Source organism: bacterium (assembly GCA_004299235.1).
Classification (GTDB): Bacteria; Chloroflexota; Dormibacteria; order Dormibacterales; family Dormibacteraceae; genus SCQL01.
Genome location: SCQL01000033.1, coordinates 1 through 54,064, shown reverse-complemented (window position 1 = coordinate 54,064; position 54,064 = coordinate 1). Strand labels below are relative to the sequence as shown.

The following is a 54,064-nucleotide window of genomic DNA, read 5'->3' as shown; positions in this document are numbered from 1 at the left end:
CCTGGACACCCTCGTCGCGGGCGGGGTGGCCCGCAGCCGCAGCGACGCGCTTGCCTGGTGCGTGCGACTGGTGGGGATGCACCAGGCGGATTGGATCAAAGGCCTTCGCGAGGCCCTGGTCAGAGTCGACGAAGTCCGCAGCCAAGGGCCGGTCGACTAACCCGAAGGACCGCTGAACGGCCAAGCCGCGTTGATACCCTGTGGGGACTTTGGTCGCCGAGGGCGAGCGCCGGCACGTCGTGATCATGGGCGCGGGCCCCGCCGGCCTGACGGCCGGCTACGAACTGCTCAAGCACGACGTCCCGACGACGGTGCTCGAGCAGGACCCTAGGCAGGTGGGCGGTCTCGCCCGCACGGCGGAGCGCAACGGGTACCGCTTCGACATCGGCGGCCATCGTTTCTTCTCCAAGAACCAGGAGGTCGAGGACCTGTGGACCGAGATCCTCGGGCCCGAGATGCTCACGCGCGACCGCCTCTCGCGGATCTACTACCGCGGCCGGTTCTTTGCCTATCCGCTGAAGGCCGCCAACGCGCTGCGGAACCTGGGGCCGCTGGAGACGGTGCGCTGCTTGGCGAGCTACGCGTGGGCGCGCCTTCAGCCCGTCAAGCACCCTCGGAGCCTGGAGGATTGGGTTCGCAACCAGTTCGGCTGGCGCCTGTACAGCATCTTCTTCAAGACCTACACGGAAAAGGTATGGGGAATCAGCACCAAGGAGCTCTCGGCCGACTGGGCGGCGCAGCGCATCAAGAGCCTCGATCTGTGGCTGGTCATCACCAGTGCGCTGCTGCCGAAGCGGCGCCCGAGCCACCGTGGTGAGATCGTCACCACGCTGATCGACAGGTTCCGCTACCCGCGGCTGGGGCCGGGCCAGATGTGGGAGCGCGTGGCCGGCATCAGCCAGGAGAAAGGCCACCCGGTGCTTCTCGGGCGCTCGGTCGTCCGAGTCGAGCACGACGGCGGCCGCGTCCGGTCGGTGACGACGCGCACGGCGACAGGTGCGACCGAAGAGCATGCCGGCAGCGATTTCATCTCGAGCATTCCGATCCGCGAGCTGATCACGCGCCTCGACCCCGCCCCACCCGAAGCGGTCCGGCGGGCCGCCGGCAGCCTCTCGTATCGCGACTTCATCACCGTGGCGCTGATGATCGATCGCGCCGATGTGTTCCCGGACAACTGGATCTACATCCATGATCCGAGCGTTCGCGTCGGCCGCATCCAGAACTTCAAGAACTGGAGCCCTGACATGGTGCCGGACCCAAGCAAGACGTGCTTGGGCCTGGAGTACTTCTGCTTCGAGGGCGACGGCCTGTGGAGCTCGGACGACGGCGCGCTCATCGACCTGGCGGGCAGGGAGCTCGCCCAGCTGGGCATCTGTTCGCCCGGCGAGGTCTTCGATGGGGTGGTGGTCCGCCAGCCGAAGGCCTATCCCGTCTACGACGACGCTTACCAGTCGAACGTGGAGGTGGTGCGCGATTACCTCCGCACGCGGCTGCGGAACCTGCACCTGGTCGGGCGCAACGGGATGCACAAGTACAACAACCAGGACCACTCGATGATGACCGCCCTCCTGGTCGCAAGGAACATCGCGACGGGATCGGGGTTCGACCCCTGGAAGGTCAACGCCGACGCCGTGTACCACGAGGACGTTCGGGTCGGTGAGCGCGACGAGTCAGGCCGGCAGGTGCCGGCGAGGATCGCCGCTGACTAGACCGTCTTCGACCGGGCGAAGTTCGCGGCGACCAGGCTGGCGACTGCCAGGGCGATGAAGAGGATGGCGTGGGTGTAGTGGTGCTTGGCGTGCGGGTCGGTGACCAGGATCTGGATCGCACCGACGGCGTAGAGGCCCGCCACCACCACGAAGATGACGGCGAGCGCCACCAGTGCGACGGCCAGCGAGTTTCCCCTCACGGACGAAACGTTAGCAAAGTCAGGCTGACGAGCCCGGCCGCGGCGCAGTACCAGCCGTAGGGATCGAGGCGGCCCGACCGGAAGTAGCGGAGCAGGAAGCGCGCGCTCAGGTACGCGGCGGCGAAGGCCAGCACCGCGCCCGCCAGGTATTCACCGATCGGCACGTGCGACGAGAAGAGCTGCGGTACCTCGATCAGGCCCGCCGCCGCGATTATCGGCGTGGCCAGCAAGAAGGAAAAGCGCGCCGCCTCCTGGTGCCGGAGGCCGGCCAGCAGCCCGCCGGCGATGGTGACTCCCGAGCGCGAGATGCCGGGCAGGAGCGCCATGGCCTGGCAGGCGCCGACCAGCGCCGCGGCGCGAAAGCTGATGTGCTCGGCTTCCGCGAAGCGCGCCTCCTGCTCTTCGCGAGGCTTGTCGGCGAGCGCCGCTCGGTGTTCCGCGCGGCGTCTCAGGACCTCGGCCCCGAGCATCAGGAGGCCATTGACGATGAGGAATCCCACCGCCGCCTTGGGGCTTGCGAACAGCCTCTTCAGCTGATGCTCGAGATAGACGCCGAGGATTCCGGCGGGAATCGTTCCGACCAGCAGCAGCATGGCCAATCGTTCCGAGTCGGTGCGGATCCGGCCGCTCACAGCGGCGCTGAAAAAGCCGCGGACGATGGCCACCCATTGCGCGCGGTAGATGACCAGAAGGGCTCCCGCCGTGCCGAGATGGAGCAGCACCAAAAAGGGGACGAATGACGGGTCGGATTGCTTGAAGCTCCAGTGCAGCAGGCTGGGCAGGAGCACCGCGTGGCCCAGCGACGAGACAGGGAAGAGCTCGGTGGCGCCCTGCAGCAGGCCCATGAACAGGGCCTGGACTACGGACATGGATCGAAGATTCGCGGCCGCGTCCGATCAGTCACGCGGCCGCCGGCGCTAGTGGGATGTGAGCTTGGCGACGACCTTGTCAAGCCGGCCGCGTGCGGCATCGAACTCGCGCCGGACGCCGGCATCCTCGGCCCGGTCGAGCTCGGCGACCACGTCTTCCCAGCGCGCGGCGTCGCGCTCGTGCAGCGCCGACTTCACCTGGCCGATCGTCTGCGTCGCGAACAGCAGGCCGCCGCCCGGGTTGTCCAGGATCGAGCGGGCGATCTCGAGCTGAGCGCGCGCCCAGCCGGCGATCTCCTCTCCGGGATGAACATCCATCGCTTTCGGCTTGAGCACTTCCATCAGGTGACTATTCTCCCGCAACCGCTCGGAGCGCCTCGCCGGCCAGGCGGTACACGGTCCAGTCCGAAGTTGGCCGGGCGCCCAGGCGCTCGTAAAAACCGATCGCCTCCGTGTTCCAGTCGAGGACGGACCATTCGAGCCGCCCGCATCCACGTTCAACCGCCACGTGCGCTAGATGCATCAGCAGTGCACGGCCAACTCCTTGCCCGCGGTGCTCAGGGACGACGAACAGGTCCTCGAGATGGATCCCGGGCAGGGCGAGAAAGGTCGAGAAGGTGTGAAAGAACAGGGCGAAGCCGATCGGCCGTCCATCGTCCTCGGCCAGCAGCGCCTCGGCATAGGGCCGCTCGCCGAACAGAGCGAGCGCCAGGAGCTCCTCGGTCATCGTCACCTCGTGCTCCAACTTTTCGAAGCGGGCGAGTGCACGGATGAGCTCCGCGATCACGGGCACGTCCGCGGCGCCGGCCTGGCGGATGTTCACGGTCACGGCGCGGCCTGGGCCCGGCGCGGGCGCGGCGACGGCCGGTCGCGCAGCCGGTAGACGAAGCGCATCGCGCCGTGAGTCTGGGAGAAGCTGGCGATCTTGTTGTCCACCAGCCCGGCGGCAAGCCCGGCCTCGATCACGTCGGTCTCGCGCAGCGCGGCTCGCCCTCCCTTCGGCCTCACGACCCAGATCGCGCCATTGGGCTCGATCCATTTCTTGACCTCGTGCAAGCGCCGGAGGTCGTCGTGGTCCTGCGCTCCGAGAAACACCATGTCGCATTGTGCGCGCGGACGGCTGTGGACGATATCGGTGGTGCGCTCACGCAGCAGGGTGAGGAACCCGGGATCGTCGATGTCGACGACCGCCACTCTCGCGCCGGCCCTGACGCCGAGCTTGTCGAGAAGAGGCTTGGTCGGTGGCGCATCAGGGCTCATCTCGGTCCCCCCTGGGCTTCGACATCGGCGCCGCGCACGGCGCCGAAGACGATGACACCCAGGAGCCACCCGGCGTAGGCGCCGGCGAGGGCGAGAATGACGACCGGGATGGCGTTCGAGACACGGCTCATCAGCAGGAGACCGAGCCCGACGAAGGCCGCGAACACCAGGACCCCCGCGACCCCGCCCGCCACAACACCCAACAGGGCCGCGCCCACCTTGCCGGTCTTCAGACTTCGATCACCTGCAGGTCGTTGACGGCGCCGTCGACGGTGCCCACGTAAAGGTGGTTGAACATGAAGCGGGTCCTCGGATGGCGCTTCTTCAGGTCCGTGGCCGCTTCCCAGCTCATGTGACTGAACACGTCTCCCGGTCCGGTCGCTTCGACGATGGCGATGTCCGCGCCCTCGACCAGCTCATCCAGCGGCGCCGTCGGCTCGGTATCCCCCGAGTAGGCGAGGATGCGGCCGTCGACACGGATGCGGTACCCGCTGCTGCCGCTGGAGCCGTGGTCGAGCCTGATCGACTCGTATTCGTGACCGGCCGCAATCCCGGACGCCTTGGCGACCTCATAGGTCGCGTTGAACTGTGGGCGCATGACGCCCTTCCAGTCGGCGCCCCAGCTGACCTCCCACAGCGCCTCGAGCCTCTCCTCGATGCCCGGAGGGCCGACGAAAGTGATCGGGCGCGGATCGACGAAGATGCGATGCAGCACGAAGGGCGGCAGGCCGAGCGTGTGGTCGCCGTGGAAGTGCGTGAGGAAGACGACCTCGATGTCGCCGGCATCCACTCCGACGCGACGCATGTGCGGCAGCAGCGGCGCGCCGCCATCGAGGAGCAGGCGGCCATCGACCACGACCGCCCCGTTGTATCGGTCCGGTGAAAACGCGGCCCCGGTGCCCAGGAACGCGAGTTTTACGCGATGGTCACGGACGGGTTCAGGTACACGTCCTGAATTGCGTTCAGTAACTCGACTCCCTCCTTCATCGGACGTTGGAACGATTTCCGGCCGCTGATCAGCCCCATGCCACCGGCGCGCTTGTTGATGACGGCCGTCCTGACGGCCTCCCTCAGGTCGGTGGCGCCTTTCGACTCTCCCCCGGAATTGATCAGGCCGGAGCGCCCCATGTAGCAGTTGACCACCTGATAACGGCAGAGATCGATCGGGTGGTCGGTGGTCAGCTGGTCGTAAACCGCCGCGGCCGTCCTGCCGAAGCCGATGACCTCGAAGCCCCGATTGGTGTCGGGCAGCTTCTGCTTGATGATGTCGGCCTCGATCGAGACCCCGAGGTGGTTCGCCTGCCCGGTCAGGTCGGCGGCGCCCTCGTAGTTGACTCCGTCCTTCTTGAACGCCGGGTTGCGGACGTAGCACCACAGCACCGTCGCCATGCCGAGCTCGTGGGCGTGATGGAAGGCGGCGGCGATCTCCTGCAGCTGCCGGTCGGATTCGGCCGACCCGAAGTAGATGGTCGCGCCCAGCGCCACGGCGCCCAGCTCCCAGGCCTCCTTGACGGTCCCGAACAGGATCTGGTCGCTGTGGTTCGGGTACGTGAGCAGCTCGTTGTGGTTGATCTTGCAGATGAACGGGATGCGGTGGGCGTAGCGCCGGGCGATGGAGCCGAGGACGCCGAAGGTCGAGGCGACGGCGTTGCAGCCGCCCTCGACCGCGAGCTCGACGATCTTGCCGCCATCGAAGTAGATTGGATTGGGGGCGAATGAGGCGCCCGCGCTGTGCTCGATGCCTTGGTCGACGGGCAGGATGGACACGTAGCCGGTGCCGGCGAGCCGGCCGTGGTCGAAGATCGACTGCAGGCTGCTCAGCACCCGAACCGGCCGGTCGCTGTCCTTCCAGACCCGGTCGACGAAGTCGGGTCCGGGGAGGTGGAGCTGCTCTTTGGGCACCGTCCGGCACTGGTGCTCGAGGAGCTTCTGAGCATCCCCTCCGAGCAACTCCTCGAGCTTTCCCGAAGATCCCCTGGTGACTGTAGCCATCAATCCCTCTTACACATTTGCTTAGCGTGTCCCGCAGGATCGCGGGGGCACTTGCGTCACTCTATAGTGCACCGACATGAGTGAGCGGGCCAGCGACCTCTTGGGCGAGCTGGCGGACCGCCTCTCGGCCGACGCCACCGCAAGCGGCCTGGTGGCCGCCGAATCCCTCCGCGCCATGGAGCCCGACATCCTCCGGACGCATAAGGATGGGTCGGTTGAGGAGCTTGTCAAGTCGTCGGTGGCGTTCCTGGAAGTGTTGTTCCGCTCGCTGCGCACCGACGCCCGGGTGCCCTGGAACGAGTACTACACGCTCGCCCGTGAAGCCTCGCGCAGTTACGCCGAGAAGGGCATCCCCCTGGAGGCCCTGACGGAGGGCCTGGCGGTGTTCCGCAGGGCGGTGATCGCTCGCGTCACCGAGGAGCTGGGAGGGAGCACGTACGCCGATGAGGTCCTGTTTCTCGCCCAGAGCCGGCTCGGGGACGTCATCGAGCACCTGAACTCGAGCTTCATCCGGGGCTATCTCGACTACACCGAGACCCGGCACCGCGCCCGCCAGAGCGAGCTCCACGGGCTGTATCACATCGCCAGCGCCCTCGGCCGCTCCCTGGACGTCGCCGAGATCGCCGAGGTCGGATTGCGCGAGACGCTCAAAGTGCTCGCCCTCCAGGCGGGGGCGGTGTGGGTTCGCGAAGGCGCGAAGCTGAAGCTGGCCAAGACGATCGGGTTGCAGCCGGGGGAGGAGGAGGAGTTCTCCGAGACCGGGCGCTCCGGCCTGGTCAAGGTGGTGGAGGTGTCGTCGGGACCGGCCGAGTCCCGGGTCGACCGCATCGCCGGCGAGTGGAGCGCGATCCGGGCCGAGCTCAGGACCAAAGGCGTGTTGCTGGGCGCGATGACGGTGGCCACTCGCCTGCCCCGGACCTTCGAGTCGAGTGACCTGGAGTTCGTGGCCGCGGTCGCGGACCAGATCGCCGTCGCCCTCGACCGCGCCCGTCAGCACACGCGTGAGGCCAGGACCGACTACCTCACGGGCCTGGCCAACCGGCCGGAGTTCGAGCGGGCGATCGACCGCGCGGTGGCGGCCGCCGACCGGCACAAGCGCCCGCTCGCTCTCATGATGCTCGACCTCGACAACCTCAAAGAGATGAACGACTCGCATGGTCATCACGCCGGTGACGAGGCGATTCGCGTCCTGGCCCAGGAGCTGCAGCGAGCGGTCCGCGCGACTGACACCTGCGGTCGCCTCGGCGGCGACGAATTCGGAGTCGCGATGCCCGACGCCGACGAGCGCGAGGCGCGCGAGGTCGGGGCTCGCGTGCGCCAATCGCTCGAGGAGATGAATCGATCCGCCAAGGTGCCGGTGCCGGTCGAGTTCAGCATCGGCATCGCGGCGTGGCGGCCGGGGATGGACTGGCAGTCGATGTACCAGGTCGCCGACAAGGCCCTGTACGTGGACAAGCGCCGCCGCCAGGCGGGCCGCAAGCGTCTTGGCCAGGCCGGCGTCTGAGCTGGAACCGGCCGGGGCGCCTCCGTCAGGCGCGGTCCTGGACGCCGGGTTCTTCGCACGGGACACGGTGGCCGTGGCGCGAGACCTGCTGGGCAAGGTGCTGGTCCGTGAGATCGGCGGCCGGATGGCGTGGGGCCGGCTCGTCGAGGTCGAGGCCTACCTGGGCCCCGACGACCGGGCCGCGCATTCCTTCGGCGGCCGGCGCAGCCCGCGTAACGACGTCATGTACGGCGAGCCCGGCCACGCGTATGTCTATTTCACGTATGGGATGCACCACTGCTTGAATTTCGTCACGCGGCCGGCCGGCGTGCCTCAGGCCGTGCTGGTGCGCGCGCTGGAGCCCGGCCCGGGAGTGGGGCGGTGCGGCGGCCCCGGGCTGGTGTGCCGCGCGCTCGGTATCGACCGCGGCCTCAACGGGGCGCCGCTGCGACCGCCTCACCTCTACGTCGTCGACGACCACGCGCCGCGCCGCCGCGTGGTGGCCACGCCGCGGATCGGGATCTACAACTCAGGCGAGTGGCAGGACCGGCGCTTGCGCTTCTGCTGGGATTCGCCGCACCTCTCCCGGCCCCTGCCGAAAAAATCTCGGCGCGGCGGCTGAGGAGCCGGACTTACTCCTGCCGGTTCACGGCCAGCGGCCTGGACTGGGATCCGTCCGCTTCACCTCCGCCCAATCGGCGCGCACCGGGGCGAAGACATCGACCACCGTGCACCCTTCGGGTCCGGCGACGGCGTCGTGGGGAACGTGGCTTGGAATGGAGTAGGTGTCGCCTGGCCGCAGCTCGCGCTTCTCAGGTCCGACGCGCATCGTGATCACGCCCGAGATGACAAACCCAAGCTGCTCGTTCTCGTGGTGATGCTCCGGCAGCACCGCCCCGGCGTCCAGGTCGACGACGGCCATTGTGATGCGCTCGCCGTTGATGGCGCGCGCGGTGACGCCGTCACGAAGCGCGTGGGGGCGAACCGCGCCGAGCGACTCAAACCCGCTTTTCAATCGATCACCCGGTCGATGATTGTCGCAGTGCCGAGCCCGCCGCCGCAGCACATCGTCTCCAGGCCATAGCGGAGATCGCGGCGCTCGAGCTCATAGAGCAGGCGATTCATCAGGATCGCGCCGGACGCCCCCAGCGGATGGCCCACCGCGATGGCGCCGCCATTGACGTTGGTCTTGTCCATGTCAGCGCCGGTCTCCTTCTGCCACGCGAGCACGACTGAGGCGAACGCTTCGTTGACCTCGAACAGGTCGATGCTCTTGAGGTCCAGCCCGGCTCGCTTCAGCACCGCGGCCGTGCCCGGGATCGGACCTTCCAGCATCAGGACCGGGTCCGTGCCCACGACCGCCTGCGCGCGGATGCGGGCGCGAGGCTTGAGGCCGAGCTGCCTGGCCTTCTCGAGCGACATGAGCAGCACGGCGGCGCCGCCATCGGAAATCTGGCTCGAGTTGCCTGCTGTGATCGAGTGCTCGGGATTGAATGCCGGCCGCAGGGCCGCCGTCGCTTCGTAGCTCGCGTTCGAGCGGATGCCCTCGTCCCGGCTGAAGAGCTCGCGCTGCCCGTTGCCGTCGACCGGAACCTCGACGGGCATGAGCTGGGATTGCAAGTAGCCCTTCTCGGTCGCCTCGTGCGCGAGGTGATGGCTGCGGACGCCGAACTCGTCCATCTGCCGTCGTGAGACGCCGTACTTACGCGCCATCAGCTCGGCGGAGATCCCCTGGGGCACGAGGTCGTAGAGCTCGGTCAGCTCGGGTGGAAACGGTGACCCGGGCGACACCGCGTTGGAGCCCATCGGCACGCGGCTCATCGACTCCACGCCGCCGGCGATCGTGATGTCGCAGACGCCGGACTGGATGAGGTTGGCGGCGAAGTGGATCGCCTGCTGGCTCGAACCGCACTGCCGGTCGACCGTGGTCGCCGGCGTCGTGACCGGAAAGCCCGCGGTGAGCCAAGCGTTGCGTGCGATGTTGATGCCCTGCTCGCCGGCCTGGCTGACGCAACCGAACACCACGTCTTCGACCAGCTCGGGTGCGATGCCGGCGCGGTTGATGATCTCTTTGAGCACAACAGAGCCGAGGACGACCGGATGCACGTCCTTGAGCTTGCCATTGCGCCGGCCGATCGGTGTTCGGACTGCCTCCACTATCACGGCTTCGCGCATGGGTCAACTCTCCTTGCGGTCTTGGGGCTGTCGGTGTGGGCTCATTCTAGGAGGCCCCACTAACGGGTCATCGCGGCCGGTGTCAAGCCCACAAAGGTTTGCCTGGCAGTCCCAATTTCTTGGGCGTTGACGCGCCCATAAGCGCCTGTTAACTTTCGCGTCGCCCCAAGCGGCTGAGTACGGTAAACCTGAGGATACCGAACGTCGATTAGGTGGAAGGTCCGGCGCAAGCCGGGGTGGAAACCGAAAAACGCATAGGGGACTTCAGGGTAAACAGGAAGGTTGCTTGGGGCATCTTTTTCCACAACTCCTCCACACCCCTTTCCTCAGTTCAAAAAGCCGCTTATGAGGGCTTTCTTGCACGCTTTCTCCACAGCATCGGCGTCGAACGATGCACCCCTTTGCCGCAGCCACTTAACACCGTCTCGCAGGCGGGCGACCGGAGCCGGGTCCTCGTAGCGAAGCCAGCGGTAGGCGATCGCCCTCGACCAGGGCCGGCCCTCCGACTCATAGAGCCGGCGGTGGCTCTCGACCACGATCCGCTCCACCAGGCGAAGGAGCTCGGATTCGCCTTCGACCAGGCGGGCGAAGTCCTGCTCTGCCATCCACGCCAGCAGGCGCAGAAGCCGGCCCGCGGCGTCTACTCCCGCGCCTCCGGCTGCTGGTGGACCGCGCCCGTGGTCGGGATGTCGTACACGCTGGAGCGGAGCGTGCAGATGAAAGGCAGGTTACGGTAGAGCTCACGGTAATCAAGCCCGTAGCCGACCACGTAGTCGTTGGGGATCTGGAACCCGACGTAGCGGATCGGCACCTTGACCAGGCGGCGCAACGTGCGGTCCAGCAGCGTCACCACCTCGATGGAGGCGGGTCCCCTCGCATGCAGCTCGGAGAGGACGTAGTCAAGCGTGAACCCGGTGTTGACGATGTCCTCGACCAGCAGCACGTGCCGTCCTTCGATCGGGTAGTCGACGTCGCGTGCGATGCGCACGCGATCGTGCGGCTGAGCGCCAGCGTAGCGCCGAAGTTCCAGGTAGTCGATGACGAACGGCACCTTGATCTCTCGAGCCAGGTCGGCGAGGAAGAACGTGACGCCCTTCAGGACGCCCACCAAGACCAGGGACTGCCCGCGATAGTCGCGCGAGATCTTGCGGCCGAGGGCTCGCACTCGCGTCTCCAGCTCGACCGGCGAGATGAGGATGTCGCCCACGTCCTGCTTGCGCAGGTTCTGGACCTCGACCGCGCCGTAGCCCGCCTTGGCCAGCAGCTGTTGATAGTCCTTGCGATAGAGGAGCCGGACGTTGAGATCCGGGTAGAGCTCGCGCAGCAGCCGGAGCTTGCGGTTCTTCGGCGTCACCAGCGACTGCTTCATGGTCGTCAGCTCGACGTACATCTCGTGCTCGGGGAGGTAGAAGTCGGGCGTGAACATCTCGCTCACCCGCGTCCCCTCCCAGGCGATCGGAAACGAGACGGGCTCGTACACCCAACGGATCCGGTAGTAGTCCAGGAAGCGCGCGAATTCCTGTTCGGATGGATGGGCGAACTCGACGCGCGAGTGGGCCGGGCCTGTGCGTCTGACCAGGCGCGAGCGCTGCCTGACCGGACGGCGCCACTTCTGAGGGACGGAATGCTGCGCGGACGACGCCAAGGAGACCATGAGATTGTACTCTCGGGGCTGGAATCCCCATGAGCACAGCGGCGAGAAGGATGGTCGCCGAGCAGCTTCTGCCACACGGCGTCACCGACGAGCGCGTGCTGCAGGTGATGGCCGCGATTCCGCGCGAGGAGTTCCTGACCGGAAAGCTGCGGCGGCACGCCTACGAGGACCGCGCGCTGGCCATCGACTGCGGCCAGACGATCTCGCAGCCGCTGGTGGTGGCGCTGATGACGCAGGCCGTCGCGCCGCAGCCCGAGGACACGGCGCTCGAGGTGGGCACCGGGTCCGGCTACCAAGCGGCGGTGCTGAGCCGCCTGTGCCGCAAGGTCATCACGATCGAGCGCGAACCCGCGCTGGCCGAGCACGCGTCGGCCACGCTGGCGAGGTTGGGCTACACCAACGTCGAGGTCGCGGTCGCCGACGGCAGCCTGGGCTGGAAGGCGTCAAGCCCCTACGACATCATCCTGGTCGCCTGCGCCGCCCGCGAGGTGCCGCCCGCGCTGCAGGCGCAGCTGGCCGACGGGGGCAGGCTGGTCATCCCGGTGGCGACGAGTTTGGACGAGCCGCAGGACCTGCGCCTCTACCGGCGCCGCGGCGATGTGGTCCCCTTCCGATCGCTGTTCCCGGTGCTCTTTGTCCCTCTGCGGACGCCCTAGGGCGTCGCCTGCGGCGTGGGTGAGGCCACGGTCGTGGGCTGCGAGGTGCCGGTCAGCGTCTGGAGCTGCTGGAGCAGCTTGCCCACCTGGGCCATCTCGGCGGCGAAGGTGCCGAGGTCGCCGGCTTTCAGCGCCGCGTACGCGGCGGCGTAATGCTGGTTGGCCTGCGTGATGAGGTCTGCGACCTGGGCGATGAGCGCGGGTGTGATCGTCGGTGGCGGCGAGTTCGTCGGTGGGGGCGCGGTCGAGGTGCCGACCAGCTGGTCGATCGCCTGCTGCAAGGTGTCCGCGTAGGCCACCTGCGCCTGGTCGGCCAGGATCACCTTCTTCAGCTCGGGCAGGCTCGTCGCCTGGTTGGCGCGCAGGTAGATCGGTTCGAAGTAGAGGAAGGAGTCGCCGATCGGCACCACGAGCAGGTTGCCCTGCTGGACCTGCGACCCGGCCTGGTGGAAGAGGGTGAAGTCCTTGGATATGGTGGTGTTCTCGTTGATACGGTTGGCGACCTGCTGAGGACCGAAGATGACCTTGTCCTTGGGCAGCACGTACGACACGTACTCGCCGTAATGGGCGCCGTCGCTGCGAGCCGCCACCCAGGAGACCATGTTGTTCTTGCCGCGCGGCGTGAACGGCATGATGAGCAGGAACTCCGGATTCTGCTCGCCCGGTAGGCGGAAGAGCACGTAGTACGGCTGCACGGGAGCGGCGACGCTGCCGGGGGACGTCTGCGCCGTCGGTATGTCCCAGACGTCCTCGCGGGCGAAGAAGACCTTGGGGTCGGTGATGTGATACGTGGCGTAGATGCCGACCTGGACGTCGAACAGGTCGACGGGCACGCGCAGGTGGGCGCGCAGGCCGGCCGGCATCGCGTCGATGGGCTTGAAGAGCGACGGGAACGTGGCCCGGTAGGCCTTGATGATCGGGTCTTTGGGGTCGATGACGTAGAAGTCGGCGGTGCCTTCGTAGGCATCGATGACGACCTTGACGGAGTTGCGGACGTAGTTGATGTCGGTCGGGCTCGAGCTGGAGGGCTGGAAGGTGACCGTCTGTGAATAGGGGTAGGTGACGCCGGTCGTGTACGCGTCGAGAATCCAGTACACGCGCCCGTCGACGACGACCGAGTAAGGGTCGGCGTCGAAGGTGAGGAAGGGCGCGAGCTCGTTGACCCGGTCGACGATGTTGCGGCGGTAAAGCAGCTGGGTCTGATTCGTGATCTGGCTCGAGACCAGCAGGTTGACGTCGCCCAGCTTCAGCGACCAGAGCGCACGGTTGGCCCCTGTCATCGGCACCCCGTGGGTGCCCGTGTAGGTGGTGAAGACGTCCTGGCTGCCCTGCGGGTAGTCGAACTCGCGCGTGTTCGAGGGCACGAGCGCGTAGTTGGTCGTGAGCTCTCCGAAGTAGATGGCGGGCTGGGTGACTTTCACCGCTCCCATCGGCGGGAGCTGGCCGACCACGTAGTCAGGCAGGCCCTCACCGACGACGGCGTTGACCGGGCTGGCGGCGAGGCCGTACCCGTGCGTGTAGACGAGGTGCTGGTTGACCCAGTTCTGAGCCGACGCCGGAAGCTTGGAGAAGTCAAACTCCCGGGCGCTGATCTCGAGCTGCTGGTACTGGCCGGCAATCGTGTACCGGTCGATGTCGATGTCGTTGAACGTGTAGTAGGTGCGGATGGTCTGCAGCTGCTCGTATGTGTCCTTGAGCGGGGCGTAGTCCCACAGCCGCAGGTTGTTGACGGTGACCTGGTCGTTCTGCACCTCCTGGAGGTTGAGCGGCTGGTCGCCCGTGAAGTTGCTGACCGTGACGTTCGACAGCCCGTAAGCGGCTCGCGTGCCGGCGATCTCGCGTTCGATGTAGGGCAGCTCGTAGGACTGCGCACTCGGCGTGACGAAGAAGCTCTGCACGATTGCCGGGTAGATCTGACCGATCACCAGCATCGCCACCCAGACACCCGCGGCGCCGGCCGGCAGCCACACGCGCCTGAGCCAGATGTTCACGATGAGCGCGCCGGCGAGCAGGACGGCCGCCCCCACCTGGACGGTGAACAGGGGCAGCCTCGCGTTGACGTCGGTGTAGGCGGCGCCCCACACGATGCTGCTGTTGTGCGCGTACAGCAGGTCGTAGCGGCCGAGCCAGGTCGAGGCGGCAAGCACGAGGGCGAGGGCGGCGAGCATGCCGGAGAGATGAGCGATCGCGAGCGGGGTGAGGCGGAAATCGAAGGTGTCCCCTCGCCACGCGTATATGGCGCCGATCAGCAGCGCGGCCAAGAAGCTGAGCCCAAGCGCCCAGTTGGCGATGGAATGCAGCAGCGGAAGGGTGAGCAAGTAGAAGGCGACGTCCTGGCCGAGGACGGGGTCGGCGATGCCCGTGGGCGACGCGTGCTGGAAGAGGGCCAGGCTCTGCCACTGGGTGCCCGCTCCGCCGGACAGCACCAGCGCGATCAGCGCCCCGCCCACCAGACCGACGACTCCGGTGGCGCTCCTCACGCTCGAGCGCCGGATCCCGACCGCCCGCAGCCCAGGCCCGGAGCGCACGCGCAGGGCGATGAGGACGTTGGCCACCAGGTAGATGAAGGCGAGCGCGAAGCTGCCGAGGAAGAGCGCGGCTTGCAGCACGAGCCGGGTGGTGAAGACATCCCTGTAGCCGAGCGCGCCGTACCACTGCTGCTCGGTGAAGAACCACACGATCGGGCTGGCGAAGACGAAGATGAGGAAGGCGAGGCCGAAGAGCGCGGCGCCAAACCAGAACCGACGAGGCGGCCGGGGGATCCGGATCTCCCTCCCCCCTTCGAAGGGGCCGCCGCGCTCGAATGGATCGAAGGGCCGGTAGCGGCGGGTCATCTGGGTGGAAGCTTAGACCGAAGCCAAGACGTGGTCGTCAAACCGAAGCCAGGGCGTGGTCGTCGGCGCTGAAGTCCAGGTCCGCGTCCAGTGGCGGGTTGGCGAGGTGCCATCGCACCGTGCTCAGCAGGGTCTGGGCGGGATCGGACGTGGTCCAGCCGAGCAGAGCTCGCGCCTTGCGCGCGCTGGTGAGGACGTGCTGGGTCATCGTGCCGGTCGGCTTCAGGTCCTCGGGCAGCAGATCGTCGGCGACACGCACGAGCTCGGCGTTCGACCCGGCGGCGTCCAGGATCATTCGCGACCACAGCCCGACCGAGTAGCTGCGGTCTTCGCCAAGGTTGAGAGGCTCGCCCGCGGCCGAGGGGGTCTTGAGCACCAGGTGCACTCCGCGCGCGATGTCTCGCACGTAAGCCCGGCACGTCAGCCACATGCCGCCGCCGAACGGGATGCGCGTGCGCCCGGCACGGACTCGCCGGAGGATGAACTCTTCACGCTTCTGGTAATCGCGCTCGCCGTACACCATCGGCAGCCGGACCGACGTCGCGCCGCGCGGCAGATAGACATCTTCGACGTCGAGCTTGTCGTAATCGTCGAGGCCGGGCATCCTGCCTCGATACGGATAGCGGTTCGCGCGAACAGGAGACTCTTCATCAAGCGGAACCGGATCGGTTTCGCGGTCCTCGTTCAGGGCGCCGAAGGCTCGGTAAACGTCGATGCTGGAGATGACGACCAGGCGAATCCCGGCCGGCAATGCGTCGAGCGCGGCCTCCGAGTCGGTCCGCGTCAGCGCCCGGCAGTCGATGGCGCCATCGGGCTTGAAGGCGGCGAGCTCTCGACGATGAGAGACCAGATCCGTGCGTTCGGCGTGAAGGTGCTGGACGTCGGGCAGGTCGGCGGGTTCCAGCTGACCGCGATGGACGATCAGGACCTGATGGCCGGCTCCCGCAAGCTCCTCGACGATGGCGCGGCCGATGAACCGCGTGCCGCCGAGGACGATGACCCTCAACCCACGCGACATGTTACCTCCTCGGCTGGAAACCGATGCGGGGAACCTAGTCCTTCAGGTTGCTGGGGTCGAGCAGCTCGTGCTTGGGGCGTTCGATGCGCCGGCGCGACCGCATGATCTCGATGAGCTTCTTGCGCCCCTTCGGCGGGCCGATCATGATCGCGCCGACCAGATGGTCGTCCTTGAAGAAGAGCTTGCGATAGAACTTCTCCTCGAAGCTGTACGTGCGCACTGACTCCAGGCCGGGCTGCACGTCGGGAGTGACTCCCATCACGGCCAGCGTCGACCCGAACATGGTGGTCGTGTAGGTGGGCACGTCGAAGAAGTCTTCGTCGCCGCCGGCCATGTTGCGAGCCGCGACCTTGCCGTGGGCCTCGGCGTTGTCCCACGTCCCCATCTGGTTGTGCCGCTCGACCATGAGGTCGTAGAAAACGGCGATGTCGCCCGCCGCGTAGGCGTCGGGTGCCGAGGTGCGCAACTTGGAGTCGGTGACGATGCCCTTGTTCAGCTCCACACCCGCATCGCGCACCGGCTCGGTGTAATAGTCGAGGCCGACGCCATATGCCAGGAGATCGAACTCCACCCTGCGGCCGTTGACGGTCTCGGCGGTGAAGCGTCCGTTGGTCCGCCCGAACTTCTGCACCTCATCGGACGTGATGAACTCGACGCCTTGTGCCTCACCCAGCTGGCGGCACAGCCGGCCCCCCTCCTCATCGAGCACGTAGCGGAGGAACCAGGGCCCCCGCATGATCCACGTCAGCTGCGCCTTCTGGCGAAAGCTCACGCCTTCGGCGAGCTCGTATCCGATGAAGCTCCCGCCCATGACCAGGACTCTGTCCGCGGCGTCCGCCTTCTCGATGATCGCGTCGGTGTCGTCGAGCGTCTGGAATCCGACGCACGCGGAAACCTCGTCCGAGCCCGGCCACGGCGGCGGTTTCGGGCGGCCGCCCGTGGCGATGAGGATCGCGTCGTAGGCGAATTCCTGGCCGCGATTCGTGCGCACCACCTTGCCCCGCACGTCGATCTCGGTCGCCCACGTCTCGAAGTGAACCTCGAGATTCTGCTTCGCGTAGTCCTCGACCGACCGCATCATCACCTTCTCCCGGCGCACCTGGCCGCGCAGGTAGCGCGGCAGCGCGACGCGGTTGTAGAGCGGGTGGCGCTCGGCCGCGATGATCACGATCGACGCTTCGGCGTCTGCCTTGCGCAGCTCCTCCGCGCACGTCTGCCCGGCGATGCCGTTACCGATGACGACGTAACGCCGCGTCACTACAGGGTCAAGCCGTAGATGTAGCTGGTGTCGTCATCATTCGCTAAATCGTATCCGGAAGCGGTGAGGTCCTCGGCGGCCGGGTGCTCGCGCGGCAAGGCGACGGTGACGTGGTCGAGCCCGTCGGCATCCGCTTCGAACCGCAGCGCCAGCAACAGCGCGCGCAGCGCCTCGCCTCGGCCGGCCAGGAACGCGACGGCGATGTTGTCTCCCCATGGGTCGCGAAGTCCGACGACTGAGCGGCCGCCTGGTCCGGCCCGCAGCATGCCGATTTCAGCCAGCCGCTCGAGCTCGGCGGCGTCGAGGTCGCGAGCGCCGTTGAAGTCGACCGAGACGCCGTGGTAGAGCTCGATGCCGGGGCTCGCGGCGACCGCCGGCCAGAGCCTCCCGGCTTCGGCCGCGGCGGGGATGCGGGCCGACTCGCCGCCCTCGACTCGCGATCCTCGCCACCATCGCACGTCGAGCAAACGCCGAAAGCCGGAGGATTCGAAGAGCCCGGCGGCGCTCGGGTTGCCGGTCGCCAGGCGCATCTCGCCAAAGCCCTGCTCCCTGGCCTCGGCGATCGCGGAGGCGAGCATGGCGCGCGCGAGTCCCCGCCGCCGGTGCGTGCCGGCCACGCGCAGGCCCTCGTACCAGATCAATCCCGGCGCGTACGGCCGCAGGCGCTGCAGGCCGACGACCACCCCGTCCACCTCGGCGGCCTGGAACGCGGCGCCGGCGTCGGCAACCCAATCGTCGAACACGCGCGGCAGGTAGTCGCGCCCGTCCCAGATGTCGCGCGTCAGCTCGATCACCCGCTCGCGGTCCGCCGGCCGCACCGGCCTGATCACGAGCTCCGTGGTTGCCAATGCGCAACTCCCGACAGCGCCATGCCGCTGTCGCACACGAGCTCGTCGCCGTCTCGCGTCAGCATCTCCTCGAGCATCGCTCGTCCCCGGGGCTCATCCCAGGCATCGCCGGCGAGCGCGCGGCAGTCGGCGAGCGCCTCGTCGAGATCGCTGTAGCGGTTGACGACCGGGTAACGGATGAACCTGACGTCGGGTGCGACGCCCATCTGCATCAGCAGCATGAAGAGGTCGCTGAACTGAGGTATGCGCGCGCCGGGCGCTCCCGTGATCCGCTCCCTGATGATCGCCCCGGGGTGAGGGATCGGCCCCTCGCGCAGCATGACGAAGACCCGCTCGCGAGCCGATCGGTCCAGTTTGGCGATGAACGGCACCGGTTCCTCGACGCCGTAAAGGACGTGGCAGCAGATGACCAGGTCGGCGGGAGCGACCTCGGCGTCCTCCCACGTGCTGGCGATCACGGTGATGTTGTCGCGCGCGGGAATGTGCGCTCGCATCCCTTCCGACGGCTCGACGGCAGTGACCCACTCCAATCGCTCGGCCAGCGGCACCGCATGGCGTCCGGTCCCGGCGCCGGCGTCGACCAGAGTCTTGCGCGGCGAGAGGTAGGGAGCCAGGACCTCGAGGAATTCGTCGGCGCGCGCGTGCGTGGTCCGTGCGAAGGTCGCCGCCCGCCGGTCCCAATAACCGGCGTCGCTGTGTGCGGCGGCCAGGCTCGCCCGTGCCTGGACGAGCCTCCGCCAGTGCTCAGACCAGTCCATGCCGCCGGCGGCAGTCATCGCGTCCCGCATTGAATCTCGAGGCTAGCATCACCCTGGATACGATTAGCGGCACCGTGGCCGGTGACCAGACGTCAGAGTTCAACGCGGCCGAGTCCGCGCTGCTGGCCCGCTACTTCACCAACCTCGATCGACCGGTGTTCGCGCTCCGCAACCTGCCGGAGGTCGTCAAGGGAGCGCTGTTCTCGCGCTATTCGCGGACCGAGAAGAGCCTGCGCCGGGTGCTCCTCGACGAGTTCATCAACGCGCCAGAGTCGGGTTTCGAGCTGCTTGCCGGGGCGCCGTCCGGTGACGACGACATGGTCGCCGTGCGCCGGGCGGAGGAGTTCTACGAGCGCGTCCTCGTCGGGTATGGCGACGACTCGGTGGCGGAGCTGGCCGGCGCGCACGTCGCGGTCGAGCGGACGTCGACGCTGGCGGCCAAGGCGCTGGAGGACAGCCGGATCGGCATCTCGCCGCTGGAGAAATCGACGCGATACGTGCGCTTCGACCGGCCGGGCCCCGACGGCCGTCACCTCTACTTCCGCGGTCCCGAGCTGGCGCATCCGGATTACGAGCCGGCCGCCGACGCGCTTTTCGATACATACAGCCGGCTGATCGACCCAGTCACGCGGGCGATCCGCGACCGTTTCCCGCTGGAGGAAGGTGAGACCGAGCGCGCCTGGAAGTCGGCGACCAGGGCCAAAGCGCTCGACCTCCTGCGCGGGCTGCTCCCGGCGGGGACGCTGACCAACCTCGGCCTGTTCGGGAACGGTCGGGCGTTCGAGTACCTGATCACGAAGATGGCCGCACACGAGCTGCCGGAGTGCCAACACCTTGCCGCCGAGCTGCATCGCGAGCTGGCCCGGGTCATCCCGTCGTTCGTCAAGCGAGCCCTGGACGACCGCCACGGCCGCCCGGCGGCGGAGCGCCTGTCGAGGGTCCGGTCGGCGGTGGAGGCAATGGCCAGGGATTCGCCCTCCGCATCTGGGGGGGCGGTCCGGGAACCCAGCGTGAAGCTGCTGGAGCACGACCCCGAGGCCGAGCGGAAGGTCGTCGCGGCGGCGCTGTTCCCGCATTCCGACCGGAGCTTGCGGGAGCAGGCCGCCGACCCCGCCGCCCTGCTCGAAACCTTGCTGGGCGACCGCGCCAACCGGCGCCAGCGCGCCCCGCGAGCGCTCGAGCACGCCCAGTACACGTTCGAGATCGTCGCCAACTTCGCCGCCTACCGTGACCTCCACCGGCACCGGATGCTCACCCAGGACCGGCAGCCGCTGGGCACCGCCCTCGGCTACGACCTGCCGCCGGGCCTGGACGAGCTGGGAATGGCTGAGCCTTTCGTCTCCGCGGTCGAGCGCGCGGCGGACGTCCACCGGCGCTTGGAGCGCGAGCTCGGGCCCGCGCTCGCCCAGTACATCGTGCCGCTCGCGTTCCGCGTGCGCTGGTACTTCCGCGCCAACCTGCGGGAGGTGTACCACCTGTGTGAGCTCCGGACGACCCCCCAGGGCCATCCCGACTACCGCTGGGTCGCCCAGGAGATGTTCCGCCGCGTCGCCGAGGTCCACCCGCGGCTGGCCCGATACGCCCGGTTCGTCGACCTGGGCCCCGGAGACGAGCTCGAGCGACGGCAGGCGGAGCGCCGGCTGGACGAGAAGCTCGGCGCGCTCGACCGTCGCGTGCGATAGCATCACCCAGCAGTTTCCGTACGGGAGGAAGAGTGTGGTTTTGAGCGAAGCCCTGGCGCCGCGCGGACCCGAAAGGCGGAGCGTCGAGAGGCGATTGGGCGTCGAGCGGCGCTACGCGGAGCGGCGCGAGCCGGTGCGGGCGACCATCGGGCGGCGCACCACCACTCCGTTCGAGAGGCGCGTCGCCGAGCGGCGCATGCTGGAGCGCCGGTCTCAGTGGCCTGAGCCTGCGGCTCAGTAGCACCCCCCGTGCCTGGCGCCCGGCGCATTTTTTGAGCACGGTGCGCCCGGCTCTCATCGTCCACGGCGGGGCGGGCCCCGTCCCGGAGGCCGAACGCCCGCTGCGTCAGGCCGCGGTCGAGCGCGCCCGTGACGCCGGCTGGGCGGAGATCGGCGACGGCGCGCTGGCGGCGGCGGTGGCGGCGGTGCGTCACATGGAGGACGAGCCACTGCTCAACGCCGGCATCGGCGCCTGCCTGAACCTGGACGGCGTGGTCGAGCTGGACGCGGGCGTGATGCAGGGCGGCGACCTGCGCGCCGGCGGCGTCGCCGGCCTGCGGGACGTGAGGCACCCGATCGACCTGGCGCTGGCGGTGATGCGCGACGGCCGCCACGTCCTGCTCGCCGGGGAAGGAGCGTCTCGTTTTGCCCGCGAGCACCGCGTCGAGATGTGCGACCCCTCGACCTTCATCACCGACCGCAAGCGCCAGGAGCTCGAGCGTGGTGGGGACACGGTGGGAGCGGTCGCCCGGGACGGCGACGGCAGGCTGGCCGTCGCGGTGTCGACCGGCGGAATCAACGGGAAGCTGCCCGGCCGCATCGGCGATTCCCCCATCCCCGGCGCCGGCTTCTATGCCGACGACCGCTTCGGCGCGGTTTGCGGCACGGGCCAGGGCGAGGCCTTCATCCGCCTCGCCCTGGCGCGGCTGATGGTGATCGAGCTGGAGCATGGCGTGGATGCGGCGGCGGTGGCGAAGGGCGCGGTCGCCCTGCTCGGCCGATCGCTGAAGGCGTCAGGCGGCGTCATCCTCATCGGCCGCGAGGGCCAGCCCGAGGCCGCGTTCAACACCCCCGCGATGCCCTGGGCAAAGGCTCATTGATCGACTCCGTCAACACCGGGGAGCTGGTCGCGCTCGCCCTGCACCGCGCCGGGGTCAGCCACCTGTTCACGCTCAACGGCGGTCATATCTGGCCGATCCTCACCGGCGCCTCCGAGCACGGCATCCGGATCATCGACGTCCGCCACGAGCAGTCCGCCGCCCATGCGGCGGAGGGCTGGGCCAAGGTCACGCGCGAATGCGGCGTCGCGGCGGTGACCGCCGGTCCCGGCGTCACCAATTCGACCTCGGCGCTCGCCCAGGCGCAGTCGGGAGACAGCCCGGTCTTCGTCATCGGCGGCCGCGCGCCGGAGGCGAGATGGGGCATGGGCTCGCTGCAGGAGATGGACCATGTCGCCGTCGTCAGGAGCCTGACCAAGAAGGCCTTGACGCTCGCGTCGGCTGAAGCGGCCTACAGCACCGCCGCGGAGTGCATGCGCACCGCGTTGAGCCGGCGCACCGGGCCCGTCTTCATGGACGTGCCGCTCGACGTCTTCTTCGGCGCCGCGGATATGCCCGAAGCGACCGAGCACCTGACGCCAGACCCCGGCGCACCGCCGGACCCGGACCTGATCCTGCGGGTCGTTCGGTTGATCAGAGAAGCACAGCGGCCGGCGGTGATCGCGGGCGGCGGCGTGTGGTGGGCGCATGCCGAAGCCGAGCTCCAAGCGCTCGTCGAATCCGCGCATCTGCCCCTGTGCGTCAACGGCATGGCCCGCGGCATGCTGCCAGCGGAGCACCCGCTGCTCGTCGCGCGCGCTCGCGGCCCGGCCCTGGGCGAGGCGGACCTCATCCTCGCCGTCGGCGTCCCGCTGGATTTCCGGTTGAACTTCGGCCGGCCGCCCGTCTTCGCCGAAGACGCCCAGTTGGTTTACATCGACGTCGACGACCACCGCAAGCACCGCGCGGCCGGCGTCGCCATCTACGGCGACCTGAGGGCGGCGCTGGCCGCGCTCAGCGCGGCGGCCGGCGCACCTGAGCGCACCGCCTGGCTGGCGAAGCTGCGCGCGGCGGAGGCCGACGCGCGGCGCCGCGATGAAGCCATGACGCAGTCTGACTCCGTGCCCGTGCATCCCGCCCGGTTGATCGCCGAGGTGGACAGGTTCAGCGATCCTGACGCGATCCTGGTCGGCGACGGCGGCGACTTCGTGTCCTTCGCCGGCCGGCTCCTCCAGCGTCCCGCACCTGGGTTGTGGATCGATCCCGGCCCTTTCGGCTGCCTCGGCTCCGGGCCGGGCTACGCCATGGCGGCGAAGCTGGCGCGACCCGACCGGCAGGTGATCCTCCTATCCGGCGACGGCGCCTTCGGCTTCTCCGCCATGGAGTTCGACACGATGGTGCGTCACCGCATCCCCGTCGTCTGCGTGGTCGGCAACAACGGGATCTGGGCCTTGGAAAAGCATCCGATGCGGAGCCTGCTCGGGGTCAGCATCGCCACCGACCTGGGGCCGCGCACCCGGTACGACAAGGTGGTCGAGGCGCTTGGTGGTCATGGTGAGCTGGTGGAGCGCCCCGAGCAGATCAGGCCGGCTTTGGAGCGCGCTTTCAGGTCGGGCCTGCCGGCGTGCGTCAACGTCATTTGTGACTCCGAGGCCGAATATCCGCGATCATCTGTCCTGATATGAGCGCTGCAGAGTTGAAGCCGGTCGTTGAAGCGGATGAATGGCGCACTGCCCAGTCGCAGTTCGACACCGCCGCGGAGATCATCAAGCTCGAGCCCTGGCTGCGTGAGGTCCTGCGCGAGGTCCAGCGGGAGTTCACGTGCAACTTCCCGGTCAAGCTGGACGACGGCAGCCTGCGCATCTTCACCGGCTACCGCGTGCAGCACAACATCAATCGCGGGCCCGCCAAGGGCGGCATCCGCTACCACCCCGACGTCTCCCTCAACGAGGTCAAGGCGCTGGCGATGTGGATGACCTGGAAATGCGCCACCGTCAACATCCCTTTCGGCGGCGCCAAGGGCGGCATCATCGTCAACCCGAAGGAGCTGTCGCTCAACGAGCTCGAGCACATGACCCGCCGGTTCGCGACCGAGATCTCGATCCTCATCGGCAGCGACCGCGACATCCCGGCGCCCGACGTCAACACCGACGGCCAGACGATGGCGTGGATCATGGACACGCTCTCCATGCACCTCGGCTACTCGGTCCCGGCCTCGGTGACCGGCAAGCCGATCGAGGTCGGCGGCTCCCTCGGCCGGATCGAAGCGACCGGGCGAGGTGTGACCATCTGCGCGGCGGCGGCGCTCGATCATCTGGGCAGGCATCCGCACCAGACACGGGTCGCGGTGCAGGGGTTCGGCAACGTGGGCAGCGTCAGCGCCAAGCTGCTCGAGGAGGCGGGCTGCACCGTGGTCGCGGTCTCGGAGGATTACGGAGGCATCTACAACCCGCTCGGCCTCTCCATCAAGCGGGTGCTCGAGTACCGAGCGCGCGAGAAGACTCTGAAGGGTTTTCCCGGCGCGCAGGAGATCGGCAACCAAGAGCTGCTCGGCGTCGATTGCGATCTTCTCGTGCCCGCCGCCATCGGCAACCAGCTCACGTCGCGCAACGCCCGCGACGTGAAGGCGAAGCTGATCGTCGAGGGCGCGAACGGCCCCACGACGCCGGAGGCGGATGCGATCTTCCGCGAGCGCGACATCTTCCTGGTGCCCGACATCCTCGCCAACGCGGGTGGGGTCACGGTCTCGTACTTTGAATGGGTGCAGGACCTGCAGTCCTTCTTCTGGTCGGAGCACGAGGTGAATCAGAAGCTGACGGCGATCCTGACGCGAGCGTTCGCCGAGGTCTTGAAGACGAAGCTCGAGCGCAAGCTGGACATGAGGATGGCCGCCTACGTGCAGGCGGTGTCTCGCGTCGCCGGCGCGACGCGCGAGCGAGGTTTGTACCCGTAGCCTAGATCTCGCGCGTTCGGAAGCTCCAGATGCTCAGCGTGAACATGAGCGCGAACCACACCACGACCCAGGTCAGGAAGGCGACGGGAGGAGGGTCGACGGCGGCGAACGGATTGGCGCGCCCGACGGTGCCCGCGGCCCGGAGCGACGCCAGCACCGCGTCGGGCTCCATCGCATAGACGGCGCCTCGCCACAGCCCGTCCGTGGGCAGCAGCAGGTGGCTGATGACGCCGACGTTCTGGATCGCCTGGTTCTGCAGCCCGGCGCCGATGTCTCCGACGATGCCCCCGATCCAGCCGATCAGCCAGGCCACAAGCGCGATCACTCCACCGGTGATCCCGGACAGGCGAGTCGACAGGAGCAGGCCCAGCGAGAGAAGGGCCAGGCCCTCGGTCCCGACGAACACGACCAGCTGGACCGGGTGAGGTGGCAGGTAGCCTGTCGCCCAATTGACGGCGGTGAGCTCGAGGAACGCCGAACCCGCGGCATAGATCCCGACCAGCACCGCAAGCCCGAGCCATTTGCCGATCACCACTTCGCTTCGGCGCAGCGGACGCGCGAGCATCGAGAGCAGAAGACCGCTTTCGACCTCGCTCGAGATGAGCGGCCCGGCCACCACCGCCGCGCTCAGCGCCAGCACCCCGCTGTACATGAAGGTGACGACGATCAGCAGCTGAGAGGAGATCAGGACCACCTCCTCGTGCGGCAGCAGCAAGCCGTCGCCATGCCTGACGGTCGTGATCTTGTGGAAGCCCCAGGCGGAGAAGCCGACGATGACCAGCGTCAGGATGACGAGCGCCAGGAGCAGCCGGCGGCGTGAGGCCTCCTGGACCGTGAGGCGGGCGACGACCAGGACCGGCGGCACCGTCATCCCTCCTCGTCTTCGAGAAGCTGCAGGAAGCGATCCTCCAGCGTCTGGTGGCGGGGCGCGACCTCATAGACCCGTCCGCCCAGCTCGACGATCGCCGACACCAGGTCGGGCACGCGCTCGGGAGTCAGGTTCGTGAAGGTCAGCTGGTCGCCCTCGTCGTCGACGTGTCCGAAGCTCGACAGCTTTCCCTTGGCAGCGTCGCCGAGCCCGGTCGCCCTGACCTTCACGGCGGTGCCGCTGAGCAGCTCGTCCATGGTCCCCGAAGCGATCACGCGGCCGTGGTCCATCACTGCCACCCGGTCGCACACCTGCTCGACCTCGCTGAGGAGGTGTGAGTTGAGGAAGACGGCGGTGCCGCGCGACGCCAGGCCGCGGATGATCTCGCGCACGTCGTGCCGGCCGACCGGGTCCAGCGCCGAGGTGGGCTCGTCGAGAAAGACGAGCTCGGGTTCGCCCAGGAGCGCCGCGGCGAGGCCGAGGCGCTGCTGCATGCCCTTGGAGTAGGTGCTCACGCGATCGTTCGCGCGCTCGCTCAGCCCGACCGTGTCGAGCGCGGTCGCGATCTCGTCCTGCCAGCTGGAACGCGGGAGCGGGGCCAGCTCGCAGTGGAGCGCGAGCACCTCGCGCGCGGCAAGCCAGCCCTGGTAGCGGAAGAGTTCGGGCAGGTAGCCGATGCGGCGGCGGGTGTGCAGATCGCCGATCGGCCGGCCCAGCAGCCACGCCTCGCCGGAGCTGGGGGTGAGCAGCCCGAGCAGCAGCTTCACCGACGTGGTCTTGCCCGCGCCGTTGGGGCCTAAGAAGCCGAAGACCTCGCCCCGCGGCACCGTCATCGAGAGCCCCGCCAGCGCGACCGTGCGCCCGAAGCGCTTGGAAAGGTCGACGGTGTGGATGGCCGGCGTGCCGGCGGCCGCCCGCCGGAGAGCGGCCGCGTCCGGGACCGGTGCTGCCTCAGCCACGCGATGAGGCTATATCGCGGATCAACCCAGATGGTTGGCGATGTCGACGACCTGGGACTGCTTGAGGGTGCCGGCGACCCCGTAGACGACGCCGTTCTTGACCCAGATCACCGCCGAGCCGAGGCCTGTGTTATCACCCAGCGCGACCCCCTGGACGCCTTCGACCTGCACATTGGACGAGGTCGCGTACTGGATCGGAATGGGGATCGGCAGCGTGGTGCTGGGGTCCCCGATGGCCCTGATCGCCGCGCTGAGCTGAGGCGAGATGCCCGGCAGCGCCAGCAGGTAGTCCTCGAGCTGCTTCACCGTGACCTGCGTCGAGGTGGCGACAGGGGCGCTCGATTCCGCGATCACCAGCTGTGGCAGGCCGCTCATGCTCGCCTGGGAGCTCGAGCCGGAATTCAGGTTGCCGAACACCTCGACCACCGCCGGGCCGACCGTCACGGTCAGGGTGGCGCCGTCCAGCCCGCTCGGCATCGCCGGCAGCGTCTTGCCGGCGGCTTTCGCGGCGGCGGCGGCCTGGTCCTGGCTGAAGGTGAACACGCCGACCGCCTTGGGCAGGGCGGCGTAGGTCACCGTGCTCGAGACCCCGGCCGGAAGGGCGCCCACGACCGGCGGCCGCAATCCGGAGACGGAGGCCGCCTCGGCGGCGCTGGTCACGACCTGGGGCTGTGGCCTCGCCGTCCAGGTGACGGTGCCATAGGCGCTGAGCTCGGACAGCGCCTGCATGTCGGCGACGGTGACGGGCACCGGGGTCACGGTCGTCGGGGCGAAGAAGTTCCCATCCTGCGCGATGCTGGTCGCGACCAGCGCCGTCAGGCCGATCGCGGCCGCGAGCCCGATCACGAGCGGGCGCGAAATCGGGCGCACGAGCGGCAGGCGGAGGCCGAACTTCGGCTGCGCCGCCGGCGCGGACGCCACCCGCTCGAACGCCGACGCGACGTCGACTTCAAGACCGGGCACCGCGAGCAGCCCCTGGATCGCGCGGGCGTCGTCCGCCACCGCCCTGTACCGTCCCTGGCACTCCTCGCACTTCGCGTAGTGGCGTGCCTCCGGACCGGTGTGAGCGTCCGGCTCGTCAACCATCCGGCGCAACGTTCCCTCAGACAGATGAGCCACCGGTAACCTCCTTGCGCAACGCGGCTTCGGCGCGTCTCAACAATGTGCCGACCTGGCCGATTCCGACGCCGAGTGCCTGGGCCACCTCGGCATAGCTGAGACCGCTGGCGCGAAGCACGAGCACGGCGGCCGGTTTGGGTGCGAGGCGGCTCAGCGCCTGGCGAACCCGGCGCCGATCCTCGCTCAGCTCGAGCTGCTCCTGTGGATCCACGGCTTGGGCGTTCTCGTCAGCAGCCTGCGCCAGCTCGCGCCGTTGCCGGCGCCGGGCGCCACGCAGGCGGTTGAGCGCGGCGTGCGCGGCGGCGCGGTGCAGCCAGGCCGGGGCGTACCGGGCGCCGGCCGAGTGAAGCCGGTGGAAGTCGATGAACACCTCCTGCGCCACGTCTTCGGCCTCATGCGGATCGGCAAGGACGCGATTGGCGATGCCGGCGACACGCGCGTATTCAGCCGTGAAGAGGGCTTCGAACGACTCCTCGTCGCTATTCACGCCCGCCATCATCATGCCCACCGCTCGGGCCCCGAGATTGACACCCACTACCAGGTAAGCACCACAGAACGCCACTTTGTGACAGCTCGCCCGCCTCCTGTCGCGGAAAGGGGCCGGGTGTGGTGCTCAAGCCGGCGGTGAGGCGGTCGACCTCCTGCCCAGCAGGTGGCCGCCGACGGCGCGCAGGAAGGGCCCGCCCCAGATGCCGAGGGACAGCAGGCTGACGAAGATGACGACGGCGTCGATGCTCTCGCGCCCCTTCCCCTCCCAGTACACGTCCCGGAGGTTCAGCCAGAGCGCGAATTCATCGAGCGCCAAAGCGGCGCCGACGCCGTAGGCGATGGCGGTGACGCTCGCCAGCCAGCTGGACCCGGTGCCCTGCTCGATCAGCCAGATATAGCCCACGACCAGCAGCAGAAGGATGCCCCACACGAGGTGGTGGATGTGGATGCCGCCGCCGCTCACGTTGTGGAACGGCCCGACGCCGGCCCGGATCATGTGCGTGATCCCTCGCACGATGCCGAAGGTGACCAGGAAGCCGAGCGAGGCGAGAAAGAGCCGCTCGCGGCGCTCGTTCTTGAAATGGAACCGATAGAGCCGCCTGAGGGCGTCCACGCTCAGCCGGCGAGCGGCCTTTTGCTGCGCGCGCTGCGCGCGATCTCGTCCTCGAGGATGGCGAAATCGTTGCGCGGCAGCGCGTGGATGTGGCCCTGAAACGCAAGCGTCCAGTGTTCGGGCGGCCACTTGCGCACGTAGTCGAGGCGGTAGGCCAGATCCTTGGCGGGCACCCAATCCGCATCTTCGAGCACGATGTCGGAGCGGATGTGGACGCGCCACGGGTAGTCCTCGTCGCGGCGGGCCGACCGCCAGATGGGCGTGTGGTCCTCATACATCGGCGAGGCGATGGTCACCGTCGCCGCGAACGCCATGCGGCCGGTCACGTAGTAGATGACCCGGTCGCCGACCCGCATCGTTTCGACCCGACGCCGGTGCCGGCTCTTCAGGCCCTGGATCGTGAACCCGTGCTCGCGGGTCTTGCGGAAGTTGTCCGGCGAGCTGACCACCATCCAGTACTGCGCGGAGCGGCCTTCGGAACGCCCGGACTTGCGTTTCCGCTTGCGGCCCGACCTGGCCGGGCGCTCGGAACCGCCGGTGGTGGAGGGTGCGGAATCTGGCTGCGGGTCTTCTGCCACGATGGCATTGTCGCCGAGCGAGCTCAGTCGCCGGTGGGTCCGGCCGGCCGGCGGGGTCCGAGGTCCTGCGGTTCGGGCAGCAGGACCGTGAGGTTGCGGATCTGTGCGATGTGGCCCATCTCGTGCCGCGCCACCAAGCGGCAGACCTCGAGCAGGGAGAGGCCGCCGCCGCGTGGGTCGCTGATCGTGCGCTCCCACTCGCTCTTACCCCAACCGTGCAGGAGATCCACCGTCCGGCGGCGAACGCGCGCGAAGTCCTCGAGCCCCTCCTGCAGCGGACGTTCCCCCTCGGGGTCCTGGCCCGGGTCGATGGCCGCCCGGACGTCGGCCGTCATCTTGCCGTCGAGGTGGGCGTGCCGCAACAGCGAGTCGACCTTCGAGCCCGCCTCCAGCAGGTGGCCGATCAGCCCGCCGAGAGTGGGGAAGGCGGGGCCGTGGCGGTACTTCAGTCGCGCCTCGTCCAGGCCGTAGACGAGGTCGCCGATGCGCTCAGGCACGGAGCTCATCAGCAGGACCACGTCCGCCGCGGGCATGTCCTCCTCCAGTTCCACGATCTATTTCTGGGTGGCGTAGATCCAGGTGAAGCCGATCACCAGGCCCACGACCATGAGGAAGAACAGCAGCTCGGCTCTGATGGCGATGCGCACCAGGCGGCGGGCACGGCGGGTCCTGGCGCCGCAGCGCTGGCAGTACGCGGCCTGCGGTATCAGCTCCGCTCCGCACGCATCGCACGCGATCTGGACCTGAGCCATCCCACTGAGTCTAGCGACGGTAGACGGCGCGGCCCTCGACCTCGTCCTTGTTCAACCTCTTGTTCAGGTGCAGGCCCTCGAGCAGGAACTCGAGCACGGAGGCTCGCACCTCGGGCCGGTCCGGCAGTCCGAGCTTCCTCAATGCCGTCGCCATCTCGGGCAGCTCGCCGATGGTCCGCGTGTACGTGCGCGCGGGGATCCCTTCGCCGACCTCGAGCATGCTGCCTTCCTCGAAGTGAGCGACGATGCCGTCGAACTGCGAGGCCGAGAAATAGCGGCTGAACACGGCGCTGACCGCGCCGCGCTCCAGGCGCGAGAGCACCTGCTCCTCCTTGCCTTCGTCGAGCGCCTCGATCTCCACGCGGCCGGTGGTCGAGGAGGTGAGGAACGCGAGGTCGGTGATGCGCGGCACGGCCAGGGATTCGCCAAGGCGGGCGGCGCGGCGGACGGAGTTGCTGGCGAGGTTCTCGAAGTTGGCGATCGACATGCGCACCGACACGCCGGACGATTGAGAGATGTGCGGGCTGCGGCGCGCGAGGTGGGTGAGCTCGGCCACGATCTCCTTCATGAAGGTGGGCAGGATCACCTCGAAGTCCTCCGGGACCGGGTGCCGCTCCGCCTCCATGATCTGCATCTCCTCGCCGATGCTCAGCGGGTAGTGCGTGCGCACCTGCGAACCGAACCGGTCCTTGAGCGGGGTGATGATGCGGCCGCGCGAGGTGTAGTCCTCGGGGTTCGCGCTCGCGATGACGAAGAGGTCGAGCGGAAGGCGGACGCGGTAGCCACGGATCTGCACGTCTTTCTCTTCCATGATGTTGAGCAGGCCGACCTGGATTCGCTCCGCCAGGTCCGGCAGCTCGTTGATGCCGAAGATCCCGCGGTTGGTGCGAGGCAGGAGACCGTAGTGGATGGTCAGCTCGTCAGCCAGGTAGCGACCCTCCGCGACCTTGATCGGATCGACCTCGCCGATGAGGTCGGCGATGGAGATGTCCGGCGTCGCCAGCTTCTCCCCATACCGCCGGTCGCGGTCAATCCACTCGACCTCGACCCCGTCCCCATCCCTGGCCACCAGGTCCAGGCAACGCCGGCATATGGGCGCGTAAGGGTGGTCGCTGATCTCACAGCCCGCGACCGCCGGCACGGTGGGGTCGAGGAACGAGACCAGCGAGCGCATGATCCGGCTCTTCGCCTGCCCCCGCTCGCCGAGCATGATGACGTCGTGGCCGGAGATGATGGCGTTGGCCAGCTGCGGCAGGACCGTGTCGTCGTAGCCGACGATGCCCGCGAGCAACGGCTCGCCCGAGCGAAGCCGGGTCAGCAGGTTGCGGCGCATCTCCTGCTTGACGCCTTCGCGCTGGTGCCCGCTGTCGCGCAGCTCGCCGATGGTCCGCGGCTGGACCGGGGTCACCACTGCACTATAGACAAGCGGGTCGCAGACCCGGCCACAATCGCGAATTACGTTCCCAACCGACCGGCCCGCGCCGGATTCACCCACCGGCGCGGTTAGACTGACCGGGGCTTGACTCCATCGATCCGCGCACGCTACGAGGTCGCTCACGACGACGGCCGTCCCCTTATCGGCGGCCACCGCGGCAACCCTGCCCAGCACCCCGAAAACACCATGCGGTCGTTTCGCTCGGCCATTGCCGCGGGCTGCGATCTGATCGAATGCGACGTCCACCTGTCGTCTGACGGACGGCTGGTCGTCATCCACGACCACACGCTCGATCGCACGACCAACGGCACGGGCCTGGTCCGCGACCACACCGCGTCCGAGCTTCGCCGGTTGGACGCCGGTGAAGGCGAGAAGATCCCCCTGCTCCAGGAGGTGGTCGAGCTGGCGCTCGGCAAGGTCGGTCTGGTGATCGAGCTCAAGCAGGGACCCGTCCAGTACCCCGGCCTGGAGGACAAGCTGGTGGCCATGCTGCGCCAGCTCGGGGCTGTCGCCGAGTGCGCCGCCGTCTCTTTCCATCACCCCTCGATCCGGCAGCTGCGGGCGATGGAGCCGAGATTGCAGCTCGGGATCCTGGTCGGCGCGCGGCCGGTCAACCCGGCTCGCATGCTGCGGGACGCCGGCGCCGACGTCTACTCGCCCCACTGGGGGGCCACCGACCCGCAGCTCGTCCAGGAGGTCCACGCCGCCGGCGGCGCCGTGGGCGTGTGGACGGTCGATGACGAGGCGGCGGTGGCCTGGTGCAAGCTCTGCAAGCCGGACTCGATCTTCACCAACCGGCCGGTCGAGGTCGGCGCCGCCCTCCACGCCTGAGGCTGGGAGGGCAACACCTGGGTTAGACCGCCGGGCGGAGCCGGCACGCCGCGCATCGAGCTGAGGCGTTACAAGGTCCCCGGGCCGGGCGTTGGCTCAGATGTTGAAGGCAGCCAATACCATGAATCGGCCTTGCTCGCCGACCGGCCGCCGTTCGAGGACCTGTACCGCGACTACCTGGGTCGCATCTACGCCTACGTCCGGGCGCAGGTGGGGAGCTCGGCCGACGCCGAGGACATCACGGCCGTGGTGTTCATGAACGCATACCTGGCATACGCGCGCTTCGAGGCCCGCAACGCCACGCCGGCGGCGTGGCTGTTCCGCATCGCCCGCAACGCGACGCTCGACCACTTTCGCGCCCACGGGCGGCGCGAGCGGCTGCGCCGGACCATTGAGCACCAGCCCGTCGCCGGTGAGGACCCGGCGGGCATGGCCGAGGAGCGGATGCGGTACCGCGCCCTGCTGCAGCACGTGGCGCGCCTGCCGGAGAGGCAGCGTGACGCGATCTCCCTGCGCCATTCCGGGCTCAGTTTCGAGGAGGTCGGGAGGCTGATGAGCTGCAGTGAGGACGCCGCCAAGATGCTGTATCACCGCGCCCTGAAGGCGCTGCGTGAGGCGGTCGACAGGGGGGGCGAGTGAGCGACCGCGAGGAGGACCTCGAGCTGCAGGCGCTGCAGAAAGAGCTCGACGCTGCCTTCGAAACCACGCGACCGCGGCGCGGCTTCGAGGATGAGCTCTGGCTGCGCATGCAGTCGCGTCGCCCATTTTGGACGCGGCTGCAGGACGGCCTGCTCGGGCTGGTCCAGGGGGTCCGGGAAGCGCCGGCGATTCCGGCGGCAGCCGTGGCGGCGGCGCTGATCGTCGTCCTCGGCGCCGGGATCATCACGCTCAGCGGCCTGCGCCCAGGCCGCGGCGGCACCGCGAGCCTCGCCACGCAGCCAGGGTCTCGCGGGGGCGCCAGCTTCGCCGCGCCGGGCCAGGCGGCTGCCTTCGGGCGCGTGCCGGCGCCCGTCCCGGAGTCCGGCAGGCAGGCCACCGGGCCCTACGCGCCGTCTGACCAGACGCGGTCCAACCTCTACTTCGGGCCCGCGAACGTGACTTGGGCTGGAGAGCTCAGCGTCAGCGCCACCAGCGCGCCCGTCTTCCGGTACCACGAGCCATCGACCGCCGCCGCCGATCAGTTCGCGGCGTCGCTGGGGGCGACCCTGCAGTTTCGACCGGCAGGCTATCTGGGGTCGTACGCCGGCCACGATTTCACGCTGCAGGTGCGCGCCACCGTGCAGGCGCCGGCCAGGGAGCCGTGGTTCTCATTGGTTGCCAGCGCGTCCGCCCAGCCGGCCGATGGCGCTGCGCCCGCCGATGCGGCTGGTGCGTTCCTTGTCGCGCACAGCCTGGCGCCGGCGTGGCCGAACGTCGTGACCGTCGACGCCGCCGGCGACCAGGCCAAGGTGCGCTACCTGCGCCGGTTCCCGGTCCCGGCTTACGGGGACGCGTATCTCGTTGACGGCGAGGGCGAACGTTACGGCCTCGAGGTCGACCTGAACGGGGGCCGGCTCGCACTGGTGAGCGGGCCGCTGCCGGTGAGCCTCGATTTCGCCGACTACCCCATCATCTCCGCCGACCAGGCGGTGCGATCGGCGCTGGCCTCCTCGCCCGCGGCGCCCGGAAACATCAACCCGCCGCCCGCGGTGCGGCTGACGGCGGCGGAGCTGGTGTACGTCGTGGTCGCTGCCGGCGATCACACCTTCTACGAGCCGGCATTCCTTTTCTCCGGCAGCTTCTTGCTCGGCGGCATGACTTACGAAAAGCGCGTGCTGGTCCCGGCGGTGGACCCGTCCCAGCGTTCGTCCTGATCGTTGCTGACCATCGGGCATTCGACCCGGACGCTCGACGAATTCGTCGACCTGCTGCGCCACCACGGCGTCGAGCGCCTGGTCGACGTTCGCACCGTTCCCGCATCGCGGCGGCTCCCCCACTTTGCGAAGGCCTCGCTCCAACGCTCGCTGCCGGCGAGCGGCATCGACTACCGGCACCTGCCCGCCCTCGGGGGGTTGCGGAAGCCAAAGCGGGATTCGGTGAATGCCGGCTGGCGCAACCCTTCATTTCGCGGTTATGCCGACTACATGCAGGAGGACGCGTTCTGGCAGGCTCTCGCCGAGCTGGTGGAGCTGGCCGGCGCGCGGCGCACCGCGATCATGTGCGCGGAGGCGGTGCCCTGGCGCTGCCATCGCTCGCTGATTTCCGACGCGCTGACTGTGCGGGGCATCGAGGTGAGGCACATCACCGGCAGGAAAGAGGGGGCCCTGCACTCGCTGACACCGTTCGCACGTGTCGAAGCCGGGCGCATCACCTATCCCCCGCCGGATACACTCCCGCTCTGAGGAGCTGGGGTGGGTAAGAAACAGGTCAGGCAGGTCCGCCAGCAGATGCGGAGAGTTCAGCCCAAAACCGCGGCTGCCGCGACCCCGGGCCAGACGCGCCGGCAGCGCGAACGGTTTGTGGAAGCGGGCGGCATGCTGCAGGGGTACGCGCCTGACTTCGTCATCCGGCTCGGCTACATCGGGGTCGCGGCGGGCGTCGTGTGCGTCCTGGTCATCGCGGCGTTCATCGTCTTCCTGCCCGGCGTGTACGGCCTTGCGGTGGCGATCGCCGCGTCCCTGGCCTGGGTGCTGCCGATCGCGCTCCTGGCGAGCTTCATCGCGCCGGGGTTTCGGCTCGCGCTCAGGGATCGCAAGGCCGAAGCCAAGTTGGTCCAAGGTCAGCTGGTCGGGGCCAGCTCGGTGAGCACGTCGGTGGGGCTCGGCATGATGATGGTGCAGACGCGCGGCGGCGTCGAGCAGTACCTGGTCCCGCCCGCGCGTCTCAAGCAGGTGCCCGGCAACCAGGTCAACGTGGTCCTGACCGTGACCCCCAACCTCCGCCACGTCAAGTCGGTGGGGGTCATGGGCCAGCGAATGGTCGGCCGGGTCGAGCCGCCGGTGCCGGCGGTGATGAAGCGGCTGCAGGTCCTGCCCCTGCTGACCCCGGTCGCACTCACCCTCGGGGCGATCATCGGCGACAACGCCGTCGCGCTGTCACCCATCTCGCCCGCCCTGCTGCACACCGCCCTCGCCGTGCTGGCGGGCGCCGCGCTGGCCGGAGCGGTCTACGGCACCTCCTTTTTGCTCCAGCGCCGGATGATGGCCGAGGTCCAGGCGCTGGTCCCCAAGACCTAGCTCTCGGTTTCCCGGTCCAATGCTTCGGCCGGGGCCGCGGCCTTGACTGCCGGGGCGGCGGCGATCGAAGACGATATCCGCGCTGAGGCCGCGTGGGTCCTGGGCGGCACCAGGGCACTGCGCTGCGGATAGGTTGCGATCAGCAGCAGGCTGAAGGCCAGGCCGAAGAACACCGGGCCGATGTGGAACGGCGCGTGCCAGAGGTAGTACGAGCCGGCCTCGAATGCGAGCACGACGAACCCGTACAGGATCCCGGCCCGCACCCAGCCGACGTGGGCGACGGGGTTGATGGCCGCGGCCATGAGGCCGATGCCGAGGACCGCGCCGGCCGCCGACGCGTGGGTGCCGACCTCCTGGTCGAGGGGTAGTAATGAGGTTCCGACGAGAGAAACCGCGGCGCCGCCGACCAGCGCCATCCCCATGAGCAGCATCCCGATGGTGAGCAACAGCCTTCTCATGCCGCGACTGTATACGGCGGGCGCAGGCTCGCGTCACGGTTACGGCCGGTGCGGCATGGAATCGGGCGCGCCGGACGCGCGCGCGGCGACTTGACTCGCGCCGCCCGCGCGCGGGGCCACTAGACTCGCTAGATGACCAACGACGTTCACATCACACCTGAGGGCCTGGAGGCCGTGGAGAAGGAGCTCGACGAGCTCGTGCGAGTCAAGCGGCCGGCGATCGCGGCGAAGATCAAGGCCGCCCGTGAGTTCGGCGATCTTTCGGAGAACTTCGAATACCACGCCGCCAAGAACGAGCAGGGCTTCATCGAAGCCCGGATCAACGACCTGGAGGCGATCGTCAAGAACCACGTCCTGATCGAGGCCAAAGCGCCGACGGGCGTGGTCGACATGGGCAGCACGGTGCGCTTCACCGAGGACGGGGCGGACGCGGAGACCTATCGCATCGTCGGTCCCGCCGAGGCCGATCCCAAAGCCGGTCGCGTCAGCTACGAGTCCGCGCTGGGCAAGGCGCTGATCGGCCATCGCGTGGGAGAGGAGGTCGAGATCAAGACTCCCAATGGCTCATACAGCGTTCGCATCGTCGGCATTGACTAGCCCCGCGGCCGCCGCCACGACCAAGCTGGCGGACGTCCGTGCGTGGATGGCGAAGCACGATCTGAGGGCCGTCTATGTCACCCGCCCGGTCTCCATCGCCTACCTGACGGGCTTTCTCGCCGAGCCACATGAGCGCCTGATGGCGCTCGCCGTGCGGCCCGATGGGGCCACCTTGATCGTTCCCGCCATCGAGCAGGAGAAGGCCGAGCGTCATGCTGAGGGCGCTGAGGTGGTCTCCTGGCGCGACGGCGACGACCCTTACGAGCTGGTCAGCGGCGCACTCGGGAAGTCCCCGCGTCTCGGAGTCGAGAAAGAGCATCTCACCCTGCGTGCGGCTGAAGCCCTTCGCGAGCGGTCCGGCGCCGGCGAGCTGGTCGACGTGGCCCCCGTGATCCGCCGTCTGCGCCTGATCAAGGGCCCCGCCGAGGTGGACAGGCTGCAGCGCGCCGCCGCGATCACCGATCGCGTCACCGACGAGGTGTTCGGCGGGTTGCGGGCGGGGCTGTCGGAGCTCGAGGTCGCGTTGCGGCTCGGCGCGGCCATCGGCGCGGCAGGCGGGGTGCTGGCCTTCGAATCGATCGCCGCGTCGGGCCCCAACTCAGCGCTTCCGCACGCGGTCGCGTCGGGCCGCCGGCTCGCCGCCGGGGACCTCGTCCTGCTCGACTTCGGCGCCGCGTTCGAGGGCTACCACGCGGACACGACGCGGATGGGGGTCGTCGGCGAGCCGGCCGAGCGGCAGCGGGCGATGCATCAACTGGTCCTCGACGCGCACGACGCCGCGATCGCCGCGGTGCGAGCCGGGACGACGACCGGCGCGGTCGATGCGGCGGCACGCAGGGTGATCGAGGCCGCCGGGTTCGGCGACCGTTTCCTCCATCGCATCGGGCACGGCCTGGGCTTGGAGATCCACGAAGATCCGAGCCTCGACCCCGGCTCCCAGACGGTGCTCGAGCCGGGGATGGTGTTCACCGTCGAGCCCGGTGTCTACTTTCCCGGGTGGGGCGGCATTCGCATCGAGGACGACGTGGTCGTCGAAGAGCAGGGCTGTCGCGTTCTGACCACAGCCGACCGGTCACTGCGGGTCATCCCCTCGCTCTGATGCTCGCCCCAGGCATGCGGCGCACGGCGCAGCGGACCCTGGTCTACAACGCCATCGTCCGGCTCGGAGGTCACTGCACGGCGGATGAGATCGCCTCCGAGCTGCACGAGACCAGGCCCGGCTTTCCCCGCAGCACGGTCTATCGGGCGCTGGAGGCGCTCACGGCGTCGGGCTCGGTCTACGCGGCCCACCTCGGCGAGGGCCCGACCTACTACGAGCTCGCGACCGGCGACCACCACCACGCGGTCTGCCAGGTTTGCGGCGGGGTGCTGCACATCCAGGAAGAGCTGGTCAGCGCGCTCGAGAAGCACCTCGAGGAGGGTCATCATTTCAGGCCCGTGCGCACCGAGGTGCTGGTGGTCGGAATTTGCGACACGTGCTCGCGCACTCCTGGCCGCAAGACCGCGCGCCGGCGCACCATCGACCCGCATTTCCACTTCGCTTGAGAGCGCGAACGGCCTGATACAGTGGGCGCCGACCCGGCCGCCTCCATTCACGAGAGGAGAACATGGAATCGAAGATCGTCGGCACGGTGATGCCTGTGCTCGAGCTGAACATGCAGCCGAACGACAAGGTTTTCGCCGAGTCGGGCCAACTTTCCTGGATGTCGATGGCGATCCAGATGCAGACCTCGACGTCGGCCGGCGGCCAGCAGGGCGGATTCATGGGCGCGCTCGGGCGGGCGGTCGCGGGCGGCACCCTGTTCATGACCGAGTACACGGCGGCCGGCGGCCCGGGCCTGCTGGCGTTCGCCGCCAAGCTGCCCGGCCAGGTCCTGCCGATGGAGATCGCTCCGGGCCAGGGCTACATGGTCCACCGCCACGGCTTCATGTGCGCCACGCCCGGCGTCCAGTTCTCGATCGGGTTCCAGCAGAGGTTGGGCGCCGGCATCTTCGGCGGCACCGGCTTTAGGATGCAGCGTCTCCAGGGCCAGGGCCAGGCCTGGGTGGAGCTGCACGGCGAGGTCGTCGTCTACGACCTGCAGCCCGGCAACACGCTGCGCGTGCACCCCGGCCACGTCGGCATGTACCAGGAGTCGGTGGGCTTCAACATCACCACCGTGCCGGGCATCAAGAACGCCTTCTTCGGTGGTGACGGCATCTTCCTGGCCGCGCTCACAGGCCCCGGCCGGGTCTGGCTGCAGTCGATGACGATGCAGCACCTGGCGCACGCGATCCAGGAGTACCTGCCGAAGCCGGGGTGAGGGGAATGCGAGACCACGCGGGGAGTCGGAATTGGCCAATCGCTGGCTGACCTTCGACTGCTTCGGCACGCTCATCGACTGGCGGCACGGCATCCGCACCACGGGCGAGCTGCTGTTCCCCGGCCGCGGCGCCGACTTCCTCGGCGCCTACATCGAAATGGAGGCCGAGGTCGAGAACGAGGGATCGTTCCGCAGGTACCGCGCGGTGCTCACCGACACGGCCCGGCGGGTGGCCCAGCATCTGAGCCTGGAACTCAAACCGGACGACGCGACCGCGCTCGTGTCGACCATCCCCTACTGGCCGTCGTTCGCGGACGTCGGCCCGGCGCTGGGCCGGCTGAGGCGTGACGGTTGGAAGCTGGCGCTGCTGACGAACTGCGACCGGGACCTCATCGCCTTGACCCAGCGACGACTGCCGGTGCCGTTCGACGCCGTCGTCACCGCCGAGGACGTGTCGGCCTACAAACCCGACCCCGCCCACTTCCGCCTCTTTCAATCCACCTTCGGCGCCTCAGCCGACGTGTGGATCCACGTGGCGCAGAGCTACTACCACGACATCAGGCCCACCAGCGAGCTCGGCATCACGCGGATATGGGTCAACCGGCAGGGCGAGAAGGACGACCCCTCGCTGGCCGACGCGGTGGTCAGCGGGCTGGCGGAGCTGCCGGCGGCGGTCGGGCGGCTGGCTACCGCGGCTCGCTGAGCCCGAAGTCGGCCAGGTCGACCACCGCGCGGTAGACCCTGCGCGCGGGACCGGACTGGACCAGGTTCCCGGCCGCCTCGCGACGGACCTTCAGGTCGCCGCCCGGCATCTGAAGCGTGACCCGGTCGTCCACCAGTCCGGCGCGCATGCAGGCGGCGGCCACGGCGCTCGCGCTCGTGCCCGAGGCGAGCGTGTAGCCCGCCCCCCGCTCCCAGATCTCGACGCGCACCCGGGCGCGATCGATCACCTCGAAGAGCTGGACGTTGGTGCGCTCGGGGAAGGCCGGATGACGTTCGAGATAAGGGCCCAGCTCGACGCATCGGTCTTTTGTCACCGGCTGGCCGAAGACGACGCAGTGAGGGTTGCCGACCGAGACGAGCATCGCCTCCACCCGCCCGGCAGGCGTGTCCAGCACGACCCGATCAGGCTCGCCGTCGAACGTCGCCGGGAGGTCGGCGGCGCGAAACGACGGCCGGCCGATGTCGAGCTCGCACACGATCTCGGCGCCGTTCCGAGCCAGGACCCGCACCGCGTTCGATCGATCCGTGGTTTGCAGCTCGAACCTGTCGGCCGCCCCGTGCTCGAGCACGGCGTGGGCGGCGGTGATGCGCAGCCCGTTGCCGCTCTTCTGGGCCTCGGAGCGGTCGGGATTGAAGATTCGGACGGTCATGGCTTTGGGGTCGAAGGCCAACAGCCCGTCCGATCCCAGGCCCAGGTTGCGGTCGCAGAGGGCGGGCAGGAGGGGCACGACCCGGTCCAGCGGGCCCGGCAGGTCCATGACCAGGTAGTCGTTGCCGAGGGCCTGGTATTTGATCAGTCCGATCTGAGCCATGAACGCTAATCATCGGGAATTGACGCCCGGTCCGTGGGGTTGGCTAGAATTGCCTCAAATGCAGGATTTCACCTGGCCTGCCCAGCGCCTGGTACATATCCCGGCCTGCTTCTGTAGCTAGACCGGTCGTTTGCTCGCGCCCGTGCGGCGCGCCCACTCGACCGCTTCGTCACCCGGACTGCAAGCACTCGATTGGCTTGCTTGATTTGGATTTTGGAGGTTTGAAATTGAGCTCATCGACAACAACCCAGGCTCTGGTCACCACGGAGTGGATCGCCGAGCACGCCAAGGACAAAGGTCTGCGCGTGGTCGAGGTCGACGTCGACCCCCGCGCGTACGACAAGGGACACCTCGAGGGCGCGGTCGGCTGGGACTGGAGGAAGGACCTTCAGGACCAGGTCAACCGTGACATCGCCGGCAAGGACGCCCTGGCCGGCCTGCTCGGCCGCAGCGGCATCACCCCCGACACCACGATCGTCCTCTACGGCGACTTCAACAACTGGTTCGCGGCGTACGCGTACTGGGCTCTGAAGTACTACGGCCACGACAAGCTCCAGCTCATCGACGGCGGTCGGGTCAAGTGGGAGAAGGAAGGCCGTGCGTACAGCCAGGAAGTCCCCGGCTACGCAGCGAGCTCCTACCAATTCCAAGGCTCCCCGAGGGAGGACATCCGGGCCTACCGGGATCACGTGCTGTCGAAGATCGGCACGGCCGGCCTGGTCGACGTGCGCTCGCCCAAGGAGTACTCGGGCGAGCTGATCGCGCCGGAGAACATCCCTCAGGAGGGCGCTCAGCGAGGCGGCCACATTCCGACCGCAGTCAGCATCCCCTGGGGGACCGCGGTCAAGGAGGACGGCACCTTCAAGAGCGTGGAGGAGTTGAAGGAGATCTACGGCGGCAATGGCATCACGGCCAACAAAGAGGTGATCGCCTACTGCCGCATCGGCGAGCGCTCGGCTCACACCTGGTTCGCTCTGAAGGAGCTCCTCGGCTACCCCGACGTCCGCAACTACGACGGTTCGTGGACGGAATGGGGCAGCTCGATCAGGGTTCCGATCGAGAAGTAACGATGCAGACCGTTGACCACTCGGCGCTGAAAATCAACCAGACCGGGATCGTGGCGACCGTGCTCGTCGCGTTCTTCGGCAGCGCGCTCTTCCGGCCGCTGCTCGTGTTGATCCCGCTGCTCGCGGTGGTTCTCCTCGTGGGCACCTTCTTCCCGGGCCTGGCGTTGTTCAAGCAGCTGTACTTCAAGGTCCTCAAGCCGCGCGGCATCGTCAAGCCGCGACCGGCGCAGGACCGGCCGGAACCTCACAACTTCGCCCAGGGCCTGGGTGGAGTCTTCCTCGCCGTCGCTTCGATTCTTCTGCTGCCTCTCCCGGCGGTGGGATTGGCGGTCGCGCTGCTCGTCGCGGTGCTGGCGTTCGTCAACCTGGCGTTCGGCTACTGCCTCGGCTGCCAGATCTACTACCGGCTGGGACGGGCAGGATTGATCAGGGCCACCCCGTCATCCGGGACGACCCGCACCTCCTGATGAGCGCACAACTCTGGGCGTTGGCGGTGGTGGGCATCGTGGTGCTCGCCGCCGCCTGCCTGGAGACCTGGCGTTCCTCGCGAGCGCGCCGCCGCGCCGCGGCGGCGACCTCTGAGCCCGCGGCCGAGCCTTACCTCCTTTACTTCACCGGCGAGGGCTGCACCGTGTGCCGGACCCACCAGGAGCCGGCCCTGGCCAGGCTCGGGCCGGTGCGCATCGACAAGGTCGACGCCATCGCCGAGCGGACGCTCGCGGATCGGTTCCACGTGTACACGCTTCCGACCACCGTCGTGATGTCGGCGGACGGCCGGGCGCTTCACGTCAACTACGGCTACGCCACCGCGCCCAAGCTCCAGCGCCAGCTGGCGGAGGCACGCGGCGCGGACGGCGTGAGGGCCGCGGCCACAGCCTGAGCGGGTCCCGGCCCGACCGCGCCCCCTGTCAGGCGGGGTCACCACCCCGTCGAGCGCAGGGCCGGAGTCGATATCCTGGCCTGGTGATCCGCCGCGCCGCCCTCATCGCGCTCGTTGTTTTGATCGCGGCCGCATGCGCGCAGTCGCAGCCGCCCCAGAGCCACGAGCTGGTGCTGGGCGCGATCTATCCGCTCAGCGGGTCGCAGGCACCGGGCGGGAAAGAGGAGCTGGCGGGGGTGCGGGCCGCGCTCCAGCTGGCCGAGACAAGCGGAGCGCTGAAGGTCCCGGTGCGCCTGCAGGTGATCGACGCCGTGACGCCGGATGGCGCCAGAGCCGCCGTCGACTCACTCGTCCGCGATTATCACGTGCCCGCGATTTTCGGCACCTATGGGAGCACGCTGTCGGCGGCGGCTTCGACGCGGGCTGAGGAATTGAAGACCGTCTACTGGGAAACCGGCGCGGTGGCGGATCCCATCACCGCCCAGCGGCACTACGTGTTCCGCACCGTCGCCACCGGCAGCTCGCTCGGCCGCATTGCGGTCACGTTCACCCACGACGTGCTGATCCCGGAATCCAGGCTTTCGTCGCCACGGGCCGTGATCGTGCGCGTCAACGACATCTACGGCCGGTCGGTGGGTGGCGGCGAGGAAGCCCTCGCTCGGCAGCTGGGCATCCAGGTGGTCGACGTCATCGAATACGACCCCCGCGGCTACGACCCGGACGCCATCGCCGCGAGGCTCGCCGCGGACCGCGCCGACTTTCTGTGGGACGTCAGCTACCTCGACGACGGCATTGCCATCTGGCAAGCCGTTCTCCGCCACCATGTGACCCTCAAAGGCGCCATCGGCACGAGCTCGGCCTTCTGCATGCCCGCCTTCGGCCAGCGCCTGGGCGCCGACTCGGTCGGCGTCTACGCGGCGGACAAACCGGACGCCGCCGACGTCAGCCCGGCCGCGCTTTCGCCGGCGGGCCGGGCCCTGCTCGCCAAGGCGCGTTCGGTGTACGAACACAGCAACGGCGGGGCGGCCATGTCGATCCCGGCTGTGGCCGGCTTCGTCGGCGGCTGGACCTTTTTTGCCGACGTGCTCGCGAAGACGACCGGCGTGGTCACTTCGGAGTCGATTCGCGGTCTCGCGCTCGGCGTTGACGTGCCCGCCGGCGACAGCATCAACGGCGGGGGGGTCCGGTTTGGGGGCTCGGACGCCCTGGACGTGGGTCAGAACACCCGGGCGGCGGCGGTGGTCGGCCAGTGGCAGGCGGTCGGCGTCATGAAGGTGGTCTTCCCACCCGCCTTCGCCAACGGCGCGCCCATGGAGGCAGCGCCCGGGATGTGACCGGCTAGGCTTCGAGGCGGCGCTGAACCAGCGTGATGTCCATCCAGCGATCGAATTTGTGGGCGGCGTCGCGAATCGTGCCCACGACCTCGAAACCGAGCCGCGAGTGCAGCTGCAGGCCCGAGCGGTTGTCGGTGGCGATCGTGGCGACGATGGTGTGGTAGCCGAGGCCACGCGCCTCCTGGATCAGCTCTGTCAGCAGCGCCCGGCCGATGCCTCTTCCCTGGTGGACGGGGTCGACGTACACGAGGTCTTCGACGACGTCGAAGCCGCGCTGCTTCCAGGGGAGCAGGCGTGCCCAGCCGATGACGCCGCTTTCGTCAGTGCTCACGATCAGCTTCGATCGCTTGCCGTGCGCCTCCCACCAGGCCGCGGCCTCCTCGGTGTCGAGGGGCTCGGAGTCGATGGTGGCAAAGGTCTGGTTGACCGCCCAGTTATAGATGCCGACGACGGCCTTCAGGTCATCCCTGGTCGCCTGCCGGATCGTGAACGTCCTGGTCGTCTTGGTCACGAGGACATTGGATCACGAATGCGGCCCGCAGCGAGAAAGTTGGCTTCATCTGGTAAGTTCCGGACGGTGAAGCCTCTCATCCAGACCGCCCTGCCCGGGCCCAAGGCCGCCGAGCTGATCGCCCGGGATGCCAGGGCGATGTCGCCAAGCTTCACCCGCACCTACCCCTTCGTGATGGAACGCGGCGAGGGATGCTGGGTCACCGACGTCGACGGCAACCGCTTCCTGGACCTCACCGCCGGGATCGCAGTGGTCTCAACGGGCCACTCCCATCCCAAGGTCGTGGCCGCGATCGAAGAGCAGGCAAGGCGCTTCCTGCACATGTCGGGCACGGACTTCTACTACAGCTCCGAGATCGAGCTGGCCGAGCGGCTGGAGGCCAGGATCCTGCCGGGCACGCCGGCCAAGGTGTTCTTCACCAACTCAGGCGCCGAGGCGATCGAGGGGGCGATGAAGCTGGCGCGCTTCACGACCGGGCGTCCGAGCTACATCGCCTTCATCGGCGCCTTCCACGGCCGCACGTTCGGCGCCCTCTCGCTGACCGCGTCCAAGGCCAGCCAGCGGCGCCGCTTCGCGCCGCTTCTGTCGTCGGTGTTTCACGCGCCCTTCCCGTCGGCGGCTCGAGGCGTGACCACCGACGAGACCATGGAGCGCCTGGAGGAGCTGTTTGCCACCGTCGCTCCGGCGGAGAGCGTGGCGGCGATCTTCGTCGAGCCGATCCAGGGCGAGGGCGGCTACCTCGTGCCGCCGGACGACTTCCTCCCCCGCCTGCGCGAGCTCACGCTCAAGCACGGCATCCTGCTCGTGGCCGATGAAGTGCAGTCCGGCATGGGGCGGACCGGGCATCTGCTCGGCGTGGAGCACTGGGGAGTGGAGCCGGACATCGTATGCCTCGCCAAGGGCATCGCCTCGGGCCTGCCCCTGGGCGCGTTCATCGCCCGGGCCGAGCAGATGAGCTGGCCTCCGGGATCGCACGGCAGCACCTTCGGCGGCAACCCTGTGGCGTGCGCCGCCGCCCTCGCCACGCTCGACCTGCTGGAGGACGGCCTCATCGAGAATGCCGCCCGGGTCGGCGCCCTGCTGCAGGACGGCTTGCGCGAGATCGCGTCCACGCACACGCAGGTGACGGACGTCCGCGGGCTGGGCCTGATGCTGGCGATCGAGTTCAAGAGCGCCGACCAGGCGGCGCGGCTCGTGCAGGCGGCGTTCGAGCGCGGCCTGCTGCTGCTGACCGCGGGCGCTCGCGCGGTGCGGATCAGCCCGCCCCTGGTGATCAATCCCGAAGAGGCGGCCACCGGCCTGGAGATCATCGCCGCCGCGCTGGATCACGCGTAGCGTCACCGAGAGTTCGGGGGCGCTAGGCTCCAAGCTCGGCCGACCGCTGCGCGACGGCGGCGGCGACGATCGCATCGGCGATGGGCTGCATCGCCGCCGCGGCCGCGCGGTCGTCGCCCGCCAGCGGCGCGAACGCCTTCGCTCGCTGATCGTCGATGACCTTGATGGTGGCGAGGACCTGGTCGTGGACCGCGGCGCCGAGACCGCTCGGGCTGTTCACCAGGTTCGCGAATTGCGACACGAATGAGCCGGCCAGCCTCTGTTTCTCGCCGGCATCGGCGGAGGTCGCATAGGCGACAAGGCCCGCATCTCGAGCGCTCCACAACTGGGCGAACCGCGTGCCGGCGGTATTCCCGAGCAGCCGGCGGAGCGCGGTGCCGAGCGCGTCCGCGTTGGCGGTCAGGGCGCTCGACGCCGCCGTCTGTTCCCCCTCGCGGCCGGCGGCGATGGCGTCGGTGGCCATGGTCGCGAGGTAGGCGTGCTCCTGGAGGAGATCGTTGAGGATGACGCGCAGGTCGACCGCATTGGTCGAAGGGTTGCCCGGGAACTTGTCCGGGAACTTCTGCACCATCCTGGAAGCGAGCGCATCACCGATGCGAGCGCTGTGTGCGTACGCGGTTCGAAGGTCCGCATACATCGCCGGATAGTCCTGCGCCGCCTGGTCGTCGATCACGGCCTTCGTCTCGAGGACCTGATCGGTCGCGAGCTGCGTCATCGGGTCGAGCGGGAGCTGGGTCGTGTCGGTGACGAACCGCGCGAACTGAGGCACGTATCCGTTGAGGAGAGCGGACATGGCGCCATTGGACTTGGTGTCGTTGTGCGTGACGAGGCCGATCGCGTAGTCGACGAAGGAGCCGTCATGGACGGCCCAGACCTGCTCGAACTGGGTGGCCGCGCTGTTGCCGAAGGCGGACCGCATCACGCCGGCGAGCGCGCTGCCGTTGGTGGTCAGGAGGCCGGCGTAGCCGGCGTACTCGTCGGAGTGATAGGCCGCGGCGACGGATTCTTTGGCGACGACGATCACGTGCTCGGCGAGCAGGAGGTCCAGCCTCGTGCGCAGGTCGGAGGCTTTGGAGCCGGCGTTGGTCACGGGTCCGGCCCCGGGCGAGGAGAGCCGGGTCGACGAGGCGCCAGAACCCGGGTTGGAGCTGTAGCAGGCGGCCAGGCCGAGCGCGACCACCGCCGCGGCTGCAACCCGGACCATTGCAGCAGCGCTCCCCGCGCGCGCCCGGCGTCTCAACCCACCGTCATGGTAACCAGCGGTCTTACCATGGTGCCGCCTTGCCGGAATGGCTGCTGGTCGATGGTTCGAGCCTGATCTTCCGCGCTTTCTACGGCGTGCCCCAGTCCACGCGCGCGCCGGACGGAACGCTGGTCAACGCCGTGCGCGGCTTCATGGACAACCTCGCGCGCTACATCACCGACCGCCGTCCGCGACACGTGGCCGTGACGACCGATGAGGATTGGCGCCCGGACTGGCGGGTCGAGCTGATCCCAAGCTACAAGACGCACCGGACCGCTGAGCCCGTGCCTCACGACCTCGAGCCCCAGATGCCGGTGATCATGGATTGCCTGGCCGCCGCCGGCGTCGACGCCGTCGGGCTGGCGGGGTACGAGGCGGAGGACATCATCGCGTCCCTGGTCGCGAAGGTGGATCCGCCGGTTGAGATCGCCAGCGGTGACCGCGACCTGTTCACCCTCATCCGGGATCGTGAGGTGGTGGTGCTTTACCCGGACAAGGGCGGCATCGCGGTGGTGGACGAGGCCGAGGTGGAGCGCCGTTACTCCATCCCTGGCCGCGCTTACGCGGACTTCGCAATCCTGCGCGGCGATCCTTCCGACGGCCTGCCCGGGCTGGCCGGCGTCGGTCCCAAGAAGGCGGCCGACCTGGTGAGGCGGTACGGCTCGGTGGGCGCCATGCTCGAGGCTGGGCTGTTCCGGTCAGCTGAGGCGGAGTATCTGCAGAAGGCGCAGCGGGTGGTGCCGCCGGTGAGCGACCTTGCGATCGAAGTCCCTCGCGGGCGCCGGCAGCGCTGGCCCGACGATCCGGACCGGGTGCGGGACCTGGGCCGGCGCTACGGCGTCACCAGCTCGTTCGATCGCCTGCTCAGAGCCCTCGCCTCCATGCCGTGACGGCATGATTTGGCATCGTGGAACCCGGGCTTTGCGCCTCCTGCAAGCACTCTCGCAGGGTGCCGGGCGCCCACAGCACGTTCTGGATGTGCGAGCGCTCCCTCACCGAGCCCTCGTTCCCACGGTACCCGCGCCTGCCCGTGCTGCGGTGCCACGGCTACGAGCTCGCGACTAAGGAGCCGCCGCCTCCACCCTGATCAGCGCCATCGGCTGGCCGGCGGCACCCTCAAAGCTCACCGCCACTTGCGCAGCCGCCATCGACAGCTCGGCGATCTTGCCGGCGTCGCTGAGCGCGTAGACCGTCATTCCATCCGGGCTCAGCGCCAGGCTCCACACCCTCCAGCCCGTCAGCGCGTGGCCGCGGGCGTGCAGAGTGGCGGTGTCGATCCAGACGACGCCTGAGGCCCCCGCGGTGACCAGCGTCCGCCCGTCAGGGCTGAGCACGGCGGGGTTGGCGCCGAACCCTTTGGCGTACGCGTCCTGGGCGAACAGGCCCGAGGTCGGTCCGATGGCGCCGATGTGGGCGGAACGCAGCAGCTTCGGGGAGGCGTCGCTGCCCGTGTCGATCTCGCTGACGATCCCGGTCGCCGCGTTCACCGCGTAGAGGCGCGAACCGCCGGCGCTGAGAGCGAGCGACCAGTGAAAGCCGCTGCCGTCGCCGCTGTGGTTGTAGCCCGAACCGGGCAGGTCGATGCAGAACGCGATCGGGCCGTCGAGGCTGAGGGCGTGGACGAACGGGCCCGCCTGGTCGCGGACGTACATGCTGTAGAGCGAGTGGCCGTCGGGCGAAGCCACGCCGGACAGCCGCAGGCCGGCCATGGCCTGGCTGCCATCGCTCTTGTCGAAGACGATGCTCGGATCCAGCTGCCCGGCCCCGACGTTGAACATGCGCACCCGGTAGATGGTTGGGGAGACGTGCTCGATGAGGTAGAGGCGCTGCCCGTCGTTGCTGATGGCGTCGAACTCGAAGAAGCCGGTCAGGTCGATGCGCACCGGCTGCCTGGCGAAGGATGTGCCGACCACCACCATGTGGGACGCGCTGGGCAGAGAGGTTGAGGCGGGTTCGAATCTTTCCAGGACCAGCCATTGCCCGTTCTGCGACAGGCCGCCCGGCAGGCCGCTGATCGTCGCCGGCGGCAACCGGTAATCACCGGGCAATTTGAGGGTCTTGAGCGTCGCTCCGCCGGCGGGATCAGTGTCCATCAGCAGGTTGGAGCTGACTGAATAGAGATGCTGCCAGTCAGGTGAAGGCGTGCCGAAGGGCAGCCGGCGCTCGATCGCGTGTGAGCGCGAGTCGATGACGGCCACCAGCTGGGCGCTCTGGGTCGAAGCCGCCTCGTAGAGCTTGAAATCTCTGCTTGACGCCTGCGGTCCCGTGACGCCGCCACATCCCGCCGCGACCACCGCTAAGCCCACCGCCGCCAAAAGCCTTCGCATGCTCTTCACCTCGCCTCCCATACACCGCCCGGGCGAGCTGGGTTCCCTGGCCCGCCTAATGCAGGGACGCGGCGATCTCCAGGGCTTGTGCTCTGGTCAGGTCGCCCTCGATGCGCACGACCGTGCCGCCGTCGTCGAACAGCAGCGTGTTCGTGGCCAGGCGCAGAGTCTCGTCGCGGATGTTGCCTTCGGCATCGACCAGGAAGAAGACGTGCGGCTTGCCGGCGATCCAGTAGCCGGGGTGCCCGGCGGCGGTCACGTCTTCGAGCGTCGTGCCGGGCCCGAGCAGCTTGCCGAAGAAGTTGGCGTCGATCGCCCCGCGCGCCTCGGTGACCAGCACCGCGACGCCGGTCTGGCCTGAGGTTGGGATGCCGGGCCGGAGGGAGTACACCAGCGTCACCTCGCCCTGGGGAGGCCCATCCGGCGACGGCTGCAGGTAGACCTCGTCCGGCGGGCCGAGCGATGCGGGCACGAGGACGTGCCATTTCACCGCTCCGGCCGCCGCCTTCAACGTGGTCTGGCCGCCAAGCCCCAGACGCTTGCCCAGGGGGGCCGGCGGATGGGGGGATGGCGCCGGCAGGCGTTGGACGCGTTCGATGAGCGCGTGCACGTTGATCCAGCCGGCGATGGTGTCGCGCGCGGGGGCATAGGCGAGCAGGGCGGCGAGCGCCAGGATCACGGCCGCGGCGGCAAGGGCCCAGGGTTTGGAGAACCACCGCGGTGGCGCCGGGCGCTGGGTGGCGATTCGGGACCTGATCCTGGGCGCAAGGTCCGGGGTGACCGGCCAGTCCAGCTCGGCGCCCAGGCGAGTCAATCGTGCCTCCAACTCGGTGAGCTCAGGCATTCGCCGCCTCCCCGACTCGAGCTCGCAAGCGGGCCAGGGCTCGCGACAGGCGCGACTTGACCGTGCCCTCGGGGATGCCCAGCGCCGTCGCCGTCTCCTCGCCGCTGAGCTCGAGGAAGTAGCGGCTCGCGATCACGAGCCGGTCTTCTTCGCCCAGGCTGTTGACCAGGCCGAGCAGGGCGCGCCTGTCTTCGGCGGCGACGGCTGCCGCCTCGGGGGACGGGGCCGCATCCCCCGGGCGGAAGCCCTCGGCCAGGCGGAGTTCCAGCCCATGCCGGCGGACTGACGACCGGACCCGGTTCCGGGCTTCGTTGGCGACGATCCGCAGCAACCAAGGCCGGAGGTCGGCGCCAGGCCGGAAGCGGTCGAGGGCGCGGTAGGCCTTGACGAATCCTTCCTGCGCGGCGTCCTCGGCGTCCGCCGCCGACCCGGTGATGACGTACGCCGTTCGAAACGCGACCTGCTGGTAGCGCTGCACGATCTCCTCATAGGCGGCCGCCTCGCCGCGCCGGGCGCGCGCGAGCAGCTCGGAATCGTCCTCTGGTCGGCCCTCCATCGGAACGCATCTTGTACACCGGGGGCCGCATCATGGTTCCCCCGGAGTTGCAACCATCCCGCCGCCGGTCGTGTTCAAGGACGTGTGCGGGGCATTTGCAGGAGCGGTTGCAGGAGCGGTTGCGGGAGCATCTGATGGAAGGGGTCGAGCGTCAGTTCGAACGGATGGTTAAAGAGAACCAGGACCGCCTGTTCGCCTTCAGCCTGGCCATGACCGGCAACCGCCCCGATGCGGAGGAGGTCGCGCAGGATACGTTTCTGCGCGCGTATCGTGCCCTGCTCACATACCCGCCGGACCGGGTTCGGGACCTGAAGCAGAAAGCCTGGCTGCATCGCATCGCGCTCAATGTCGTCCGCAACCGCCTTCGCGGCGTCCGGCCTCGAGTGGTCGAGCTGAACGGCAGCGAGTCCGATCACCGCCCCGGCCCCGAAGCGCATGCGCTGCGCCGCGCGGAGATGGACGATCTTGCCGCTCGCGTGGCCGGTCTGCCGCGCCGATATCGGGAAGCGGTGGTCCTGCGCCACGTGCAGGAGCTTTCGTATGCGGAGGCGGCGGCGGTGCTCGGCCAGCCGGTGGGGACGGTCAAGGCGAATGTCCACCGCGGACTCAGATTGCTGAGAGGAGACGACGATGACCATGCTGACGACTGATTTGGCAAGACTCGGAGAGGTCAGGGCGCCCGACGGGTTCGCCGAGCGCCTGCTCGCCCAGGCTGGGCTGGCGGATTCGTACGCGTGTTTCGACACCGTGCTCGGTCCGGTTTTCGTCGCCTGGAACGGGCTGGGGGTCTCGGCCGCGGCCCGCTCCAGCTCCGCGGCGGCGTTCGAGGGGTGGTTTGGCCAGGATGTCGGCCGGCGGCTGGTCGCGGCTCCCGCCCCGCCCGGCCTCGCCGCCAAGATCGAGGCCGAGCTGAGCGGCGAGCGCCGGCTGCGTTTCGACCTGCGCGGCCTCACCGAATTCGAGCAGGCGGTGCTGCGCAAGACGCGCGAGATACCGCGCGGCGAGGTTCGGCCCTACGGCTGGATCGCGCGTGAGATCGGCCGTCCCGCGGCCGTCCGCGCCGTCGGCACCGCGCTGGCCCACAATCCGATCCCGTACTTCATCCCGTGCCACCGGGTCGTCCGCACGGACGGCGCCATCGGCAACTACTCGGGCGGGGGGCCCAGCGCGAAGCGCGCGATCCTGACCCTTGAAGGCGTGCGTTTGAATCGACTGGAGGAGCTGGCGCACGCCGGCGTCCGCTACCACGGGGTGCGCACCACCAAGATCTTCTGCTTCCCGACATGCCACCACGTGAAGAGGGCGGCCGAGGCCAACCTGGTGCCGCTCCACGACGAGGCGGCGGCGTTCGCCGCGGGCTACCGGCCGTGCAAGGACTGCCGTCCCGCCGCGGTCCGTTTGACCGCTTAACCCAGGGAGTGGATGCTCGGCAGCTCCCGATACAGGCCGGCGTAGTCGAGGCCGTAGCCGATGACGAAACGGTCGGGGATGGTGAACCCGAGGAAATCGATGTTGACGCCCACCGCGCGGCGCGCGGGCCGGTCGAGGAGGGCCGCGATCCGCAGAGACGCCGGCTTCATGCCGCGGAAACGCCGGACCAGAGCGTGCAGCGTGTGGCCTGAGTCGACGATGTCCTCGACCAGCAGCACGTGACGGTCGACGAGCGGACCGTCGACCATGTGCGCGAGCCGGAGCGCGCCCCGGATCGTGCCGGAGCCGTAGCTGGAGGCGCGCACGAATTCCAGCTCGGCGGGGATGCTCAGGCTGCGTAGGAGGTCGGACGCGAACACGGCCGCGCCCTTCAGGACGACGATGAGCAACAGCGGCGTGTCGATGCCGGCGTAAACCTGGGACACGTGCCGGCCGAGCTGCCGCACGCGCCGCGCGATGCGCGCGGCCGAGATCATGGGTCGGGTGGGGTTCTGAGCGTGAGCGAGCCCACTCTGAGCCTGTGATCCCCGCGCCTGCCCCGCGGTCAGGACCCTAGGCATCTCTCTTCACAGCTTAGTCGTCCAAGGGGGGCGACGGTCGCGCCCGGTGGCGAGAGGCGCTTCCGGTACAGGCGGTGCGAGCGGCTGAAGGCGCCATCGAAGTTGATCGCCTTGCCGCCGTGATATCGCTCCGGCACGGCGCCGGCATGCGGCTTGTGACCGAACACGACGCGGCGGCTGCCGGTGATCTCCAGCCAGCGCCCGAGTCGCTCCGGCTGGGACGGAAAGATGTTGGGTCCGCTGAGCGCGTCCCACAGGGTCGATTCGCCTCCATCCATCAGCAGGTCGCGCACGCGCGTGTTGACGGCCGCGACGGGGTCGGGCTCGCCGGCCGCGAACAGGTTGGAGTAGCCGTCGCTGCCGCAGTGCTGGACCAGCGTCCGATCGGGAAGTCGGACGATCGCCGGTCGCTCGCGCAGCCAGCGCTGGAGATCAGGGTCGCGCGCGAGCTCGTCGAGGTCATGGCGCTGGCCGCCGATGCCCATCCAGGCGCCGATGCGCGCCGGATCGCGGATCGCCCAGAGCATCGCGACCTCGTGGTTGCCGAGCAGCACGGTGGTGTGGGCGCGGTCGCGCGCGTAGCGCAGGGCGCCGACGCCGAACATGCCGTAGTCGACGAGGTCGCCGAGGAAGATCGTGTGCCACTCATCAGCCGGGTAAGGGCGCAGCGCGTCGAAGAGCCGCTCGAGGTCGCCGTGGACGTCGCCGACGATCAGGACGGGCAGATCGCTCGCAGCCATGCCTCCCCCTCACCTTCGATGCGGCGCACAGTCCGGGTGTATGACCCGATCGTCTGGAGCTCGGTTCGGTGCGGCGGCCATCGCCAGCCGTGGCCGAAGACGGACTCCGCCTGTGACCTGGCGAAGGGCACCGCTCGCGGGAAGAGCCCGCTACCCGGCGCACCCTTGAAGACCCAGAACGAGTCCCACAGCGAGGTCGCGCGCGCCCGCCGCACGTGGGCGTTGCCATCCCACCAGCCGGGGCCGGGGTCCTCGCTGATATCGGCGACGACCTCTTCGACGACCAGGCGACCGACGAGGTGAAAGCCGGCGGGCGCGGATACGGGATGCAGTCGCGCGAGGAAGACGATTAGATCGCCTCTTTGGGCCCGTCGGAGGCTGAAGGCACGGCCGGCGCGGCGGCAGTTGTCTCCATAAGTCGGCGTGGCGCGGTTGAGGTCGGGGTCGAGGTGGATGGCGCGCTCGCGCCAGGCTGTCGGGGCGAGGGCGGCCAGCTCCGGGAGGTCTCTCAGCCGGAGCATCGGCGGCCGCCACGAGGGCTCTTCCGGGATCGGCAACAGCTGAAACGACCCGTCGTCGAAAAGCGGAGAGCGGGCGGCGTGGGCGGAGTTGACGCCGATGTTGGCGACGAAGGCGGCCATGCCCCGATGCTAATCGGCCGCTCGGGGCGGGAAATTGGGCCTGGGTTAGAATTGCCCTTCGGCCGAGTAGGGGCGTAGCTCAGTCTGGTCAGAGCATCGGTCTCCAAAACCGAGGGCCGAGGGTTCGAATCCTTCCGCCCCTGCCATTTCGCCCCGTGCCCACTCGGCTGGTCCGGCCTAGGCTGTTCCGGGGCGAGCGGTCGAATCGGGCGACACAGTAGACTCCAAGGCCAAGGTTCTCGGGAGCACCCCGCCTCGACTCGCCAAGAGTTTGGGCCGCTAGCTCAACTGGCAGAGCGCCGTGCTGATAACGCGGAGGTAGGTGGTTCGAGTCCACCGCGGCCCACCATGGCTTCTGTGCAAGTTCGGGTGACAGGTCTCAAAAGGCCTTCGGCTGATGCGGCACACAACTTCGGCTGATGTGTCGCAGTTACTTCGGTTGGTTTGTCACGCTCCC

Annotated in this window: 65 protein-coding genes and 2 tRNA genes (1 of these 67 cut by a window edge); 31 read left to right on the top strand and 36 right to left on the bottom strand. The window is 68.8% G+C overall.

Going from position 1 to position 54,064, the window contains the following annotated elements:
• A protein-coding gene (locus EPN29_12700; GenBank protein ID TAN31511.1) for a hypothetical protein crosses the window boundary here: on the top strand, window positions 1–160 show its 3' end. It extends 347 nt beyond the left edge of the window; 160 of the gene's 507 nt are visible here — the last part of the coding sequence; its start codon lies off the left edge, out of view; the stop codon is at window positions 158–160.
• A gap of 85 nt (window positions 161–245) precedes the next feature.
• A complete protein-coding gene (locus EPN29_12695; protein ID TAN31611.1) occupies window positions 246–1,709 on the top strand; it encodes an NAD(P)/FAD-dependent oxidoreductase in 1,464 nt (487 codons plus the stop codon).
• Here EPN29_12695 and EPN29_12690 read toward each other — a convergent pair.
• The 8 genes from EPN29_12690 to EPN29_12655 form a co-directional block, all read right to left on the bottom strand.
• Window positions 1,706–1,909 carry a hypothetical protein gene (locus EPN29_12690; GenBank protein TAN31510.1) on the bottom strand — a complete coding sequence of 68 codons (204 nt, stop codon included), beginning with the start codon at window positions 1,907–1,909 and terminating at the stop codon, window positions 1,706–1,708. The genes EPN29_12695 and EPN29_12690 overlap by 4 nt on opposite strands.
• Entirely contained in the window at window positions 1,906–2,778 is an 873-nt protein-coding gene (locus EPN29_12685; GenBank protein ID TAN31509.1) for an undecaprenyl-diphosphate phosphatase, read from the bottom strand. Before EPN29_12685 ends, EPN29_12690 begins: the two co-directional genes overlap by 4 nt.
• 48 nt (window positions 2,779–2,826) lie before the next feature.
• Window positions 2,827–3,120 carry a hypothetical protein gene (locus tag EPN29_12680; protein TAN31508.1) on the bottom strand — a complete coding sequence of 98 codons (294 nt, stop codon included), beginning with the start codon at window positions 3,118–3,120 and terminating at the stop codon, window positions 2,827–2,829.
• A 7-nt stretch (window positions 3,121–3,127) separates the two neighbouring features.
• A complete protein-coding gene (locus EPN29_12675; GenBank protein ID TAN31610.1) occupies window positions 3,128–3,505 on the bottom strand; it encodes a GNAT family N-acetyltransferase in 378 nt (125 codons plus the stop codon).
• 98 nt (window positions 3,506–3,603) lie between these two features.
• The gene (locus EPN29_12670; protein ID TAN31507.1) at window positions 3,604–4,038 is read right to left on the bottom strand and encodes a DUF3052 family protein; all 435 of its coding nucleotides are present in this window, start codon (window positions 4,036–4,038) and stop codon (window positions 3,604–3,606) included.
• Window positions 4,035–4,256 carry a hypothetical protein gene (locus tag EPN29_12665; protein TAN31506.1) on the bottom strand — a complete coding sequence of 74 codons (222 nt, stop codon included), beginning with the start codon at window positions 4,254–4,256 and terminating at the stop codon, window positions 4,035–4,037. Before EPN29_12665 ends, EPN29_12670 begins: the two co-directional genes overlap by 4 nt.
• A gap of 11 nt (window positions 4,257–4,267) precedes the next feature.
• The gene (locus EPN29_12660; protein ID TAN31505.1) at window positions 4,268–4,894 is read right to left on the bottom strand and encodes a ribonuclease Z; all 627 of its coding nucleotides are present in this window, start codon (window positions 4,892–4,894) and stop codon (window positions 4,268–4,270) included.
• Window positions 4,895–4,953: 59 nt separating this feature from the next.
• Window positions 4,954–6,030, bottom strand: coding sequence for a class I fructose-bisphosphate aldolase (locus tag EPN29_12655; GenBank protein TAN31504.1), 1,077 nt, complete (start codon window positions 6,028–6,030; stop codon window positions 4,954–4,956).
• Window positions 6,031–6,106: 76 nt separating this feature from the next.
• Between EPN29_12655 and EPN29_12650 the strand changes: the two genes are divergently transcribed.
• Window positions 6,107–7,534, top strand: a complete 1,428-nt coding sequence (locus EPN29_12650) for a GGDEF domain-containing protein (protein ID TAN31503.1) — start codon at window positions 6,107–6,109, stop codon at window positions 7,532–7,534.
• Window positions 7,535–7,571: 37 nt separating this feature from the next.
• Window positions 7,572–8,135, top strand: a complete 564-nt coding sequence (locus tag EPN29_12645) for a DNA-3-methyladenine glycosylase (protein ID TAN31609.1) — start codon at window positions 7,572–7,574, stop codon at window positions 8,133–8,135.
• A 24-nt stretch (window positions 8,136–8,159) separates the two neighbouring features.
• Here the strand turns inward: EPN29_12645 and EPN29_12640 are convergent, their stop codons facing one another.
• The 4 genes from EPN29_12640 to hpt (EPN29_12625) form a co-directional block, all read right to left on the bottom strand.
• Window positions 8,160–8,528, bottom strand: a complete 369-nt coding sequence (locus EPN29_12640; protein ID TAN31502.1) for a cupin domain-containing protein — start codon at window positions 8,526–8,528, stop codon at window positions 8,160–8,162.
• On the bottom strand, window positions 8,525–9,688 hold the full coding sequence (locus tag EPN29_12635) for a thiolase family protein (protein ID TAN31501.1): 1,164 nt from the start codon (window positions 9,686–9,688) through the stop codon (window positions 8,525–8,527). Before EPN29_12635 ends, EPN29_12640 begins: the two co-directional genes overlap by 4 nt.
• A gap of 326 nt (window positions 9,689–10,014) precedes the next feature.
• Window positions 10,015–10,293 carry a hypothetical protein gene (locus EPN29_12630; GenBank protein ID TAN31500.1) on the bottom strand — a complete coding sequence of 93 codons (279 nt, stop codon included), beginning with the start codon at window positions 10,291–10,293 and terminating at the stop codon, window positions 10,015–10,017.
• 35 nt (window positions 10,294–10,328) lie between these two features.
• Complete coding sequence (gene hpt / locus EPN29_12625; GenBank protein TAN31499.1) at window positions 10,329–11,342, bottom strand: hypoxanthine phosphoribosyltransferase; 1,014 nt, start codon at window positions 11,340–11,342, stop codon at window positions 10,329–10,331.
• Between the two features lie 29 nt (window positions 11,343–11,371).
• On the opposite strand from hpt (EPN29_12625), the gene EPN29_12620 reads away from it, so the two are divergent.
• The gene (locus tag EPN29_12620) at window positions 11,372–11,998 is read left to right on the top strand and encodes a protein-L-isoaspartate(D-aspartate) O-methyltransferase (GenBank protein ID TAN31498.1); all 627 of its coding nucleotides are present in this window, start codon (window positions 11,372–11,374) and stop codon (window positions 11,996–11,998) included.
• Here EPN29_12620 and EPN29_12615 read toward each other — a convergent pair.
• From EPN29_12615 to EPN29_12595, 5 genes are read right to left on the bottom strand one after another with little or no spacing between them, the layout of a single operon-like run.
• Window positions 11,995–14,832, bottom strand: coding sequence for a UPF0182 family protein (locus EPN29_12615; protein ID TAN31497.1), 2,838 nt, complete (start codon window positions 14,830–14,832; stop codon window positions 11,995–11,997). The two genes, EPN29_12620 and EPN29_12615, sit on opposite strands and share 4 nt — an antisense overlap.
• Before the next feature lie 37 nt (window positions 14,833–14,869).
• The gene (locus EPN29_12610) at window positions 14,870–15,850 is read right to left on the bottom strand and encodes an NAD-dependent epimerase/dehydratase family protein (GenBank protein ID TAN31496.1); all 981 of its coding nucleotides are present in this window, start codon (window positions 15,848–15,850) and stop codon (window positions 14,870–14,872) included.
• A gap of 34 nt (window positions 15,851–15,884) precedes the next feature.
• The gene (locus EPN29_12605) at window positions 15,885–17,108 is read right to left on the bottom strand and encodes an NAD(P)/FAD-dependent oxidoreductase (GenBank protein ID TAN31495.1); all 1,224 of its coding nucleotides are present in this window, start codon (window positions 17,106–17,108) and stop codon (window positions 15,885–15,887) included.
• Complete coding sequence (locus EPN29_12600) at window positions 17,108–17,992, bottom strand: GNAT family N-acetyltransferase (GenBank protein TAN31494.1); 885 nt, start codon at window positions 17,990–17,992, stop codon at window positions 17,108–17,110. The genes EPN29_12605 and EPN29_12600 overlap by 1 nt, the downstream gene beginning before the upstream one ends.
• A complete protein-coding gene (locus EPN29_12595; protein ID TAN31493.1) occupies window positions 17,935–18,744 on the bottom strand; it encodes a methyltransferase domain-containing protein in 810 nt (269 codons plus the stop codon). The genes EPN29_12600 and EPN29_12595 overlap by 58 nt, the downstream gene beginning before the upstream one ends.
• Window positions 18,745–18,788: 44 nt before the next feature.
• Between EPN29_12595 and EPN29_12590 the strand changes: the two genes are divergently transcribed.
• The 5 genes from EPN29_12590 to EPN29_12570 are packed head-to-tail and all read left to right on the top strand — an operon-like array spanning window position 18,789 to window position 24,386.
• Window positions 18,789–20,396, top strand: a complete 1,608-nt coding sequence (locus tag EPN29_12590) for a thymidylate synthase (GenBank protein TAN31492.1) — start codon at window positions 18,789–18,791, stop codon at window positions 20,394–20,396.
• A gap of 40 nt (window positions 20,397–20,436) precedes the next feature.
• Entirely contained in the window at window positions 20,437–20,637 is a 201-nt protein-coding gene (locus tag EPN29_12585) for a hypothetical protein (GenBank protein ID TAN31491.1), read from the top strand.
• 31 nt (window positions 20,638–20,668) lie between these two features.
• Window positions 20,669–21,496, top strand: a complete 828-nt coding sequence (locus EPN29_12580; GenBank protein TAN31490.1) for an isoaspartyl peptidase/L-asparaginase — start codon at window positions 20,669–20,671, stop codon at window positions 21,494–21,496.
• The gene (locus EPN29_12575; GenBank protein ID TAN31608.1) at window positions 21,478–23,118 is read left to right on the top strand and encodes an acetolactate synthase; all 1,641 of its coding nucleotides are present in this window, start codon (window positions 21,478–21,480) and stop codon (window positions 23,116–23,118) included. The genes EPN29_12580 and EPN29_12575 overlap by 19 nt, the downstream gene beginning before the upstream one ends.
• Window positions 23,115–24,386: a Glu/Leu/Phe/Val dehydrogenase gene (locus EPN29_12570; GenBank protein TAN31489.1), complete on the top strand. Its 1,272-nt coding sequence runs from the start codon at window positions 23,115–23,117 to the stop codon at window positions 24,384–24,386. The genes EPN29_12575 and EPN29_12570 overlap by 4 nt, the downstream gene beginning before the upstream one ends.
• Window position 24,387: 1 nt before the next feature.
• Here EPN29_12570 and EPN29_12565 read toward each other — a convergent pair whose 3' ends face one another.
• The 9 genes from EPN29_12565 to EPN29_12525 form a co-directional block, all read right to left on the bottom strand.
• Window positions 24,388–25,257, bottom strand: a complete 870-nt coding sequence (locus EPN29_12565; protein ID TAN31488.1) for an ABC transporter permease — start codon at window positions 25,255–25,257, stop codon at window positions 24,388–24,390.
• The gene (locus EPN29_12560; GenBank protein ID TAN31487.1) at window positions 25,254–26,213 is read right to left on the bottom strand and encodes an ABC transporter ATP-binding protein; all 960 of its coding nucleotides are present in this window, start codon (window positions 26,211–26,213) and stop codon (window positions 25,254–25,256) included. The genes EPN29_12565 and EPN29_12560 overlap by 4 nt, the downstream gene beginning before the upstream one ends.
• 21 nt (window positions 26,214–26,234) lie before the next feature.
• Window positions 26,235–27,332, bottom strand: coding sequence for a hypothetical protein (locus EPN29_12555; GenBank protein ID TAN31486.1), 1,098 nt, complete (start codon window positions 27,330–27,332; stop codon window positions 26,235–26,237).
• A complete protein-coding gene (locus EPN29_12550) occupies window positions 27,316–27,831 on the bottom strand; it encodes a sigma-70 family RNA polymerase sigma factor (protein TAN31607.1) in 516 nt (171 codons plus the stop codon). Before EPN29_12550 ends, EPN29_12555 begins: the two co-directional genes overlap by 17 nt.
• Before the next feature lie 114 nt (window positions 27,832–27,945).
• Window positions 27,946–28,434, bottom strand: coding sequence for a hypothetical protein (locus tag EPN29_12545; protein ID TAN31485.1), 489 nt, complete (start codon window positions 28,432–28,434; stop codon window positions 27,946–27,948).
• Window positions 28,435–28,436: 2 nt separating this feature from the next.
• Window positions 28,437–28,886, bottom strand: a complete 450-nt coding sequence (locus EPN29_12540; GenBank protein ID TAN31606.1) for an EVE domain-containing protein — start codon at window positions 28,884–28,886, stop codon at window positions 28,437–28,439.
• A 149-nt stretch (window positions 28,887–29,035) separates the two neighbouring features.
• Complete coding sequence (locus tag EPN29_12535) at window positions 29,036–29,563, bottom strand: DinB family protein (GenBank protein ID TAN31484.1); 528 nt, start codon at window positions 29,561–29,563, stop codon at window positions 29,036–29,038.
• Between the two features lie 3 nt (window positions 29,564–29,566).
• Window positions 29,567–29,764, bottom strand: a complete 198-nt coding sequence (locus tag EPN29_12530; GenBank protein TAN31483.1) for a hypothetical protein — start codon at window positions 29,762–29,764, stop codon at window positions 29,567–29,569.
• 10 nt (window positions 29,765–29,774) lie between these two features.
• Complete coding sequence (locus EPN29_12525; protein ID TAN31482.1) at window positions 29,775–31,172, bottom strand: magnesium chelatase; 1,398 nt, start codon at window positions 31,170–31,172, stop codon at window positions 29,775–29,777.
• 111 nt (window positions 31,173–31,283) lie between these two features.
• Here EPN29_12525 and EPN29_12520 point away from each other — a divergent pair, with 111 nt between their 5' ends.
• The 6 genes from EPN29_12520 to EPN29_12495 all read left to right on the top strand — a co-directional run bounded on the left by EPN29_12520 (window position 31,284) and on the right by EPN29_12495 (window position 35,245).
• Window positions 31,284–32,030, top strand: a complete 747-nt coding sequence (locus EPN29_12520; protein TAN31481.1) for a glycerophosphodiester phosphodiesterase — start codon at window positions 31,284–31,286, stop codon at window positions 32,028–32,030.
• Between the two features lie 54 nt (window positions 32,031–32,084).
• Complete coding sequence (locus tag EPN29_12515; protein ID TAN31480.1) at window positions 32,085–32,669, top strand: RNA polymerase sigma factor; 585 nt, start codon at window positions 32,085–32,087, stop codon at window positions 32,667–32,669.
• Between the two features lie 127 nt (window positions 32,670–32,796).
• Window positions 32,797–33,087 (top strand): hypothetical protein, encoded by a 291-nt coding sequence (locus EPN29_12510; GenBank protein TAN31479.1) that lies wholly within the window; start codon window positions 32,797–32,799, stop codon window positions 33,085–33,087.
• Window positions 33,029–33,883, top strand: coding sequence for a hypothetical protein (locus EPN29_12505; protein TAN31478.1), 855 nt, complete (start codon window positions 33,029–33,031; stop codon window positions 33,881–33,883). The genes EPN29_12510 and EPN29_12505 overlap by 59 nt, the downstream gene beginning before the upstream one ends.
• Window positions 33,884–33,886: 3 nt before the next feature.
• A complete protein-coding gene (locus EPN29_12500; protein TAN31477.1) occupies window positions 33,887–34,411 on the top strand; it encodes a DUF488 domain-containing protein in 525 nt (174 codons plus the stop codon).
• Window positions 34,412–34,420: 9 nt separating this feature from the next.
• Window positions 34,421–35,245 carry a hypothetical protein gene (locus EPN29_12495; protein TAN31476.1) on the top strand — a complete coding sequence of 275 codons (825 nt, stop codon included), beginning with the start codon at window positions 34,421–34,423 and terminating at the stop codon, window positions 35,243–35,245.
• Here the strand turns inward: EPN29_12495 and EPN29_12490 are convergent.
• Window positions 35,242–35,703, bottom strand: coding sequence for a hypothetical protein (locus EPN29_12490; GenBank protein TAN31475.1), 462 nt, complete (start codon window positions 35,701–35,703; stop codon window positions 35,242–35,244). The two genes, EPN29_12495 and EPN29_12490, sit on opposite strands and share 4 nt — an antisense overlap.
• A 132-nt stretch (window positions 35,704–35,835) precedes the next feature.
• On the opposite strand from EPN29_12490, the gene greA reads away from it, so the two are divergent.
• From greA to EPN29_12465, 5 genes are all read left to right on the top strand, one after another.
• Window positions 35,836–36,300 carry a transcription elongation factor GreA gene (gene greA, locus EPN29_12485; GenBank protein ID TAN31474.1) on the top strand — a complete coding sequence of 155 codons (465 nt, stop codon included), beginning with the start codon at window positions 35,836–35,838 and terminating at the stop codon, window positions 36,298–36,300.
• Window positions 36,263–37,399 carry an aminopeptidase P family protein gene (locus EPN29_12480; protein ID TAN31473.1) on the top strand — a complete coding sequence of 379 codons (1,137 nt, stop codon included), beginning with the start codon at window positions 36,263–36,265 and terminating at the stop codon, window positions 37,397–37,399. Before greA ends, EPN29_12480 begins: the two co-directional genes overlap by 38 nt.
• Window positions 37,399–37,845, top strand: coding sequence for a transcriptional repressor (locus EPN29_12475; GenBank protein ID TAN31472.1), 447 nt, complete (start codon window positions 37,399–37,401; stop codon window positions 37,843–37,845). Before EPN29_12480 ends, EPN29_12475 begins: the two co-directional genes overlap by 1 nt.
• Window positions 37,846–37,907: 62 nt before the next feature.
• Window positions 37,908–38,603, top strand: coding sequence for a TIGR00266 family protein (locus tag EPN29_12470; GenBank protein TAN31471.1), 696 nt, complete (start codon window positions 37,908–37,910; stop codon window positions 38,601–38,603).
• A 46-nt stretch (window positions 38,604–38,649) separates the two neighbouring features.
• Entirely contained in the window at window positions 38,650–39,306 is a 657-nt protein-coding gene (locus EPN29_12465) for an HAD family hydrolase (protein ID TAN31605.1), read from the top strand.
• Here EPN29_12465 and dapF read toward each other — a convergent pair.
• The gene (gene dapF, locus EPN29_12460) at window positions 39,290–40,138 is read right to left on the bottom strand and encodes a diaminopimelate epimerase (GenBank protein ID TAN31470.1); all 849 of its coding nucleotides are present in this window, start codon (window positions 40,136–40,138) and stop codon (window positions 39,290–39,292) included. The two genes, EPN29_12465 and dapF, sit on opposite strands and share 17 nt — an antisense overlap.
• A gap of 227 nt (window positions 40,139–40,365) precedes the next feature.
• On the opposite strand from dapF, the gene EPN29_12455 reads away from it, so the two are divergent.
• The 4 genes from EPN29_12455 to EPN29_12440 all read left to right on the top strand — a co-directional run bounded on the left by EPN29_12455 (window position 40,366) and on the right by EPN29_12440 (window position 43,419).
• Window positions 40,366–41,205: a sulfurtransferase gene (locus EPN29_12455; GenBank protein TAN31469.1), complete on the top strand. Its 840-nt coding sequence runs from the start codon at window positions 40,366–40,368 to the stop codon at window positions 41,203–41,205.
• Window positions 41,169–41,672, top strand: coding sequence for a DUF4395 domain-containing protein (locus EPN29_12450; GenBank protein TAN31468.1), 504 nt, complete (start codon window positions 41,169–41,171; stop codon window positions 41,670–41,672). The genes EPN29_12455 and EPN29_12450 overlap by 37 nt, the downstream gene beginning before the upstream one ends.
• Window positions 41,672–42,085: a thioredoxin gene (locus tag EPN29_12445; protein TAN31467.1), complete on the top strand. Its 414-nt coding sequence runs from the start codon at window positions 41,672–41,674 to the stop codon at window positions 42,083–42,085. The genes EPN29_12450 and EPN29_12445 overlap by 1 nt, the downstream gene beginning before the upstream one ends.
• An 83-nt stretch (window positions 42,086–42,168) precedes the next feature.
• Window positions 42,169–43,419 carry an amino acid ABC transporter substrate-binding protein gene (locus EPN29_12440; GenBank protein ID TAN31466.1) on the top strand — a complete coding sequence of 417 codons (1,251 nt, stop codon included), beginning with the start codon at window positions 42,169–42,171 and terminating at the stop codon, window positions 43,417–43,419.
• 4 nt (window positions 43,420–43,423) lie between these two features.
• Here the strand turns inward: EPN29_12440 and EPN29_12435 are convergent, their stop codons facing one another.
• Complete coding sequence (locus EPN29_12435; protein TAN31465.1) at window positions 43,424–43,930, bottom strand: N-acetyltransferase family protein; 507 nt, start codon at window positions 43,928–43,930, stop codon at window positions 43,424–43,426.
• Between the two features lie 18 nt (window positions 43,931–43,948).
• On the opposite strand from EPN29_12435, the gene EPN29_12430 reads away from it, so the two are divergent.
• Window positions 43,949–45,265, top strand: a complete 1,317-nt coding sequence (locus EPN29_12430; GenBank protein TAN31464.1) for an acetyl ornithine aminotransferase family protein — start codon at window positions 43,949–43,951, stop codon at window positions 45,263–45,265.
• 22 nt (window positions 45,266–45,287) lie between these two features.
• Here EPN29_12430 and EPN29_12425 read toward each other — a convergent pair whose 3' ends face one another.
• A complete protein-coding gene (locus EPN29_12425) occupies window positions 45,288–46,469 on the bottom strand; it encodes a hypothetical protein (GenBank protein TAN31463.1) in 1,182 nt (393 codons plus the stop codon).
• A 77-nt stretch (window positions 46,470–46,546) separates the two neighbouring features.
• Here EPN29_12425 and EPN29_12420 point away from each other — a divergent pair, with 77 nt between their 5' ends.
• Complete coding sequence (locus EPN29_12420) at window positions 46,547–47,398, top strand: 5'-3' exonuclease (GenBank protein TAN31462.1); 852 nt, start codon at window positions 46,547–46,549, stop codon at window positions 47,396–47,398.
• 171 nt (window positions 47,399–47,569) lie between these two features.
• On the opposite strand, the gene EPN29_12415 is transcribed toward EPN29_12420, so the two are convergent.
• From EPN29_12415 to EPN29_12405, 3 genes are read right to left on the bottom strand one after another with little or no spacing between them, the layout of a single operon-like run.
• The gene (locus EPN29_12415) at window positions 47,570–48,844 is read right to left on the bottom strand and encodes a hypothetical protein (GenBank protein TAN31461.1); all 1,275 of its coding nucleotides are present in this window, start codon (window positions 48,842–48,844) and stop codon (window positions 47,570–47,572) included.
• Between the two features lie 46 nt (window positions 48,845–48,890).
• Entirely contained in the window at window positions 48,891–49,679 is a 789-nt protein-coding gene (locus EPN29_12410) for a hypothetical protein (GenBank protein ID TAN31460.1), read from the bottom strand.
• Window positions 49,672–50,235: a sigma-70 family RNA polymerase sigma factor gene (locus EPN29_12405; GenBank protein ID TAN31459.1), complete on the bottom strand. Its 564-nt coding sequence runs from the start codon at window positions 50,233–50,235 to the stop codon at window positions 49,672–49,674. Before EPN29_12405 ends, EPN29_12410 begins: the two co-directional genes overlap by 8 nt.
• 11 nt (window positions 50,236–50,246) lie before the next feature.
• Between EPN29_12405 and EPN29_12400 the strand changes: the two genes are divergently transcribed.
• Both EPN29_12400 and EPN29_12395 read left to right on the top strand, forming a co-directional pair.
• On the top strand, window positions 50,247–50,885 hold the full coding sequence (locus tag EPN29_12400) for a sigma-70 family RNA polymerase sigma factor (GenBank protein TAN31458.1): 639 nt from the start codon (window positions 50,247–50,249) through the stop codon (window positions 50,883–50,885).
• Complete coding sequence (locus EPN29_12395) at window positions 50,866–51,645, top strand: methylated-DNA--[protein]-cysteine S-methyltransferase (protein ID TAN31457.1); 780 nt, start codon at window positions 50,866–50,868, stop codon at window positions 51,643–51,645. The genes EPN29_12400 and EPN29_12395 overlap by 20 nt, the downstream gene beginning before the upstream one ends.
• Here the strand turns inward: EPN29_12395 and hpt (EPN29_12390) are convergent.
• Genes hpt (EPN29_12390) through EPN29_12380 form a run of 3 tightly spaced genes read right to left on the bottom strand, consistent with a single transcriptional unit; the run spans window position 51,642 to window position 53,607 of the window.
• A complete protein-coding gene (gene hpt, locus EPN29_12390) occupies window positions 51,642–52,226 on the bottom strand; it encodes a hypoxanthine phosphoribosyltransferase (GenBank protein ID TAN31456.1) in 585 nt (194 codons plus the stop codon). The genes EPN29_12395 and hpt (EPN29_12390) overlap by 4 nt on opposite strands.
• Window positions 52,211–52,966 (bottom strand): hypothetical protein, encoded by a 756-nt coding sequence (locus EPN29_12385; protein TAN31455.1) that lies wholly within the window; start codon window positions 52,964–52,966, stop codon window positions 52,211–52,213. Before EPN29_12385 ends, hpt (EPN29_12390) begins: the two co-directional genes overlap by 16 nt.
• Window positions 52,939–53,607: a hypothetical protein gene (locus EPN29_12380; GenBank protein ID TAN31454.1), complete on the bottom strand. Its 669-nt coding sequence runs from the start codon at window positions 53,605–53,607 to the stop codon at window positions 52,939–52,941. Before EPN29_12380 ends, EPN29_12385 begins: the two co-directional genes overlap by 28 nt.
• Before the next feature lie 68 nt (window positions 53,608–53,675).
• Here EPN29_12380 and EPN29_12375 point away from each other — a divergent pair.
• Both EPN29_12375 and EPN29_12370 read left to right on the top strand, forming a co-directional pair.
• Window positions 53,676–53,753 (top strand) — tRNA-Trp (locus tag EPN29_12375).
• 127 nt (window positions 53,754–53,880) lie between these two features.
• Window positions 53,881–53,956: transfer RNA gene (locus tag EPN29_12370), tRNA-Ile, on the top strand.
• Window positions 53,957–54,064 lie beyond the last annotated feature (108 nt).

Bases quoted from the DNA above. Each gene is read 5' to 3' on its own strand.
- EPN29_12695 (TAN31611.1), top strand. From the start codon at position 246: ATGGGCGCGGGCCCCGCCGGCCTGACGGCCGGCTACGAACTGCTCAAG.
- EPN29_12685 (TAN31509.1), bottom strand. From the start codon at position 2,778: ATGTCCGTAGTCCAGGCCCTGTTCATGGGCCTGCTGCAGGGCGCCACC.
- EPN29_12680 (TAN31508.1), bottom strand. From the start codon at position 3,120: ATGGAAGTGCTCAAGCCGAAAGCGATGGATGTTCATCCCGGAGAGGAG.
- EPN29_12675 (TAN31610.1), bottom strand. From the start codon at position 3,505: ATGACCGAGGAGCTCCTGGCGCTCGCTCTGTTCGGCGAGCGGCCCTAT.
- EPN29_12670 (TAN31507.1), bottom strand. From the start codon at position 4,038: ATGAGCCCTGATGCGCCACCGACCAAGCCTCTTCTCGACAAGCTCGGC.
- EPN29_12655 (TAN31504.1), bottom strand. From the start codon at position 6,030: ATGGCTACAGTCACCAGGGGATCTTCGGGAAAGCTCGAGGAGTTGCTC.
- EPN29_12650 (TAN31503.1), top strand. From the start codon at position 6,107: ATGAGTGAGCGGGCCAGCGACCTCTTGGGCGAGCTGGCGGACCGCCTC.
- EPN29_12635 (TAN31501.1), bottom strand. From the start codon at position 9,688: ATGCGCGAAGCCGTGATAGTGGAGGCAGTCCGAACACCGATCGGCCGG.
- EPN29_12630 (TAN31500.1), bottom strand. From the start codon at position 10,293: ATGGCAGAGCAGGACTTCGCCCGCCTGGTCGAAGGCGAATCCGAGCTC.
- hpt (TAN31499.1), bottom strand. From the start codon at position 11,342: ATGGTCTCCTTGGCGTCGTCCGCGCAGCATTCCGTCCCTCAGAAGTGG.
- EPN29_12620 (TAN31498.1), top strand. From the start codon at position 11,372: ATGAGCACAGCGGCGAGAAGGATGGTCGCCGAGCAGCTTCTGCCACAC.
- EPN29_12615 (TAN31497.1), bottom strand. From the start codon at position 14,832: ATGACCCGCCGCTACCGGCCCTTCGATCCATTCGAGCGCGGCGGCCCC.
- EPN29_12610 (TAN31496.1), bottom strand. From the start codon at position 15,850: ATGTCGCGTGGGTTGAGGGTCATCGTCCTCGGCGGCACGCGGTTCATC.
- EPN29_12595 (TAN31493.1), bottom strand. From the start codon at position 18,744: ATGCGGGACGCGATGACTGCCGCCGGCGGCATGGACTGGTCTGAGCAC.
- EPN29_12570 (TAN31489.1), top strand. From the start codon at position 23,115: ATGAGCGCTGCAGAGTTGAAGCCGGTCGTTGAAGCGGATGAATGGCGC.
- EPN29_12565 (TAN31488.1), bottom strand. From the start codon at position 25,257: ATGACGGTGCCGCCGGTCCTGGTCGTCGCCCGCCTCACGGTCCAGGAG.
- EPN29_12550 (TAN31607.1), bottom strand. From the start codon at position 27,831: ATGATGGCGGGCGTGAATAGCGACGAGGAGTCGTTCGAAGCCCTCTTC.
- EPN29_12540 (TAN31606.1), bottom strand. From the start codon at position 28,886: ATGGTGGTCAGCTCGCCGGACAACTTCCGCAAGACCCGCGAGCACGGG.
- EPN29_12530 (TAN31483.1), bottom strand. From the start codon at position 29,764: ATGGCTCAGGTCCAGATCGCGTGCGATGCGTGCGGAGCGGAGCTGATA.
- EPN29_12490 (TAN31475.1), bottom strand. From the start codon at position 35,703: ATGAGAAGGCTGTTGCTCACCATCGGGATGCTGCTCATGGGGATGGCG.
- greA (TAN31474.1), top strand. From the start codon at position 35,836: ATGACCAACGACGTTCACATCACACCTGAGGGCCTGGAGGCCGTGGAG.
- EPN29_12480 (TAN31473.1), top strand. From the start codon at position 36,263: ATGGCTCATACAGCGTTCGCATCGTCGGCATTGACTAGCCCCGCGGCC.
- EPN29_12475 (TAN31472.1), top strand. From the start codon at position 37,399: ATGCTCGCCCCAGGCATGCGGCGCACGGCGCAGCGGACCCTGGTCTAC.
- EPN29_12470 (TAN31471.1), top strand. From the start codon at position 37,908: ATGGAATCGAAGATCGTCGGCACGGTGATGCCTGTGCTCGAGCTGAAC.
- dapF (TAN31470.1), bottom strand. From the start codon at position 40,138: ATGGCTCAGATCGGACTGATCAAATACCAGGCCCTCGGCAACGACTAC.
- EPN29_12450 (TAN31468.1), top strand. From the start codon at position 41,169: ATGGGGCAGCTCGATCAGGGTTCCGATCGAGAAGTAACGATGCAGACC.
- EPN29_12445 (TAN31467.1), top strand. From the start codon at position 41,672: ATGAGCGCACAACTCTGGGCGTTGGCGGTGGTGGGCATCGTGGTGCTC.
- EPN29_12430 (TAN31464.1), top strand. From the start codon at position 43,949: ATGCGGCCCGCAGCGAGAAAGTTGGCTTCATCTGGTAAGTTCCGGACG.
- EPN29_12425 (TAN31463.1), bottom strand. From the start codon at position 46,469: ATGGTCCGGGTTGCAGCCGCGGCGGTGGTCGCGCTCGGCCTGGCCGCC.
- EPN29_12410 (TAN31460.1), bottom strand. From the start codon at position 49,679: ATGCCTGAGCTCACCGAGTTGGAGGCACGATTGACTCGCCTGGGCGCC.
- EPN29_12405 (TAN31459.1), bottom strand. From the start codon at position 50,235: ATGGAGGGCCGACCAGAGGACGATTCCGAGCTGCTCGCGCGCGCCCGG.
- EPN29_12395 (TAN31457.1), top strand. From the start codon at position 50,866: ATGACCATGCTGACGACTGATTTGGCAAGACTCGGAGAGGTCAGGGCG.
- hpt (TAN31456.1), bottom strand. From the start codon at position 52,226: ATGCCTAGGGTCCTGACCGCGGGGCAGGCGCGGGGATCACAGGCTCAG.
- EPN29_12385 (TAN31455.1), bottom strand. From the start codon at position 52,966: ATGGCTGCGAGCGATCTGCCCGTCCTGATCGTCGGCGACGTCCACGGC.
- EPN29_12380 (TAN31454.1), bottom strand. From the start codon at position 53,607: ATGGCCGCCTTCGTCGCCAACATCGGCGTCAACTCCGCCCACGCCGCC.